The organism is Pseudoalteromonas sp. R86517, from assembly GCF_042466295.1.
Taxonomy (GTDB): domain Bacteria; phylum Pseudomonadota; class Gammaproteobacteria; order Enterobacterales; family Alteromonadaceae; genus Pseudoalteromonas; species Pseudoalteromonas atlantica.
Genome location: NZ_JAXHCB010000001.1, coordinates 238,014 through 295,684, shown reverse-complemented (window position 1 = coordinate 295,684; position 57,671 = coordinate 238,014). Strand labels below are relative to the sequence as shown.

Sequence of the window (57,671 nt, the reverse complement as noted above, 5' to 3'; positions counted from 1 at the left end):
TTTATAAAAATCCAATGTTTTTCAATTAAAACCACAGGCAGTTATTATTAACTACCGCTCTAAGTATGCTATAACCCCTTCGAGTTTTAGACTTTAGCGCCGCTCACAAGTGGCTAAACTATATGAGGACATAGAACGCAACGTGGCAGACGCGGGAGTATACCAGCACTTAAAACACATTGCTACCGAGCGGTTGTTTTTTCCACAAGAAAATTACAAAAATTTATGCATTTATATAAAAACAACAATAAGGGCACTTTAAAGAGTCGATACAGTCGTATTAGCGCTATGCTAAATGCTCTTTTGCTAAATACTCTAAAGACTGCATTTCTTGCAGGCGGCTAATGCAGCGCTTAAATTCAAAGTTAAGATTGCCTTGGGTATAAAGCTGCGTGATCGGTTTTTCAGCCGAAATAATTAATGTTACATGTCGCTCGTAAAACTCATCCACTAAAGCGATAAAGCGCCTAGCTGCATCATCATTATTTTGTCCAAGCTGTTTAACATTAGAAATAATAACAGTGTTATATAAGCGGCTAATTTCCATGTAGTCGACTTGGCTACGTGCGGTTTCGCACAATTCGCTAAATTCAAACATCACTACACACTTGGCCACTTTGCGTGTGTTGATTAAGCGCCCTTCTATTTCTATGGGTTGATCAAGCTCCCCCGCCTCTGGCGATAGCTTATCAAAATATTCAAATAAGTTTTTATCGGCTTGCTCATCTAACGGGCTGTGAAATATTTCGGCTTGCTCAAGTGTACGCAAGCGATAATCAATACCAGAGTCTACATTTACTATTTCTGTGTTCGCTTTTACCAGCTCAATGGCCGGAATAAAACGCGCACGCTGTAAGCCGTTTTTATATAAATCATCAGGTACTATATTAGAGGTAGCGACTAATACTATATTGCGTGCAAATAATGCCTGCATTAAGCCGCCGAGTAACATGGCATCTGTAATATCTTGAACAAAGAATTCATCAAAACAAATAATATCTGTTTCGGCTTTAAATATGTCGGCAACAATTTCCAGTGGATTGCTTTTATTATTTAGCTTTTTTAGTTCATCGTGAACTCGGTGCATAAAGCGATGAAAATGCACACGCATTTTACGCTCACCTGGCAGCGCTTCGTAAAAGGTATCTACTAAATAGGTTTTACCACGCCCTACACCACCCCAAAAATAAAGCCCTTTAATTGGCTCAGGTTCGCTTTTATTAAACAACTTTGCAAAAAAGCCTTGTTGCTGTGGTTTTTTATTTGTGAGGTCATCGTATAAACGTTGTAAATGGCGCACTGCATTTTCTTGTGCTTGGTCATGTACAAAGTCATCGCGCTTAAGATCTTGCTGGTAAGTTTGCCAAGGAGTCATATCTAATTACATTTTAAACACAGTTTAATTTGCACAACATATTAACACGCATCTTAACTCGGGGTATATTACCCACAGGATGATTTATATTTGAATCAGGCATTATTAGATATTTTTTCCCAAAGGGGTAAAGTTATGGGCACAGTTACGTGGGTAGGTTTAATTATTATTACTGCTGTAGTGGCATTTTTTGTTGGTGCATTCGTTACTAAAAAGCAATTTAAGCAAGATGAATTAAAAGAACAAGCCGAGCAAGCACAAAACGCGCTTGAGCAGTATCGCCAAGATGTGGCCGATCATTTAGCAAGCACAGGTAAGCTTGTGAATAAAATGAAAGAAAACTACGACCAACTACTCAGCCATGTTGAAGAAACCAATCAACTCTTACTTGATGATAAAAACAAAGCGCCTAGCGAGCCGTTTTTCTCTAAAGAAACAACAGAGCAATTACAAGCGTCTTTAAAAGAGCGCGAGGTTGACCGTTCATCTGCACATGCACAACCTGCCGATTACGTCTCGGGTGAGTCTGGTTTATTTGCAGGGCAAAATGGCGATACAAAACCTGCAAAAGCCTCTTAACACACTGAGCACGCTAAAATGTTAGTGCTATCTTGAGGAACTTTTTTTTGACCCCATAGTCTTTAAATGTAACAGCTTTATATTTAAATTCGAAAAGGCTGCTTATGCAGCCTTTTTGCTTTTCCTGTGATGTGGAGTACACCCTGACTATGAAAATGAAATTATCACTTATTAGTGCTGCAATCTTATCTACAAGCTTATTACTAAGCCCAATGGCCTCTTATGCAAAACTGCCTATTGCAGTTAACGGCCAACAATTACCCACACTTGCGCCTATGCTTGAGCAAATTACCCCTGGCGTTGTGAGCATTCAGGTTTCTGGCTCAAAAGAAGTGCGCCGCCGTGCAGACCCGCTTGAATACTTTTTTGGTAACCCTCAACCACGTAGTCAAAAGCGCCAATTTAGCGGTTTAGGCTCAGGGGTTATTATTGATGCCGACGAAGGCTATGTAGTAACAAATAACCACGTAATTCAAGATGCCGAAAAAATGGTGGTAACGCTAGAAGACGGCCGTGAATTTGAAGCCACCAAAATTGGTACCGATAAAGAGTCTGATATTGCGCTATTACAAATAGATGCAGATGACTTAACCGAAGTTAAACTGGCAAATTCAGATAAATTGCGTGTCGGCGACTTTGCAGTAGCAATTGGTAATCCATTTGGTTTAAGCCATACAGTAACCTCGGGCATTGTAAGTGCATTAGGGCGTAGTGGTTTAAATATTGAAGGCTATGAAGACTTTATTCAAACCGATGCAGCTATTAACCAAGGTAATTCAGGAGGCGCTTTAGTTAACCTAAATGGTGAACTCATTGGTATTAATACTGCTATTTTAGGTGCCTCGGGTGGAAATGTTGGTATTGGCTTTGCCATTCCATCAAATATGATGAAAAACTTAGTTGACCAAATTATCGAACATGGCGAAGTTCGCCGTGGCTCACTGGGTATTTCTGGCCGCCCACTTGATGCAGGCCTTGCAAAAGCACAGCAACTTGACGTTAAACAAGGTGCTTACGTTATGCAAGTAATGGATGATACCGCAGCAAGCAAAGCAGGTATTAAAGCCGGCGATGTTATTATTAGTATTAATGGCAGCGACATTAGTGGCTTCCACGAGCTGCGTAGTAAAATAGCAACATTAGGTGAAGGACGCGAAGTTAAATTAGGTATTTACCGCGATGGCAAAGTAAAAACCATTAAAGTAACACTTGATGGTGCATCGGGTGTAACCGCCGCAGGCGATGAACTGCATCCTGCATTCCAAGGTGCGACGCTTGAGAACGTGCAAAAAAATGGCACTAAAGGTATTGAAGTCGCCACAGTAGATCCGCGCTCTCCTTCTGCACGTGTTGGTCTTGAAGAAGGTGATGTGATTGTTCAAGTTAACCGCCAACGTGTAGAAAACATTCGTCAAATGAACAAAATTATCGAAGATACCCAAGGTAATATTGTACTTGGCGTTAAACGTGGCAGAGAGTCTATCTTTGTACTTATCCAATAAGTAACACGTTATAAATAAGCAATAAAAATAACAGCAGCACTTGCCGCTGTTATTTTTTTTGTGCCATCATAAAGAATTGCTCACTAACAATAAGAATCTCGTGCTGAAATTACTAAAATTTGTACTTCCCCCTTTGTTTGTCGGTTTAGGTATCGCTTTTTTAGTGGTTTTTTTCAGCCCTAATATGCGCGCCTCTTTACTCCCTAATGTTCCCTTGCCCAGTGCTATGAGCTCAAATCACCTTAGTTTTGCTGACGCAGTTAAACGTGCTGCACCGTCGGTAGTAACTATTTTTTCAGAAAGCATTTCTAAAGAGCCTCGCTATAAGCAACAAAACACCGTTCAAGAGCTTGGCTCTGGCGTAATTATGGCGCAAGACGGCTACATATTAACTAACTACCACGTTATAAATAATGCAGATCAAATCTTGGTTATTTTAACCGATGGCCGACGCTTTTTTGATGTGCAGTTAATTGGCTTTGACACCATTACCGATTTAGCCTTATTGAAAATTAACGCCGACCACCTGCCGGTGATCCCCGTAAACGATAATTACACCACCAGTGTAGGTGATGTAGTGCTGGCCATTGGTAACCCACTCAATTTAGGGCAAACCATCACCCAAGGTATAATTAGTGCCACCGGTAAACAAAAAATTACCGATAGCCCTTATAACAACTTACTGCAAATGGATGCTGCTATAAATGTAGGTAACTCTGGCGGTGCTTTGGTTAATTCAAATGGTGATTTAGTAGGGATCACGTCTGCGCAATTTAAAACCCGTGAAAACCTAAATATCCAAGGAATATTTTTTGCTGTTCCTTATTCGCTCGCTAAAGAAGTAATGGCAAAGCTAATACGCCATGGCCGTGTAGTACGTGGCTATTTAGGCTTTGAAGGCACCGCTGTAGATAGCACGGGCAAAGAGGTAAACGACAGCCTTACTGAGGTTGCTGGTATGCGCATCACCAATTTAGACCCATTAGGCCCTGCATGGCAAGCTGGCATTGAAGAGCAAGACATCGTTATTAAAATTGCAGGGTTAAGTGTGGCCAACCCGCAAAAAGTACTCGAAAAAATAGGCAATACACAGCCCGGTAAAGAAATAGAATTTGAGCTGTACCGAAACGGTAAAGTAGAAAAAATAATGGTTAGAGTTGCAGAGCTCGAAACTAAACTCTAACCAAAATGGCAATAAAAAGGTCGGATAGCAATACGCGTATCCGACCTTTTTTTATGTCTAAAGTAAACTGTGTTTAACTCAGCGCGCTTAATTTAGGAGCAAGTGTGCTCTCACCTCAAAGCGAATAAATATTATTGCGAATGGGTATTAGCTACTTCTGCGCTTAATATTGGCACCTAAGCCACTGAGTTTATCTTCAATGCGTTGATAGCCTCGGTCTACGTGGTAAATACGATCGACTACCGTTTCACCTTGCGCCACAATACCGGTTAAAATTAAGCTTGCAGAGGCGCGTAAATCGGTTGCCATTACTTGTGCGCCACTTAAACTTTGCGTTTCACCACAAATAGCGGTGTGCCCTTCTAAACGAATATTAGCGCCCATGCGTTGTAACTCTGGTACGTGCATAAAGCGGTTTTCAAAAATGGTTTCGGTAATTGTTGCACTACCATTAGCCACTACATTTAACGCGGTGAACTGCGCTTGCATGTCGGTTGGAAAACCAGGGTGTGGCATGGTTTTAATATTAACGGCTTTGAGCTCACGATTACGCATATCTAAATAAATGCTGTCATCGTTTACTTCAACTAATGCATTCGCGGCACGTAATTTTTCAATAACAGGCTCAAGTGAATGAAAATCTGTTTTTTTACAAAGTACTTCGCCTGCAGCCATCGCTGCTGCAACTAAAAAAGTGCCCGTTTCAATGCGGTCAGGTAAAATGCTGTGCTCACAGCCGCCTAAACGCTCTACGCCGTCAATTTCTATACGGCTTGTACCTGCACCAGTAATTTTTGCACCCATAGCAATTAGGCAATTGGCAAGGTCAATAATTTCGGGCTCGCGTGCTGCGTTTTCAAGCACCGTTTTACCATCGGCAAGTGCTGCGGCCATTAGTAAGTTTTCGGTTGCGCCAACACTGACCATTTCCATGAAAATTTCAGCGCCTTTAAGGCGGCCTTCTACCTTTGCATTGATATAACCGTTTTCAACGTTTATTTGTGCGCCCATGCGCTCTAAACCTTGAATATGTATATCAACCGGACGTGCACCTATAGCACAGCCACCAGGTAGCGATACCTGCGCCTCACCAAAACGCGCTACTAAAGGCCCTAGAGCCAAAACAGAGGCACGCATTTGCTTAACTAAATCATAAGGAGCAAGCGTTTTATTAACGGTCGCGCCATCAATATACAGTGTATCGCCTTGCCAATTTACAGTTGCGCCTAAGGTGCTTAAAAGCGCCTCAGTGGTCACAATATCGCGAAGGCGAGGAACATTCGTAAATGTACTTTTACCATCGGCAAGCAGTGCGGCAAACAAAATTGGTAATGCGGCATTTTTAGCGCCAGAAATAGTTACTTCACCCGCAAGTGAAGTGCCACCTTGAATTACAAACTGATCCATTAAGAGGCCTTAACTATTGAGGTAAAATAAATTTTTGTTCACGCTTCCACTCAGTTGGCGTAAATGCACGAATTGATACAGCGTGAATTGTACCGTCTGAAATAGTATTCATTAATGGGCCATAAACTAGCTGTTGCTTTTTAACGCGGCTTAAACCGTCAAAGCACTCACCTACTGCAATTACTTCATAATGGCTACCATTGGCTTTTACTTTTACTTCAGATAATTGAAGTTCGTCGCGTAATAATGTTTCGACTTGGCTAGTTTCCATAACTCTCACTCAAATAAAGTTGTTACCTGACCCAACTGCATTAAATTTTGCAATTGCTCAGGTGGATTTTGCAATTCAAGGCGTGTGCCCTGTTGCTTAAATTCAGCAAAAGAGTGAATTAACCAAGCTAAGCCCGCTGTGTCAACCCTCATTACCTCACAAAGGTCAAAATAGATGGTTTTATGCTTACTTAATGACTTGGCGTTCAGAAGCTGTTCATTGCCAATTGAGCTGCGGGTAAGTTCACCACTTACCCTATAGTGCTGCTCATCTACTTGGCTAATTGCCAATTTAGTCATTGCTGTTGTTGCCTCTAAATTGCACAGGTAACAGGCTCTTTTGCTCTAGTAATTTACTTACGTGTGCAATACCTTGCTGGCGTAAAATACCTTGTAGCTCACTTTGTTTTGCATCGAGTAAGCTAATTCCTTCTGCAATCATATCGTATGCGCGCCACTCACCGCTGCGATCTTCACGCACTTTAAAATCAATTTTTATGTCAGGCTTGCCATCTTCTGTAATTTTAGTTTTTACTACAACTACATCTTTGCCTTTAAATGGTTGCTCTGCGCCAAATTCTACATGTTGGTCAGTGTATTGAGTAAATACACCCGCGTAAGTAGCAACTAAATAGCCTCTAAACGCGCCAATAAATTCTTGGATGTCTTTAATTGCTTCGGCTTTTTCGGCTTCATCGGTAATTGCACGCACTTTAGACACTTCACTACCCAACACACGAAGTGCTGCATATTTGTAGTCTATGTAAGGCATCAGCTCTTCTTCTACAATAACACGAAGGTGTTCTTTATCTTTAGTGATAAGCGGTTGATCTTTTTTAATGCGCTCAAATGTATGCTCTGCTACCTGACGCACCATTTTGTTAGGATCTGTCAGTTTAACTTCGGCTGCGCTAACACTTTGCACAGCTAGGGTTGCACCAAGTGCAATAACGGCTAAAAACTGTTTCAACATAATAATTACTCACTACCTTGGTTGAATAAAAACTGCCCAATTAACTCTTCTAAAACAAGTGCAGACTTAGTATCTGTGATTGAATCACCATCACCTAACGCTTTGCTCTCTACGCCAAATAACTCATCGATTGCTTGATCTTGTGCGTTTTCGGTCACTGTTTCACCTAAACAGCGCTGCTCTGCTGCATTAGGAGAAATAACAGGGTGAATACCTAAGTACTGCTCCCCTAAAATACCCGATGTTAAAATTGAGATTGAGCTAGTGTCTGAAAAACGACATAAATACTGTGCATCTATCGTCATATTTACCACTGGCAAAAACTCCTGTGGGTGTACATAAATAGATTCAACACGGCCAATCACTACACCGCCTACTTTTACCGGTGCACGCGCTTTAAGTGAGCCGATATTTTCAAACTTTGCATTTAGCGTGTAGGTTTCGCCCGACCCGCTAATACCCGAATTAGCCACTTTAAGTGCTAACATTGCAAACGCTAAAATGCCTAATGCGACAAAAAAGCCAACTAAAATCTCTAATTTCCGTGAATTCATTATCTATACCCTATTAGCTGGTAAACATTACCGCTGTCAAAATAAAGTCAAACCCTAATACTGCCAGTGATGAGTGAACAACTGTTTCTGTTGTTGCTTTACTGATCCCTTCTGAGGTTGGGATACAGTCGTAGCCCTTATAAAGCGCAATCCAGGTCACTACCATGGCAAATACAAAACTTTTTATCATGCCGTTTAATACATCTTCTTGAAACGATACTTGCGATTGCATTATCGACCAAAAGCTGCCGGTATCTACGCCTAACCAATCAACCCCAACTAAATGAGCACCGATAATAGCAACCGCAGAAAAAATAAGTGCAAGCAATGGCATACTAATAAAACCTGCCCAAAAACGCGGTGCAATAATGCGCTTGAGAGGATCAATGGCCATCATTTCTAGTGAAGAGAGTTGCTCGGTGGCTTTCATTAAGCCTATTTCTGCCGTTAGCGCACTTCCAGCGCGACCAGCAAATAATAGCGCTGTAACCACAGGGCCTAGTTCGCGTAATAAACTAAGCGCAACTAATGGGCCTAGGCTGTCTTCGGCGCCATAGCCAACCAATACAGTGTAACCTTGCAGCGCAAGCACCATACCAATAAACAAACCCGACACCATAATAATTAATAATGATTGCGAACCAACCATATAAAGTTGGCGCACTAACAGCGGTGTGCCTTTTTTAAAGTTAGGTACATTCCACAATGCATTAAAAAGCATGTTGGCAGAGCGCCCTAATGCAGCAAAACGCCCCAGCGTTTTATGACCTAACTTTTGAAATAAATCCAACATTAAGCGTTTTCTCCTAACAGCTCATCAGCATACGTTTGTGCAGGATAATGAAATGGCACAGGCCCATCCGATAACCCTTTTAAAAACTGCTGTACTAATGGAGATTCATGATTACGCATTTCATCCGGTGTCCCTGCCCCTATTACGCCTTGATCGGCAATAATAATAACGTGATCGGCAATACTCATTACCTCCGTCACATCGTGGGTTACAATAAGGGATGATAAACCTAGCACTTCATTTAACGACTTAATAAGCTTTACCAATACGCCCATAGATATTGGGTCTTGGCCGGCAAAAGGCTCATCATACATAATAAGTTCTGGGTCCAGTGCAATAGCACGTGCAAGTGCTGCTCGTCTGGCCATACCGCCAGAAAGCTCAGAAGGCATTAAATCTTTTGCACCGCGTAAACCCACCGCTTGCAGTTTCATTAATACGACTAGTTTAATTAACGCTTCACTTAACTTGGTGTGCTCTCGCAGAGGAAATGCAATGTTGTCAAATACCGACATATCAGTAAATAACGCACCGCTTTGAAACAGCATGCTCATTTTGGTTCGTGCCGCATATAACTCTTTGCGCGACATACTAGGAATACTGCCGCCTTCGAATAAAATATCGCCGGCGTCAGGCTTAAGCTGCCCACCAATTAAGCGTAGCATTGTGGTTTTGCCAATTCCGCTTGGCCCCATAATCGCTGTTATCTTACCTTTAGGAACACTAAAACTCATATTTTTATATATGGTTCTATCGCCTCGCGAAAAGCTAACATCCTTGACTTCTACTATTGATTGCGACAAGTCGCTCTCCGTAACAATGTTCACTCGTGCTCCTATTTTAAGGGTTTTTTAGCCAAGATGGAAAAAACAATTCGTAAGATTTTGTAATACGCCTACAAAAAGCGCTCTAAGGCTGAAGTAAATTGCCTTAACCTTTGCTTAAGCGCATAAAATTCACGCACTGCAATAGTAGACCCTGCTCTTTTGCTTATACTTTCATGTTGGCTTTTGTTACTATTCGCGCCATCTGTATTTTGAACATCTGGCTTAACATAATGGTTACCTCGTTTGTTATTTTAATTCTTGGTTTTGCTGCACTTGTGTGGAGCGCCGACCGATTTGTATACGGTGCGGCAGCGCTTGCTAAAAACTTTGGAGTCCCTACTTTAATTGTTGGCTTAACGGTTGTTGCTATGGGTTCTTCGGCCCCTGAAATGATGGTATCGGCCTCGGCTGCTTTGGCAAATAAAACCGACACAGCGGTCGGTAACGCGGTAGGTTCAAATATAACAAACATATTACTTGTGTTAGGTATTACTGCGCTGCTACGCCCTTTGAGTGTGTCATCAAGCACTTTAAAACGCGAAATGCCGCTTGTTATGCTGGTATCCTTGGCTACGTGGTATGTATTTTCAGACAACTACTTCTCACTTACCGAAGGGGTGGCATTGCTAGTTGCATTTGCTGTATTTATTGGCGGTTTGATTGTGGTTTCTTTGCGCGCAAAAAATCAAGATGACCCTTTTGTTTCAGAAGCCTGCGATGAGGTTCCTAACGATGTACCAACTAAAAAAGCCGTTTTATGGCTAATTGTCGGCATGGTTTTATTGCCTGTTAGCTCACACTTTTTAGTTGGTTCAGCAGTCGATATTGCTAAATACTTTGGTTTAAGCGACTTAGTAATTGGCTTAACCATTATCGCCATTGGCACAAGCTTGCCTGAACTTGCAGCTTCTGTAGCGGGTGTACTTAAAAACGAAGATGATTTAGCCCTAGGTAATATTGTGGGCTCAAATATATTTAATATTTTAGCGGTATTACCGCTTGCAGGTATTATTAACCCATCAGTGGTTGACCCGTCACTTGCAAACCGCGACATACTTATTATGTTAGGTGCTACGCTTGCGCTTATTATTATGTCATTGAACTTTAGAGGTTCTCAGCGTATCAATAGAGTAGAAGGTGGCCTATTACTCATCGCATTTTTGGCGTACCAAGGTTATATTTTTAGTCAAGTAGGGTAACAATGGCACAACTAAATTTTATAGAGCAAGGTTTACGCGTATTAAACATTGAACGCCAAGCGCTTGCTGATATTACACAATATGTTGACGAAAACTTTCATAGTGCGTGTCAGCTCATGTTTGATTGCCAAGGCCGCATTATTGTTATTGGCATGGGTAAATCAGGCCATATTGGTAATAAAATTGCTGCTACCCTTGCAAGTACAGGCAGCCCTGCTTTTTTGTTCACCCAGGCGAAGCAAGCCATGGTGATTTAGGCATGATAACCAAAAATGACGTGGTTATGCTTATATCAAACTCGGGCGAAACCAGCGAAGTACTTAATATTATTCCGGTGCTTAAACGCCTTGGCGCAAAAATAATATCGATGACAGGCAACCCGCTCTCTACTATGGCAACACTTGCCGATGTGCACGTATGCATAAAAGTAGAACAAGAAGCCTGTTTATTAGGTTTAGCGCCTACAGCAAGCACCACTGCCACTTTAGCGATGGGTGATGCAATGGCGGTTGCGCTTTTAGAAGCACGCGGCTTTACCGCCGATGACTTTGCACTCTCTCACCCTGGCGGCAGTTTAGGTAAGCGATTGTTGCTCACTTTAAAAGATGTAATGCACAGCGGCGCAAACACCCCTATTATAGGTGTAACGAAAACAATTAAAGACGCGTTAATAGAAATGTCAGCAAAAGGGCTGGGCATGACCGCTATTGTAGATAACAATCAACAGCTTGCAGGCCTTTTTACCGACGGTGACTTACGCCGTATTTTAGAGCAAAGAGTGGATATACATAGCACCGCTATTAGCCAAGTTATGACCAAATCATGCACAACTGCCACGGCCGATATACTTGCAGCTGAAGCCCTAAACATAATGGAAAACAAACGTATTAATGGTTTAATTGTGGTCAATGATAAAAACCAGCCAATAGGCGCCTTAAATATGCAAGACCTCTTAAAAGCAGGAGTATTATAAATGCAATTTGAAGATCTCTATCAACCGCTAAGCGATGATGCCAAAGCACGCGCCAAAAAAGTAAAACTACTCATATGCGACATTGATGGTGTATTTTCTGATGGCCGAATTTACCTCGGTAACCAAGGCGAAGAATTAAAAGCATTTAATACAAAAGATGGTTTTGGCATTAAAGCGCTGATCAATAGCGGTTTTGAAGTTGCGGTCATTACGGGGCGTCACTCAGAAATAGTACAAACTCGCATGAGCAGCTTAACCGTGCAGCACATTTATCAAGGCCAAGAAGACAAACTTATTGCTTATCAAGAACTCAAAAACACTTTAAAGTTAACTGATGAACAAATAGCCTATATTGGTGACGATGGCCCTGACATGCCAGTAATGGAGCGCGTTGGCTTTGCCGTTGCAGTAAACGATGCGCACCCGCTTATTAAGCGCTTATCGCATTACACTACGCAAATGCCTGGCGGCTTTGGCGCCGTTAGAGAGCTCACAGACTTACTTATGCTAGAGAATGGCATAGCGCTTACAACACAAGGCACCAGTTCATGAATGCAGCACGCGTTATACTCAGTGCGTTATTCATCGGCTGTATGGTTTGGCTTTGGTACCCTTATTTTACCCAAACCAATGTAGCGCCAGAGCAAGAACCTGAAGTAATTGCAAAGCCCGATTACACCGCTATAGAGCTTAAGCAAACAGCCTATGACGAGCAAGGCAAAATAAGCCATAAAGTCACAGCGGCTAAAATGGAGCTGTACCAACAGCTTGGTTTTACGTTTTTTGAAAAACCTATTTTCACCTTGTATAACGAAAAGCAAACATGGCGAATAAATGCAGACGAAGCAACGCTTTACGAAGATAAACAACTTATTTTAGAAGGCAATGTGGTTGCTAAAAATTTAGTTGATAACGCCATGATAGATAACATCGATGCCGATAACATCGAAGTCGACATTAAAGCGCTAACAATGCGCTCTGAGCAGCCAGTGGTTGTCACTGGGCCTAATTTAAAAATTGTCGGTAAAGGCCTTGAAGCCGATTTAAAAACCGAAGTAATAAAACTAATTAACCATACGCGAACAATATATTATGACCAATAAACTCACTAAAATACTTATTATCCCATCGCTAATGCTTGCATTTAGCGCCTCTGCTGCTGAGCCTGCTGCTCAACCGCCAGCAAATCAAATTTCTATTAGTGCAGACCGTCAAGAAGGCCAACTTAAAGAAAACGTAGGTATTTTTGAAAAGAACGTCGAAATTGTGCATGGTAATCGCAAAATTACAGCCGACCGACTCGAAGTACATAAACGTGAAGACTTAGGGGATAACAAACAACTCCTTATTGCCACTGGCAGCCCAGCCTACTTCGAAGAAAAACAAGACGACGGTACCGTAATGAGTGCCAGCGCAAACGAAGTACGTTACGACGTAGCAAAGCGCTTTTTAACGCTTGTTGGCGATGCTGAAGTCGCACAAGCCGGTCAAAAAATTAATGCTAAAAGTATTACCTACGACATGCAGCAGCAGCTTATTAGCGCAGAAAAAGACGAAAACTCTACGGATCGTGTCCATACAATTTTAGTGCCTGTTGAAGCAAAAATTAAAGAAAAAACAGGTAACGAAGGTCAACCATGAGCACCTTAAAAGCAGAACTATTAGCAAAAAGCTATAAAGGCCGCCAAGTTGTAAAAAATGTAGGCCTTGAAGTAGAAGCCGGCAGCATTGTTGGCTTATTGGGCCCTAATGGCGCAGGTAAAACCACCACCTTTTACATGATTGTAGGGTTAGTACCTAGCGACAAAGGTAAAATTTCTATTGATGATAACGACATTACGTTATTACCTATGCACAGCCGCGCCCGCTTAGGCATTGGCTATTTGCCGCAAGAGTCATCAATATTTAGAAAGCTGACAGTTTATCAAAACTTAATGGCTATTTTAGAAACGCGTAAAGAGCTCAATAAAGCCGCACGAGAAGAAACGCTTAACAACTTACTTGATGAATTTAGTATTCAGCATATTCGCGATAGCCAAGGTATGGCGCTTTCTGGTGGTGAACGCCGCCGTGTAGAAATTGCCAGAGCACTGGCAGCAAACCCTAAATTTATTTTATTGGATGAGCCTTTTGCTGGTGTTGATCCGATTTCAGTGTTAGATATAAAGAAAATAATAGAGCATCTTAAAAACCGTGGCATTGGCGTATTAATTACCGATCACAATGTAAGAGAAACCCTTGATGTTTGTGAAAAAGCCTACATTGTTTCTCATGGGGAGCTAATTGCATCTGGCACCCCAGAACACGTATTAAATGACAAAACTGTACGCGATGTTTATTTAGGCGAGCAATTTAGGCTGTAACATTTAAGCCACACCTACAAGCATCTGCTAATATTAATTATAACAACATAAAAGGATTGTTAGAGATACATGAGGCAATCATTACAGCTGCGCATGGGCCAGCAACTTACAATGACTCCACAATTGCAACAAGCGATTCGCTTGCTGCAGCTCAGTACATTGGATCTCCAGCAAGAAATACAAGAAGCACTTGATAGCAACCCGCTATTAGAAGTAGAAGAGCAAGATTACACGGAAGAGTCGGCTGGAAAAAATGAACAAAAAGCAGATACGGATGATGTAACCGTAAGCGCATCGGCTGACGATACAACCAGCGAGTACGAGCAAGACAGTGGCGAAGCTTTAAATAAAGACACCGTTAGCGATGATATGGCAATGGATGTAACTTGGGATGAGTACATGAGCGCAGCCCCTGCTGCATCCTCAGGCCCAATGCCAGAAGATGAGTCTATTTATCAAGGTGCCTCTACTGAAACGCTACATGAGTATTTAATGTGGCAGCTTCAGCTTACTCCTTTTAGCCCAACTGACGAAGCCATTGCTATTGCCATTGTAGAAGCTGTAGATGACTCGGGTATTTTAACGCTAAGTTGCGAAGAAATTTTAGAAAGCTTTAACCAAGAAAACGATGACGAAGTTGAAGTTGAACTTGATGAAATAGAAGCCGTTTTAAAACGTATTCAGCTATTTGACCCTGTAGGTATAGCCGCGCGCAGTTTACAAGAGTGCTTGTGCATTCAGCTAAACCAGTTTGATAAAGACACCCCTTTTATAGAACAAACAAAAATGATCTTAACCGATCACATTGATCTATTAGCGGCACGCGACTATCGTACATTAATGAAAAAGACTAAGCTTAAAGAAGACGAGCTTAAAGAGGTCATGACCCTAATACATACCCTCAACCCAAAACCTGCAGATACAATAGTAAGGGAAGAGTCGGAGTATGTAATACCGGATGTGTCGGTTAAAAAAATAAAAGGCCGCTGGGTGGTAGAGCTAAACCCAGATAGCATGCCAAAAATACGCGTAAATAGTCAGTACGCGGCTATGTCACGTACCGTAAAATCAAGTGGTGATAGCCAGTTTATTCGTTCTCACTTACAAGAAGCTAAATGGTTTATAAAAAGCCTTGAAAGCAGAAACGACACGCTGCTTAAGGTAACAAACTGTATTGTAAAACAGCAACAGGCATTTTTTGAACATGGCCCAGAAGCCATGAAGCCAATGGTTTTAAACGATGTTGCTGAGATGGTAGAAATGCATGAATCGACAATTTCGCGTGTTACAACACAAAAATATATGCATACGCCACGTGGTATTTTTGAGCTTAAGTATTTTTTCTCAAGCCACGTAAGCACAGAAAACGGCGGAGAGTGTTCATCAACCGCAATACGTGCCCTAATTAAAAAGCTAATTGCCGCGGAAAACTCAGCTAAACCATTGAGTGATAGTAAAATTGCGGATATATTGGCAGAGCAAGGAATTAAAGTAGCTAGACGCACAATAGCAAAATACCGTGAATCGCTAGCTATTCCACCGTCAAATCAGAGAAAGAGTTTGATATAAGACGTAAAAAACAAAGAGGAAATGCTTATGCAACTAAACCTAACTGGTCGTCACGTAGAAGTAACTGATTCACTTAGAGACTATGTAAATAATAAATTTGCAAAGCTAGAAAGGCACTCAGATCATATTAGCAATGTGCATGTCATTCTCGATGTAGAAAAACTCAACCAAAAAGCAGAAGCGACTATTCATGTAAGTGGCGCAGATTTATTTGCCTCAACAGAGCACCAAGATATGTATGCCGCTATAGACTCGTTGATTGACAAGCTCGATCGTCAAGTCATAAAACATAAAGAGAAGCTTGCTAGACACTAATATTATGAAATTAAGTACATTAGTATGCCAGGACTGCAGCAAAGCTGCGGTCCTTTTTAGTAGTAAAAAAAGAATTTTAGAGTTTATCAGTGAGCTTGCTCATGAAAAGCTCCCCTACTTACCACAACAAGATATTCTTAATGCGCTGGCAAGCAGAGAAAAGCTAGGCAGTACTGGTATTGGCCGGGGTATCGCCATTCCTCATGGCAGAATGGGTGGCGTAGAAGAGCCGCTGGCTTTAGTACTTGTTAGCGACACGCCTGTTAACTTTGATGCTATTGATAACTGCCCTGTTGATATTTTTGTTGCACTCATCGTACCAGATGGCGATAACCAACAGCACCTAAAGACTCTGGCAACCATAGCTGATAAACTGAGCAACAAAGAATTTTGTAAACAGCTGCGTAGTGCTAAAACCGATGCAGAGCTTTATCAAGTAATTGTTGATCAATCGTAGTAAATACTAAGGGCTATAAATGGAGTTAATTATCATAAGCGGCCGTTCTGGTTCAGGTAAGTCGGTTGCTTTACGCGTGGTTGAAGATTTAGGCTATTATTGCGTAGATAATATTCCGGTCAACTTACTGCCCTCTTTAGTGCGAAGTGTTTCAGATAACTATGACAAAATAGCCGTTAGTATAGATGTTCGTAATATCCCCAAAGAACAAGACGAATTTAACGATATTCTCGAGTACCTTCCTGACTTTGCTAAACCCACACTGTTTTATTTAGATAGTGATGATCAAACACTGATCAAACGTTTTTCAGAAACACGCAGATTACACCCTTTATCCATCGATTCGCTGCCGCTTGATTTAGCAATAAAAAAAGAAAAAGAACTGCTTGATGTACTCGTAACGCGCGCTGACTTTATGCTAGATACCACCGATTTAAGTGTGCACCAATTAGCAGAGTCAATTCGCGAAAAAATACTGGGTAAAAAAGATAAGCAACTTATTGTAACGTTTGAATCGTTTGGCTTTAAACACGGCATACCTAAAGAAGCTGATTATGTTTTTGATGCTCGCTTTTTGCCAAACCCCCACTGGGAGCCTGAACTTAAACCGCTTACGGGCCTTGATCAACCAGTAAAAGATTTTTTGGCAAATCACAGCATAGTGCAAAAATTCACTTGGCAAATTCAAACCTTTGTACAAACTTGGCTGCCACACTTAGAGCGCAATAACCGTAGTTACCTCACTATTGCAATTGGCTGTACTGGTGGTCAACATCGCTCGGTTTATTTAGCGCAAGCCATTGGTGAGAGCTTTGCTATGACGCATCCGAATGTCAAAATTCGTCATCGTGAGCAAGAAAAGTAACCTTAAAATAATAACCTGTTCAGTTTAGGTATAGTAATTTATGCGCTGTGAAGACACATTTTTAATAAAAAATAAATTAGGCTTACACGCCAGAGCGGCAACGGTCCTTGCGCAATTAGCTGTGCAGTTTGATGCTAAAATCACCTTACACCAAGATGATAAAGAAGCCGCAGGCGACAGCGTATTAGCTTTAATGCTACTTGAAAGCAGTAAAGGTAAAGAAGTTAAAGTAGTCTGTGAAGGCCCTGATTCAGAGCAAGCTTTGCATGCGGTTGGGCAATTAATTGCACAACGATTTAACGAACAAGAATAACTTAAAGCACCATAGCCTTATAAGTTAAAGTCTTATCAGGCTGAACTATAAAGATTTAGTAAGTTAGGGTATTCCGACTCGCCTAATTTAGTGCTTTAATTTAAGGTAATAAAGCCATGCCCCTGCTAAATTTGGTTACTTAATTTTAAACACTAATTTAGCCCCAGCATTGGGTTTAGCACAAAAAATAAAGAAAATGACAGTGGGCAACACCACTTACTAAACACCTTTCCATTACACAAAAATATTTAGGATGCCAATGCCAGAAGCGTTTGAACAAGACTATCCACTACAGCAACTAAAACAAGTGACTAAATCACTTAATAGTGGGCAATTTGTTCAAGTAAGACGCATGCTAGCAAAAACAGCACCTTGTGATACAGCACTGCTGCTTGAATCCTCTCCGCATAAAATTAGACGCATGCTTTGGCAACTGGTTGACCCAGATGTGCAAGGGGATGTGCTAGAAGAGCTCTCTGAAGATGTACGCTTAGGTATCATTGCACAAATGGAACCTGAGCATATTGCCGCGGCCACTGAGGATATGGGCCACGATGATTTAGGTGAAGTCCTGCGTAGCCTACCTGATACCGTGTACAAAGATGTGGTTAGCGCTATGGATACGCAAGACCGCGAACGCGCTACACAAGCTTTATCTTACCAAGAGCGCTCTGCAGGCGCGCTAATGAACACCGATACGGTGACCATTCGCCCAGACGTTACTCTTGATGTTGTGCTGCGTTATATTAGGCTACGCGGTGAGCTGCCAGAGGGCACCGATGATTTATACGTTGTTGATAAACATAACTGTTTTTTAGGTGCATTATCACTTAGTACACTGTTAACTAATCCGCCTGAAAAAATTGTTCAAGATTTAATGGATGAAGACTGTGAGTCTATCCCTATTTCGATGGATGAAAGTGAAGTTGCTCAGTTATTTGAGCGCCATAACTGGATATCGGCCCCTGTAGTCGATGATAACGCCCACTTGCTTGGGCGTGTCACTATTGATGATATTGTTGATGTTATTCGTGAAGATGCAGAGCACAGCTTATTAAGCCTTGCCGGTCTTGATGATGAAGAAGACACCTTTGCTCCTGTTTTAAAAAGCTCAAAAAAGCGTTCAGTATGGCTTGGCGTTAACTTACTCACAGCCTTAGCTGCCGCCTTTGTGGCCAGCTTTTTTGAAAGCACCTTAGATATATTACCTATTTTAGCTGTACTCAATGGCATTGTGCCCTCAATGGGTGGTGTAGCAGGTAGCCAATCTTTAACTCTAGTTATTCGCGGTATTGCCGTGGGCCATATTAACCAAACTAACCAACGATTTTTAATGGCTAAAGAGCTGGCGATAGGCGCATTAAACGGGGTTATTTGGTCAATACTTATAGCCAGTGTAATTGCGCTTTGGCAATGGGATTTTATGCTTGGCGGCGTGCTCGCATTTGCAATGTTTATGAACCTCGTAGTGGCTGGTGTTGCTGGCGCATGTATTCCTATTTTATTGAAAAAAATGAATATAGACCCTGCACTTGCAGGTAGTGTTGTACTTACAACGGTGACTGATATTGTCGGTATTTTTGCCTTTTTAGGCACCGCAACGTGGCTACTTATTTAGCAACCTGAGCTCAGGTTAAGTAGCCACTACACACTAAAACATATAATTAAATTGGTGAGCCCGGTGGCATTGGTAAACCACTGAAGTTTTCAGGCCACTTACCTACTTTTAAAAACTGTTTTATTTGCTCTGCTAAATACTGTTTAAATGCGCTTTCTCCTACACTGGTATTACTTAACATTGAGTTTTGATTGTACTCTTTGCTTAGTTTTACCAAGTAGAAACGTAACTGCGCCTGCACCTCTGGACTTACCTTGTCGCTAGTGACTAAATCAGCCATATTTTTTGCAGTTAAAAATTGCACCCGCTGGGTGATTTTGCCTTTCATTGTATTAGGTGATGACACATTAAACACCTGGCTGTAAAGCTGCTCTAGCAACTCATCTAAGCTGTAAAAATTATAATTACGAACTTGTTGTTGAGCTAAACGATTTAAACGCTGTGGGTTTAATAATAACGATAAACTATGCTGCGCAGCTACTTCTGGCAAAGCCATCGCATCAAGTGTTAAACCCGTACGCCCTATTATGCTTTCACGCGATTTAGACTCCCCATACGCTTTTGGCGGAATAAGCGCTAACACCGACTCAGGCAAAATTAAATTAGCCGGTTTTAATGTTGTTAAAATAGCACTAAGCGCCGCTTGCTGCTGCGCTTTTGCAACCACTTGCGCGCCCTTAGCAGGTGAGTTGTTACGTGTTTCGTATTCGTAGTTAACCCCCGCAATTAGCTTAACTGCAGCCTCTACTTGATAGCGATGAAATAAATAAAGCGGCACGAGTTTTTCTTCTAACTGCGAGAGTGCATCGCCCGTTTTAATGTTGTTAATACCAAATTGCGAAAGCGCTTTTTTACGTACATCAAGCACTCTAAGTAACTCTTGCGCTGGGTTAGTACCGTTATCCCATAAGTGCGCTGTAGGGTGTGCCCCGCCCTTTGCGCGTGCGTCGCTATCAGATATAAACTCAAGGCCCTTCGTTTTGTTCTCTTTTAATATTGCTGCAAGCTCAGCACTTTCATCTTGATTAGTAAAGTCGCTGTAACCATATTTAATAACTTGGGTATCCCATACGCCCATACCGCTTGCATAGCCGCGGGTTACATCAAGCTCGCCTTGCTCGTTAAAGCTAAGTAATGGGTGCGGGTAATCCATAACCGACGCTCTATCCCCCACCGAGGCTGCAAAGTTATGTGCAATGCCCAGCGTATGGCCAATTTCGTGAGCACTTAACTGGCGAATCCTATCAAGTGCCATTGCCTGTAAGTTTTTAGCCACCTCGTTACCTTTTAAATAAGGCGCACCAAGGGCTTCTGCAATTAAAATATCTTGGTGTACACGCAATGAGCCTAGTGTTACATGCCCTTTGAGTATTTCGCCGGTACGAGGGTCTATAACAGAGCTTCCGTAAGACCATCCACGTGTAGCACGATGCACCCACTGAATAACGTTATAGCGAATATCCATAGGATCAGCATTGCTCGGCAATACTTTGACTATAAATGCGTTTTTATAGCCTGCTGCGCTAAAGGCATCATTCCACCACTTACCGCCTTCAAGTAACGCGCTTTTAACCGGCTCAGGCACGCCAGGATCTAGGTAATAAGTAATAGGCTCAACGGGTTCACTAATCGGTAAACTTGGATCTTTTTTAGCTAAGCGATGACGCGGTATATAGCGCACAAACATAGATTCACCAAGGGGGGCTGCGTAGTCTTTATGCTCAATGCTCCAATACCCTGATTGCGGGTCAAATTTGCGCGGCGTGTATTTATCATCAGGTAATTTAATAAGTGAGTGGTGCATATGTACAGTAAGTGCGTATGCATCGGCACTTACTTGGCGCACAAATTTACCTGGTTTAGTGCCCTTAAACGTTAATACTGCTTCAAGCTCGGTATTTTTTACAAACGCTTTTGAGCGATTCATATACACAGCGCTGCGTGATTCATCAAGGCTAAAGCTGCCTTGCTCGCGCGCTGCAAGCGTACGGCTTACCCCGTGTACATCGCTTAATAAATAAGGTGTGTAATCAATCAGGAGCGTTTTTTCGCTTTGCGCTACCACTTTAAAGCCCGCTAAAATACTGGATGCAAAGGCCTCTTTAATACTTTGCTGCTCAGCTTTGTTAGTAGTATTAGCGCGATAATATGTATTTAGCGCGCGTAACATTACTTTATCGCCAAAACGCTCAAACTGAACTAAATGCGTGTTACCAAGTTGGCCTCTATCTAAGCCTATATCGTTAGAGCCAACACCATAGGGTAAGCTTTGCTGAAGTAAAAATTGCTGCTCTAATTTATCTACTTTTAAAAACACTTTGCCGTTTTGAGTATCGTAATAAAACGAAAAGTACCCAGGAAAGTGATTCATTTGCGCAGTAAATTCATCTATAGGCTTAATTGCTGCGTGCGCTTGGGTTATCATAGAGCACAGCACAGTAAAGAATATGTAACTTATTAGTGGTATTTTTTTCATAATCTTATCTTTGTTATTGGCGTTTTAAGTACGATTAGGTGGCACCATTATTACAGTGCTATTTAAACAATACAGGTATTTAAGACGAAATTCAGCGCACTAAGTTAATCTCTCTCACATTTAGATTAGCTAGTACACGTTATCAGGAAAATAGAATGCGTAGACTCCCACCAGTATTACTAGAAGACGGTTGTCCTAGAGAACTTTTATCGTTAATTAGAACCATTTTAGCAGCATGTAAAGAAATTTCGTTTCGTGTTGGCCAAGGTGCGCTCTCTGGCGTATTAGGCTCAACGCTTGATGAAAACATTCAAGGCGAAACCCAAAAAAAGCTCGATGTATTATCTAATCAGCTTTTAAAAGATATTTTACTGGAGTCTGGGTCAGTTAAAGCCATCGCCTCAGAAGAGGAAGACTACACCGTAGCTGGCAACCAAGACGCTAAATACATTGTGGCGTTTGACCCGCTTGATGGCTCATCAAATACCGATATTAACTCGCTAGTGGGTACTATATTTTCAATTATGGAAGCCCCAGAAGGCTCAGACGCCGCCGATCAAAGTATATTTATGCAGCCAGGCCACAAACAAGTTGCTGCAGGTTACGTGCTTTACGGCCCATCAACTATGCTTGCACTTACTACAGGTAAAGGCACACGCATGTTTACGCTAGATAAAACCCAAGGTAGCTTTTTACTAACACAAGACTTTGCCACTATCCCTGCTGATACAAACGAATTTGCCATTAATGCGTCAAACCAGCGTCATTGGCAGCCAGCAATGCAAAACTATATTAATGACTTACTCGCTGGCGATACCGGCCCACGTGCTAAAAACTTTAACATGCGCTGGATTGCCGCTATGGTTGGCGATGTGCACCGTGTACTTAGCCGTGGTGGTTTATTTACCTACCCAACCGACACCAAAGATGCAAATAAACCTAATAAACTACGTTTACTGTACGAAGCCAACCCCATGGCTATGCTAGTTGAGCAAGCAGGGGGCATCGCATCTACGGGTACTGCGCGTATTATGGATATTCAACCCGATGCAATCCACCAGCGTGTGGCGGTAATATTAGGCTCTAAAAACGAAGTAGAAACGTGCTTGGGATATCATAAGTAAATTAATTGTCAGTTGTAAAAAATACTAAGCCGCATTTAATTTAAATACGGCTTTTTTATTTATTCGTTACATATAACCGCAGTAAGTTGGCATCTAAAATAAGAGTCAGCCTAAATATCTAGCCCTTCAATAATGTCAGTAATTGTTCAAGCTTTTGGCTATCAAGCTCTCCCATTTGCTCACTATTACTGAGCGCAAAAATAACCCCTTCGTGTTCGGCGCAATTTATATCATCTCGCGATTCAACCACATTTGCCCATAGCTCTAAATCATCTATCTCTATTTCGTGGTTTACACAACGTGTTAGCACGTCAATCAATACCGGCTTTGTGAGTGTATAACCGGGAGCACTTTCCTCTGCTGGGGTAGAAATAATAACGCTAATAGCATCATCTCTTTGCTCACCAAAGGTAATAAATTCGGCCAATGCTTTTTGTATATTCATAATATTTGTTATTCTTGCTGCTCTACTGCTGATAAGACTTAAAATGACGAGATTAAACTGCTCACAATGCCACACTGCGCTTAGTTGTAATGTAAACGATATAAACGCATGTTGGTGTAACCAATTACCTGCTATTTTACCGCTTGAAGAGTCAGCAACAAGCTGTTTATGCCCGCAATGTACGCTTAATAAAATAAACGCTTATTTAGCGCATATTTATACTCAGCCAATCAAAGCACAAATTGAGTTTGCTAAAAAGTTTAGAGGTAATGACAATTTAATTGAAGGGCTAGACTACACCATGCAAAATGGCTACATGGTGTTTAGTAAATGGTTTTTTTTAAAGCGAGGAACATGCTGTAAAAATGGCTGTAAAAATTGCCCTTACAGCTAAATCACAACATGTTGATATACAATACGCGGTTAAATAAGTTCGTTGGGCACACTGTTGCTATATTGTGCAAATTTATCCGCCCCTTTAAAACGTAACTCAATTGCTTTGATATGCTCTTCTTCGGCGTGTTTCCAAACGCCCGGCACACTATACACATGCTTTAAATAGCAAAAAAATTTATCGCGTAGTTGCGGATTAAACTGCCATCCTTGAGCTACATCTGCTACTTGGGCAGCTAAGCCCTCACGAGTATCAGCATGCTTAACTAAGCCTTCTATATTATAACAAGCCTGCCCTACAGTAATTACGCGCTTATTTAGTAACAGTGCTTCTAAACCAACCGTAGAGTTGATAGTGATCACCGCTTCTGCGCATTCAATAAGTTCACAGGTTTTATTGCCGTTTGCAAAAAGTGCAATTGGGTCTTTATCGTATAAATGGGTGTAATGCTTGTGCCACGACGGGTGTTCTTTAAAAACGACCTTTAAACTAGGGTCGTTCAATGCTTTCACTGCGCTAACAACTTCATCGTATAGCATTTCCATTGAGTCAATCCATGGCGAAAAGCTCGCTAATTGCGTATCGTGAGGCACTTGAAAAGGCACAAATATGTAGCGTTCAGGTATATTTTCAGCTGCAAAATCACAGCGTTTTTTATGGTTTTCTCGTGGGACAAGCGCCGGTGCATCAAAGTTTAAGGCATTATTTGCATTAAAATTTAAATAAAAATCAGGATCTCGACTTAGCGACGCATTAAAGTTAATCCCTTGAGGGTCTAAACTGGTGGTACCCGGAAGCAAACCATTTTCATAATAAAATTGCTTAATACCCAGTGCCTTGGCAGCCATAGCAACGGTAGTATTAGGCAGTTTATTACCATTCCATATCACCATTACATCTGGGTTAACTTCAGTTAATAAAGCTAAATATTTTGCGTAACGTAAACGCTCAAAAAAGCGCAGCCCCACTTTGTAAACCGCCGATACTAAAGCATTGTTCCAAAGGTTATTACGGGCGCGCTTACGTTTTAGTTGTGCATTAATAACATCGTTAAAATCAACTTTAAACGCTTTACTTAAATAGTGTATAGCTGAAAGCTTTGGCGCCCCCATAACATGCAGTTGGCAATCCATACTCAGCTTTTTGATTATTTTTTTATAGTACTTTGCGTGTACATTTTTGCGGGATATAAATAGGTAAGACATACAAGCTGTGCGCGCCAATTATTGTTTATAGGAAATAATACTAAGTGGACACTATTACAAAAGTAAGGTTCACTGCTACGAGTAAATAATTTACAGATGTTACCTAAATTCTTATTATTTTACTACGCAGCGGTGCCATCCTAGATAGGATCTCATTTTGTATGCTATGGCTAATATTTTGCTCTTCCATCGCATTTACAAGTAAGTCCACCACATGGTTAAAATCTTTCTCAGTTATGTGCATCCCAGTATGAATATCTACCATAGAGTCACCTTTATACTTGCATGGGCCATCAACTAGCATACACATATGCATAATAAAGCCTTCTCTAAAGTGGCTTATGTCGCTGTGTTCAAAATAATGCAGCACTTGTTCATCATTACCTATTTGGTAAATAAAACTGTCTACAATACGCGTAAGCCCCGCACGGCCATCAAGCTGTTGATAAAGCGATAAATTTGTTGAGCTTGCGCACCCTGGCAGGGCACTTAAACACAACCATAAAATGACAACGTTTTTCATTACCAATACCCTGTTACTGATAAGTACCACCCTGTTTGATCGCTCGCACCTGCAATGCTACCTAAATCTAAGTATGCAGCGGTGACACTCACGTGCTTGTTTGGCATCCAAGCAACAAATAAATCTTTCCAGTCTTGTTCACCCAAATTAAGGTTATTAGACTTTTGCCTATACTCTATACCTACGGCAACACTTCGGCTCAAAAACACAGCGGTGCTGCCTTCAAATAAAATTTTTGCATCATCATTTGCCCCACCATAACCAAGCAAACCGAGTTGATTAGCCTCACTGTAGCGAGTTGTGACGTTCCAAAACCAGTTAAGCCCCCCTACAGCGCCTAAGTGGAGTTTACTAGCTGCGAGGTAGTAATCAGTGCCACTAGTATCTTTTGCTCCTACTAGGGTCGCAACAGCGCCATCATCAAGAGATTTATGCTGTATACCCACACTCAATTGCGGCCAGTCACTGTAAACTATGTCGCCGTATAAACGAATTTTAGCGCCCGTGATAGATTGCTCTATTTCGGTATCAAGTGCAGGCACGTCAAAACGTTGTTGAGCGTAGCTAAGTTCTACACGATTAAATAGGTTAACTTGTGCTCCACATACATCTAAAGTGTAGTCTGTTACATCTGCACGGCTACAAAAGCCATTCACAGAGAACTCGTCTTCGCTGGCGTAACCTGCAAGTTGTGCCCAAGGCACAATACCGCCGCCCCCGCTGCCTTCTATTTGTGAAACCCCGGGGGTCGCTAATAATTTACCATCACTTGCTAAACCAGAAAAACTCGAGCTAAGTAATAACCCAAGTAATAAACACTTAACTTTTTTCATAATATTCCTTTAGCCACTGTTCTAATAACTCTGCTTTTAAAGGCCTACTTAGGTAGTAACCCTGAGCATGGTCACAATGCATAAGTTTAAGTAAGTCTAACGAATCCCTGTTTTCAACGCCTTCTGCAACAACGCTAAAGCCTAATTGATGCCCTAAGGTAATCGACGACTGCACTATGTATTGATCCTTGCGCGACTCATCTAACTTTAAAATAAAGCACTTATCTAACTTTAGCTCATCAATAGGCAGCATTTTTAATCTCCCCAGTGATGTTTGCCCTACGCCATAATCATCCAATGAAATTTTTACACCGATGGCTTTTAAGTTTTGTAATGCTTTTATGCCTTTTTCTTCATTTTCAATCATGTCGCGCTCAGTTAATTCAACAGTGATGAGGGTTGGATCAACATTGTATTTTTTTAGAGTACGCACTAACGCTGAATGAAAACTCGGTGAGGCAATATCTTGTGCTGATACATTAATTGCTGCCTGCATTTCAATCCCTTTAGCCTGCCAATCAGCCACCTGAGAAACCACCGTGTTAACAACCCATGATGTAAGCTCAACAATAAGCCCCGATTGCTCGGCTAAATCAATAAACAGCTCTGGGTTTACCCAGCAGCCATCTTTACGTTGCCAGCGGATCAGTGATTCGACTTTATTTATTTTTTGTGTGTGTAAATGCAGTTTAGGCTGATAGGTCATAAATAATTGCCCATCATCATCGCTAATGGCTTGTTTAAGCTCATCTAACATTTTAAGACGATCTAAGTGCGCTTCGTCTTCACCATTTTGGTAATAATGAATACTGTCTTGGCTATCTGTTGCATTGTCTACGGCAATAAGTACGCGGCGCATTAAATCGTCGCTGGCAAGACCTTGCATGGGATACTCGACAACCCCAGCGCTAAATCGTAAGTTAATTTTTAACGTTTTAATGGTATAACACGCTAATAGCTGTGCCATTAAACCAACAATACCGCTTTTTTTCTCTCTGGCAGCGGCACTTGGAAACACAGTTAAAAACTCATCGCCACCAATACGCGCATGAAAGCCGCCAAGTTCGTCCGAAAAGCCACTAATTCGATTGGCAACCGCTTTTAAACATTCATCGCCTACGCGTGGGCCTAGCTTATCGTTTATATGCCGTAAACCTTTTATATCAATAGCAACTAGGGTGTATTGTGTAGAGGGAGTCAGCTCATCATCGAGTACTTCAAGCATAGCCGAGCGGTTATAAAAGCCTGTAAGCGAATCATGACGTGCCTGAAAACTAATTTTTTGTTCACGCTCGTTAATATCGTTACCCATGTTATCAAAGGCGTTAGCAAGGGTTGCTATTTCGGTACTTTGTTTAGATGCATTAAATTCAAATGCGTAATTACCTTGTGCAAACTGCCTAGCAATAACTGCAAGCTGAGAGAGTGGAGTTGTTAAGTTATTTGCCAGTAAACTACTGGTAATAACCCCCACCAGCATCGTTAAAATGGCCATAATAATTAGCGTAAACAATAAGTTTTCAAAATCGTTATAGCTTTGCGTTAAATCAGCACTGAGCAAAATTGTTACCGCATCCCCTTGTAGGGAGGGCAACATAATATCTTGGTTTTTATATACAGGATAATCACCAAACAAACGCGTTGTTGTGGTGGTGTTAAAGTAGTTTTTAGGTGAAAAAAACTCTGGGCGATTAAGCAACGAGCTTCTTACGAGGTTGTCCTGCTCAGCAATAAAGCTGACATCCATTCCTGTTAGGTTTTTAAGTTCTAGGGCGACTTCGTCATCAATTTTAAAACCCACTAAGCTGTATGCAACGGTTCTAGGCGCCCTTACAGGTAGTAAAATAACTTGATATAACTGATTATTAAGAACAACAAAGCTCGATTGCTCTGGCGAAGTTAATAACTCATCCAGTAACGGCTTTAAATTTTGAGGGTACAAATCTGCATTAGTATTGGCTGAAATTAATTTACCTGATAAATCAATCAGTAGCATAAGCTCTGCATCAATACGCTGGCTGTGGTTAAACAACACACTACTTATGGTGCCTGCATCGCGAGTGGCAACCGCTTGCTTAAAGCCAAAGTCGGCAGTGAGTACTTTAGCAGCAGTAAGCAGTAGGCTTTCTTTTGCGCTCAGATATTGCTTATATACATTTTGCGCTACGCTAATATCTTGATTTACTTTTTCTTCTTGAAATTTACTTGTAGACCACCAAAAGCTAACAATGCTCACCATAGTGGTCAGTAACACTAAGCCTACACATAAAACAATAATGCGGTTTTTTAAACTGTTAGTCATTACCGCCCTTAAACTTACTACCAAAAGTATTTCGCGGTGCTGGGGTGGAGGTATTAACCTTAATTAGTAACTCATTGTTATTGTTTATTGTTATCATTTTTTTATTTTCCAACGGTGCAGTTTGTAGCGCATGCCACACACTCAGCGTAGTCGGTAACGGCGTTATGTCTAAGGATAACTTACCCGTATTATTCGTTTTATAAACGTGTTCACTATTGGCTACATAAATATAGCCAACCATAGAGTCATGAATATTACAGCCTAGTACAACAACACCTTGTTGATCAAAAATTACAGGCTCTTTAGGTTGGCCTGAATAGAGTTTTAGCTGAAAGGGCTTAGCCTGAGAAAAAGAGTAAACATGATGGCGAATATTATCGCTGTTAGGAAAGTTAACCTGCTGGCCTTTTTGTACCACCAGTAAATCAGGCAAAAACGCTTTATGTACTTGGTCCATTACCGCAACGGGTAACGTAGTGCGCTCTGACTTTGTCGCCTTATAAAGCTCAACGACTGCATCTTTTAGTGGCTGACCATGCTGGTCTTGAATTACTAAATCAATATTTGCACCCAGTACGCCTTGGCTAAAAAATAAAGTAGCGGCGAGTAAATAACCTCTTTTATTAAAAACTTGCTGCACTTGCCTAAACATATCAATACCTAAAAGTTAATCTTAGGTTAAGTTAATTAGAGACCAGCACTAATTGCAAGGAATATAGCCCAGTAACTAAAAATAAAGACTGGGCTTTGTTTATTTTAACACTTTAGTTGTACTATTTTACAATAAGGTCGTAATCAGTATCTAAAATATTAATTACTTCTTGGCGAGGATCTTCTGGAATTACAATCTCTTTGCCAATGATTTTACTGGCAATACCTACATAAGTGTTAGACACCTCAAGCATGACCGATTCTGGTAAAATAAAGTCTTTAGCAAGCTGCTCACGCTCATCCATGCGGTCTTTATTTAACAGCACGTCACTTTCTGGCACAGTAGAAATTAATAACTGGCGGAACCCTTCTTTAGAGTTTTCGATTATTTTACCATCGCGGTAAGCCGCGCCATCCCATATGCGCGAAGAGTCTGGGGTGCCTACTTCATCAATATAAATAAGCTGTTGGTTACCGTCTAAATCCTCTACATAACCAAACTCAAATTTTGTATCTACAAATATTTGATCAAGCTTTGCCAGCTCTTCACTAATTAGCTTAAAGCCCTCAACCAATAGCTTTTCGTATTTAGTCACATCCTCTGCCGATTTAAAATTAAATACATCTAAATTATCAGTGATATTAGCGCGCGTAATATTCACATCATCAACAGGTGGAATATCAGCCACGCCTTCGATAATACCTTTTGTAGAAGGGGTTATTAGTACATTTTCAAGCTTTTGGTTTGCTCTTAAGCTCTCAGGTAAATCTATGCCACAAAAGTTGCGAACCCCTTTACTGTAATCACGCCACATGCTGCCGGTTATATATTGGCGCGCAATCGCTTCTACTTTTACGGTGCTTGCTTTGCGCACAATCCATACATAAGGATGTGGAATATCAACAATGTGGTTACCCGCAAGGCCAGCTTTATCAAATAACTTAAACCAATGAGATGCAACAGAGTTAAGCGCAATACCTTTTCCCGGCACGCCGTTTAAGCCATTTTCGCCTTGCCAAATACAATCAAAAGCAGAAATACGGTCTGAAATAACCATAATTGCCAGCTCAGTTCCTTGCGGAACTTTATAGTTTTTTTCTTTAATGAGGCGTGCGCTGTCTTCATCTGTTAGCCAATAAACCGAACGAACTTTACCGCTGTGTACGGCACCTTTAGTGCGAATGGGTAAGTCATCGTTTACGTCTAAAACTTTATAGCTAGTCATGCTATCTCCGGGGTTAGGGATGCTCATAGAGCAAAGTATGGTATGGGGTTATAAGCGCTATATAATAAATCAGCCTACCCTAAAGCTCAATCAGCACTGAAAACTAAATAACCTGAATCTGGTTAAGTGACTTACTAGGGCGTGTTGTAATATGCTGATATTTAAATTTACTTTCTCTAGCCAAAGATTTTCAATGAAAGCAAGGCGAATTTACGCGTCAATAGCTGGCCTATTGCAAGTAAACTCAACGCAGTTAGCGCTGAAAATAGCTGCTAGAAATAGGTTTATTACCCAGAGCTCAGGTTAAATAACCACGCAATATTTATATGGCTGTAATAATGCGGTAAACTTAGCGTGCTAACTAGAGGAGTAACGCTTGGACTACCTAACTGCGACCGCAAATAAAAAATACCTAATGTATATTTCGCAAAATTATTCATACGCTATTTTAAGGCCGCTTCAGGCGCAAATTTTAGCCCATGGTGGAGAAGTTCGGTGGTTTTTAGCGGGTAATGAAGTAAACCCCGACTTTTTAGATGATGATGAGCAGCAACTTCACTCTATAAAAGATGTACATACTTGGAAACCCGACGCAACTTTCGCCCCAGCTAACCTAATACCTACATTCATCCCTGGGATAAAAGTAGCTGTATTTCATGGTTTTGATGCTCATAAAAGAGATACAAATGGTGAAAAAGGGCATTTTGCAATCAGAGGATGCTTTGACCTGTATTGTACGCAAGGTCCAAATACCACCAGGCGGTTTGCAAAATCAGCCATAAAGCATGGCCACTTCAAAGTAGCTGAAACTGGCTGGCCAACTCTAGATCCCTTATTTACAGCACAAGCTGACAACCCATATGCAAGCAATGATGCACGCCCGACATTACTTATTTGTTCCACTTTTTCACATAGGCTCACACTTGCACCTAGGCTTTATGAGCAAATTAAGCACTTTAGTAAGCAAGGGAAATGGCGAATATTGGTGCAATTTCATCCTAAAATGCCACAGGAGTGGGTAGATAAATACAAAGCCTTAAGTAATGAAAACTTAACTTTTGTAGAAACCGACAATGTACTGCCTTTACTTAAAGCTGCAGATGTTATGCTGTGCGACACCTCTTCTGTCTTGCAAATGTTCTTATTACAAAATAAACCGGTAGTAACGTATAGAACGAGGCAGCCTTTCCCGCATTTATTAGATGTTACGCAAGCTTCAGAAGTAGAAAAAAATATTGATTACGCCCTTACATACCCACAGGAGCTAATGGCAGCAATTAGCAACTACTCTAAAGAGCTTCATCCTTATACCGATGGGCAATCTAGCCTGCGTGTACTTAATGCGACAAATGAATTTTTGCATAGCGATAATAAATTGAAACCTAAACCTCTAAACCTTATTAGGCAATTTAAAATGAGAAAAATGTTAAATTATTGGGGTTGGTAACACCACACTGTATGATTGAGCTCGATAATGTAACCTTTAAATGGCATAAAAGTGATGCCAAGCCTACGCTAAATATCCCAACCCTTAGAATTGATAAAGGCGAGCATATTTTTTTACATGGTCCCAGCGGCGCCGGTAAATCAACCCTGCTTGCGCTACTGGCAGGTATAAACACACCAAGTAGTGGCAACATACGTATTTTAAATCGTGATTTAAATACACTTAGCAATACGCAAAGAGATGTATTTAGAGCGGAGAATATTGGCTATATTTTTCAAAACTTTAATTTATTACCGTATTTAACACCCATTGAGAATGTCACGCTTGGCTGTGAATTTTCAAAAAGCAGAAAACAAAAAGCATTACAGCAAACAACAGAGCCCAAGCCAAGCTTACAAAAAGAAGCGATACGCTTATTAACAGCATTAGGCTTAAGTGAGTCTTATCATAGTAAAGATGTTGCCTCGCTCAGTATTGGTCAGCAACAACGGGTTGCCGCCGCTCGCGCATTTATTGGCAGCCCAGAGCTTATAATTGCTGATGAGCCTACCTCGGCACTCGATACCGCAAATAGAGAAAGCTTTATAAAGCTGTTATTCGAACAGGCTAAGCGCGCCAACAGTACGTTAGTTTTTGTAAGCCATGACGAAACATTAAAACCGCTATTTAATCGTGCAATTAGCCTAGTTAGCTTGCAGGAGCAGTTATGATCCTGACTAAGTTAGCTTATAAAAGTTTGCTAAATCGCCGAGCAAGTGTACTGCTCACATTGTTTACCATTGCTATTAGCGTGATGCTTTTACTAAGTATTGAGCGAATTCGCGTGGATGCAAAAACCAGTTTTAGTAATACCATCTCTGGGACAGACCTAATTGTAGGTGCCCGCACCGGCGATATTCAATTACTGCTTTCCTCTGTATTTAGAATAGGTTACGCAAATAATGGGGTAAGCTGGCAAAGTTATCAGTACATCGCAGCTCAACGTGGTGTTAAATGGAGCATTCCTATTAGTTTAGGCGACAGCCACAAAGGCCAAACTGTACTAGGTACAAGCCGTGATTACTTTACCCACTATCGCTTTGGTAAAAAACAAACGTTAAGTTTTCAACAAGGCCACGCGTTTGAGCATTTAAACCAGGTGGTACTTGGCAGCGATGTAGCGAGCCGTTTAGGGTATACACTAGGTGATAACGTAGTAATCTCACACGGGATGGGTAATACGAGCTTTCATCATCATAAAGACAACCCGTTTACTGTTATCGGTATTTTAAACGCCACTGGCACGCCAGTAGATAAAACCTTACACATACCTCTAGCAGCTATTGATTTAATACATGGTGGTTCACACTCTGCGAATGATGAGCACGATGAGCACGATGAGCACGATGAGCACGATGAGCACGATGAGCACGATGAGCACGATGAGCACGATGAGCACGATGAGCACGATGAGCACGATGAGCACGATGAGCACGATGAGCACGATGAGCACGATGAGCACGATGAGCATAACAACCTAATCGGTGAGCCAAGTCAAATTACTGCGTTTTTAATGGGCTTCGACTCGCCTTTATACACATTGCAAATTAGGCGTAATATCAACCAATACAAAAAAGAGCCACTTCTGGCCATTATGCCCACAGTTACTCTAAAAGAGCTGTGGCAAATGCTCGCCATTGTCGAAAAAGTACTCTTACTGTTTTCAGGCGTTGTTATATTAGTCAGTTTATTGGGTATGTTGACCACACTACTGGCCAATTTAAATCAACGCCGAAGAGAACTTGCTATATTGCGCTCAGTCGGCGCACGGCCATGGCAGCTATTTACACTAATAAGCATGGAATCGTTATTTACAACATTATTAGGCTGCCTAGTTGGCTGTGGTTTGTATTGTGGCGTTATGCTTATCAGTAGCAGCTATTTGCAAAGCCATGCAGGCATAAGCGTTAATATTGCCATGCTCTCTTACTATGAACTCACTTTAATAGGCGTTATTATGGCCGCTGGGTTTATAATTGGCTTAATACCAGCTACCCGCGCTTACTTTTATTCGCTTAGCGATGGTATGAGTATAAAAACTTAACTTTAGGAATTTCATGATACTTTTTAAATCCGCGCTTTATTACTGCACGCTAGTAAGCTGCCTACTTATTAGCTTTGTCAGTAGTGCAAACCCGCCGAAAGAAATTTTTTGGGAAGACTTAATCCCGCAAGGGCATGTACAAATAGATACCCAAGCACAGGCTAACCACGAAGGCAGTGAGCAAAACTGGGTGCAACCAGAGCTAGATGCTCCTGTGGTTGAAGCATTAAATGGCCAATCAGTGAGCTTACCGGGGTTTGTTGTCCCACTTGAGGGCGACAGTGAAGTTATTACTGAGTTTTTGCTTGTGCCATACTTTGGCGCGTGTATTCACGTACCGCCCCCGCCGCCAAATCAAATCGTTCATGTAACAGTAAAAGGCGGCGTACCCATAGAGAGCCTGTATGATGCGATTGTAGTTACCGGCGTTATCAGTACCGAAACCTGGTCTGGTGAAATAGCCCAAGTGGGCTATAAGATGAAAGCCGTCGGTGTGGCACCGTTTGAGCTATAACACGGCTATTTTTGGCAGTGCTTACAAAACACCGTACTGCGCTGCCCTAGCCTAATTTCTTCAAGTGGCGTTTTACACGTTACGCACGGCTCCCCTTTTCGCCCGTACACTAACAACTGCTGTGCAAAATAACCTGGTTTGCCATCACTTTGGGCAAAGTCTTTAAGGGTTGTACCGCCTTGTGTTATTGCCGCTGCTAGAGTGTCTTTAATAATAGGGATCAGGGTTTGATATCGCTTTAGCGATACTTTGCCTGCTTCGCGTCTTGGGTGTATTCCCGCCTTAAATAACGACTCATTGGCATAAATATTACCTACGCCCACTACCACCGCGTTATCCATGATAAATTGCTTCACGGGGACTTTTTTATTTCGCGACTGCTCGTATACACGCTTTGCAAAAAAATCATCCGTAAGCGGCTCAGGGCCAAGTTTTGAAAGTAACTTATGAACATCCCCCGGTGCTTGCCATAAACAGCAACCAAACCGGCGTGGGTCGTTTAATCGCAGTGCCTTGTCATTACTAAGAACAAACTCAACATGATCATGCTTTTTAAGCGGCTCGCGTTTATCCACAACGCGCAAATTACCCGACATTCCCAAATGTAAAATAGCACTCCCTAATTCGCAGTGCAGCAATAAATACTTTGCACGGCGCTCAATTCGCTCTACCCTCTGCCCTTCTAACTGATAAACATCATCAGGCACAGGCCATCGCATGCTGGCATTATAAATATTTACCTTCGTCACCACCTGGTTTTCTACATGCGGGGTGATCCCCAGTCTACTTACTTCTACCTCTGGTAATTCAGGCATTAATGCAACTCACTTTTTGAAAAATCAACACTTGGAAATAACTGCTTTGCAGTCGCTAAATCAAGCCCCATCAGGCGCTGGCTATTTTTTTCCAACAAATAATACTTACCGTTACCTTTGTACAGTAAATAAACCCAAGGTAAGCGCTCACCAGCCAACTCAAAGGTGGCCACGTACAATGGTGAGTTTGGATTAAATACAACAGACTCATTTACCTGCATCAACGCAGCCGTTTGCCAATGGTTAATTAGCTCAGCTAATTGCTGCTGTGACGCATCCCACCTCACTGGCGTATTTTCTTTTAATGCGGTTGTACGCCAACTTGTACCAATACGTTCAATTTTCTGATCAACAAAGCTCAGTGTTAGCACAAAACTTTGTAATGGCAGTACCGGTTGTAATGTAGGCTCGTCTTCGCCCCCTAAAAACTGTTTATGCCAGCCATTTAAAAAGAAGATCATAATCAACATCGAAAAAATAATAACGTTGTTCCAACCTTTGCGGCCCAGTCGCATATTTATACACCCAGTAAATTCAAGATTTTAAAGTGTAACTAAAACTTAATTGCACTGTCTATATGTTAAAGGCCACAGACTTTGGTAGAATATCGGCAAATTTAAAGGAGTTCCGTCAATGTCTATGTATGTAGTGGGCCATAAAATCCCAGATTCAGATTCTATTTGTGGTGCAATTGCACTTGCTTATTTAAAAAACCAAATCGATGAGCCAGCAATTCCAACACGCCTTGGTGAAGTGTCACCAGAAACTCAATTTATCCTAGATAAATTTGGCTTCGAAGCACCTGAGCTTAAATTAAGCTACGCTGGCGAAGATGTATATATTGTTGACCACACAGAAAAAACACAAGCACCTGATGATATCGACCAAGCACGTGTTGTTGGCGTAGTCGATCACCATAAACTAGGCGATTTAACGTCATCTACACCGCTTGAGTGTTGGATCCGTCCGGTAGGCTGTTCAAATACCATTATTAAAATGATGTATGACTTCTACAACGTAGAAATCCCTAAAGATATTGCTGGCATCATGCTATGTGCAATTTTAAGCGATACCGTTATTTTTAAATCGCCAACCTGTACAACGGCTGATATTAAATGTGTAGAAGCACTAGCAGAAATTGCCGGCATTGAAGACTTTAAAGAACTAGGCATGGACATGTTCCGTGTTAAGTCAGCTGTTGAAGACACCCCTGTACGTGACTTAGTAATGCGTGACTTCAAAGACTTCAACATGAACGGTCACCTAGTGGGCATTGGCCAGCTAGAGGTTATTGACCTTGCAGTGTTTGACGAAATTAAAGCAGACTTAGAAGCCGATATTGCTAAGCTAAAAATTGAAGGCAACCGCCACTCAGTATTTTTACTGCTTACCGACATCATGAAAGAAGGCTCACAAATGCTGATCGCTTCAGATGATGCAAACCTTGTAGAGCAAGCTTACGGTGAAAAGCCGAGCGAAGATAAAGTATGGCTAGATGGCGTATTAAGCCGTAAAAAGCAAGTAGTACCACCACTACAAGACGTGTTTGCCAAGCTGTAAGCTGTAAGCTGTAAGCTGTAAGCTGTAAGCTGTAAGCTGTAAGCTGTAAGCTGTAAAAATAATGACCTTGTGGGTTTTACCTGCAAGGTTTTTTTATGCCTAAATTATATCTGTTGATTTAATAAAATATTTTAGGGGCTGTTTAATATTGATAAGTGCTAAAAACAAAAAACCCAGCATAAGCTGGGTTTTTACAATTCTGAAAGAAAACTAAATTACTTGATTTTAGCTTCTTTGAAAATCACATGTTTACGAGCCTTAGGATCGAACTTTTTGATTTCCATCTTTTCAGGCATGTTACGCTTGTTTTTGTCGGTAGTGTAGAAAAAACCAGTACCAGCAGTTGAAACTAAACGGATTTTATCGCGCATGATTCAGTTCCTTAAACTTTTTCGCCGCGAGCACGGATATCTGTAAGTACCGCGTCGATGCCTTTTTTATCGATAATACGCATACCTTTAGTAGTAGTGCGTAGTGTTACAAAACGTTTTTCACTTTCAACCCAAAAACGGTGTGTTTGTAGGTTAGGTAGGAAACGACGTCTAGTCGCGTTTCTCGCGTGTGAACGGTGATTACCAACCGTTGGACGCTTACCTGTAACTTGACATACTTTAGACATGTCTATATATCTCCAATAACTTCGCTCGAGCTTAATTTAACCTAAGGCCATGTATTTGTGCCCTAGATAAATCGAAGGGCGCTCTTTATACAGCTTTTACAGGCAAAGATCAAATACTGATCTATCCAACCAGCTCATATGTAAATTTGATAGCGGCTAATTATAAAGATCGAATGCCCTTAGGGAAAGTAAAAACTGCATTTAAATTAAACTAATTTGCTAAAACCGTCCAAACCGCTCATTTTTAACACACTTATTCATCAAGCAACCTTAAATCAAGCCTCGCTGTGCAAAAGAAACACACGTTTCTCCTCCTACAATGATGTGATCAAGCACATTTATGTCTACTAATTGCAGTGCTTGTTGTAATTTATTAGTGATAAGTTTATCTGCTTGGCTTGGTTCAGCAATCCCGCTTGGGTGATTGTGTGCCAAAATAATGGCCGCAGCATTATTTTTTAAGGCCGCTTTTAGAACTTCTCTGGGGTAAACGCTGGCTGAGTTTATCGTGCCATAAAACAAAATTTCGTCTTTTACTAAACGGTTTTGGCTATCGAGATAAAGCACCATAAACACTTCTTGCTGTAGCCCACGCATTTGCAGCGTTAAATATTCATACACCGCATTTGGCGAATTAAACACCGCATCGCGCTGGCAACGCTCCTGCATGTAACGCTGGCTCAGCTCAAGCACCGCTTGCAATTGCACATATTTTGCCATCCCTAACCCTTTTTGTGCGCAAAACTCATCTTGGCTGGCGTTAAATAAATTATGCAATGTTTTGTTTTCGTTAAGCAGGTGCTGTGCAAGCTCAATCACATTCATACCGGGTAAGCCCGTACGCAAAAATATCGCTAATAACTCAGCATCGGTCAATGCTTTAGGGCCTTTTGCAATGAGTTTTTCGCGTGGGCGAAGTGAGTTAGGTAACGATGTTAATTGCATTATTCATCCTTGATGATTAAAAAACAGTCTTATAACTGTAATGCAATTTTTAAAATTAGCCTGATTATTTAATCCTAAAAACTTAGCTCAAAGCACAAAGATTTGTTATTTTAGCCTGCATATACACTCAAGCAAAAAACACTCATGACTAACTTAACAAACAGAAAAATCGTACTTGGCATCACCGGCGGCATTGCGGCCTATAAATGTGCCGAGCTCGTTAGGCGCTTAAAAGAGGCAGGTTGCGAAGTAAAAGTAGTTATGAGCGAGTCAGCTAAACATTTTATAACCCCATTAACCATGCAAGCGGTGAGTAGTGAAATGGTGTCTGATTCATTACTTGACCCCTCAGCAGAGGCTGCAATGGGCCACATAGAATTTGCCAAATGGGCTGATTTAATTTTAGTCGCGCCTGCAACGAGTAATACCATTGCCAAAATGGCCGCAGGCATAGCCGATGATTTACTTACCACACTATTACTGGCAACCCCTGCTAAAGTGGCAATAGCCCCAGCAATGAACCAGCAAATGTATGCACACCCTGCAACACAAGCAAATTTAGCCACTTTAAAAGCACGTGACGTACTTATTTGGGGCCCAGGCAAAGGCGAGCAAGCCTGTGGCGATGTAGGAGCTGGGCGCATGCTAGAGCCGCATGAGCTTGTGGCTTTGTGCACTGCTACAGAGCAGCCGCAATTATTAGCAGGTAAAACCATTACAATTACGGCAGGGCCAACCCGCGAGCCGCTTGACCCTGTACGTTTTATCTCTAATCACAGCTCAGGAAAAATGGGCTTTTCCCTGGCTGAGGCCGCTTTAAAGCTTGGTGCTCATGTCAATTTAATTTCAGGGCCTGTCACTATCAAAGCCCCTGTTGGCGTTAATTTAATAAACATTGAAAGCGCTGAGCAGCTATTAAATGAGTCATTAACCTATGCCCCACTCTCTGATGCTTTTATTGGCTGTGCAGCCGTAGCCGATTATAGAGCGGCGAATGTAGCGACTCAAAAAATGAAAAAACAAGGCGATGAGCTTACCCTCACCCTTGTTAAAAACCCCGATGTAATAGCCGCCGTGGCAAACTTAACGCAAAACCGCCCTTACACTGTGGGTTTTGCTGCTGAAACGCAAAATGTGGAGAGCTATGCAAAGGGTAAACTTAAAAATAAAAATCTCGATATGATCTGCGCTAACGATGTATCGCAAAGTGGTTTAGGGTTTAATTCCGATCACAATGCTTTAACACTTTACTGGCAAAATGAGCAGTTAGCACTGGCGGTAAATAGTAAAACACGCATTGCTCTTGAGGTAATTAAACAACTTGCCAAGCAACTATAAAGTGCTGGAAACAAACTGAATAAAACATTAACATAAGCCACTCATTTGAACAAAAAATGATTAGCAGCTAAAAATAACAAATAAAAAAGGAAGGTTCATGCCTGCGACAAAAAGAAGTAATCGCAAAGAGCAAATACTGCAAGCCCTCGCGCAAATGTTAGAAACCAGCCCAGGACAACGGATTACAACTGCAAAGCTTGCTGCTGAAGTGGGCGTGTCTGAAGCTGCGCTTTACCGTCACTTTCCAAGTAAAGCACGTATGTTTGAAGGCCTAATAGAGTTTATCGAAGACACGCTTTTATCGCGCATTAACCTTATTTTAGAAAACGAAAAAGAAAGCCAAACACGCGTTTATAATATTTTGTTGTTGCTACTAACGTTTGCAGAAAAAAACCCAGGTATTACACGCATACTTACCGGCGACGCCCTACAAGGCGAGCAAGAGCGTTTACGCGAACGTGTACAAGGGCTATTTGAAAAGCTAGAAACGCAATTTAAACAAGTACTGCGCGAGCGAAAACTTCGTGAAGGTAAAACCTTTCAAAGCGATGAACTAACCCTTGCTAACTTTTTACTAGCCTATGTTGAAGGTAAAATGAACCAGTTTGTGCGCAGCGACTTTAAAGTAAAACCAAGTTCGCAATTTGAAAAACAATGGCCAGAACTACAAAAAATTTGGTTATAACCTTACTTTATTATTTTACCGTTAGCGCTAGTTAATCGCGCTAACGCTTACCCTTTCGTCCCTTTTCTTATACCGCTTATCTGATCCGCTCGAAATATAAACCAAACTCGCTACAATACTTATTACATTAAAAGTACTGTGAAAAACGAGAATCAATAATGAAAACAACGCTCACCTTTTTAAGCTCAGCACTGCTTGCAAGCTTAGCGAGCCCGGCTGCTTGGGCTCAAAAGCCTTTAGAATTTAAAGACGTATTCGATTTTAAGTACGCAAAAAACACCCAACTTTCAGATGATGGTAAAATCCTCAGCTTTAGCGCTAAACCCTACCGTGGCAATGCAAATGGGCAAGTTTATGACTTAACAACAAATACCCTTATTAGCACCGTGGAGCGCGGCACCAAGCCCGTTATTAACAAAGCGGCTAATTGGGTGGCATTTACACAAGTACCCACCCTGCTTGAGCAAGAGACCAGCGAGAAAAAGTCATCACTTAAAAACAACCTCATTTTAGTCAATACCCAAACCGGCGAAAAACAGCAATTTGCTGACGTAAAAGACTATGTTTTAGGTAACAATGGCCAGTGGCTTGCTTATCGAGTTGATAAAAAAGCAGAAAAAGACACACCTGCTGAAGATAACAGCGAAGAAAAAAGCGCTATCACACCAGATAAAAAAGATAAAAGCTTTGAGCTAGTAATAATAAACTTAAAAAACAGCACCACCCACAGCTTAAATAATGTATTTAGTTATGCGCTAAGCCCAAGTGGCGCTCAGCTACTTGCCAGCCAAAGCTTTAGCGATGGCAACAACAATCAGCTTGTACTGCTTGAGCTTAATAATAACTTTGCGCAAAGCGTATTAATTGATGAGCCAGGCGTGGTTGCACAATCAATTAGTTGGCACCCTGATAAAGAAATAGCCGCATTTAACCTCGGTAACTACGTAAACGATGATGAGCGTCGCAGGCAATACTCTCTAAAGCTTTGGCAAAATAACACCCTTAGCACTATCGACTCCCCTAATAAAGAATGGGTTATAGGTAAAACAGCATCGATTAGCTGGTCTGAAAATGGCGAGCGCTTATATTTTGAAAACCACCCCAAACTGGCCGCTAAAATAAAAGCAAAAGAGTACACCGACGAAGCATCACTGTACGACTTTGACACGATTCGTGAACATAAAGCGCTAAACGTGTGGCACAACAACGATGCCCAAATAAAACCACGAGAAGAACAACAGTGGAACAAGGTTAATAAAAACCGCCATTACAGCGCTGTTTTTCATTTAAAAAGCCAAAAAGCAGTACAACTAAGCAATGAAAAAGTCAGCGATTTAGCGCTTAATACAAACCGTAACCAAAGTGTATTAGGCTATTCTAACCAAGCCCACCTAGAAAAAATTATGTACGGTGGCTTTTTTGCCGACTACTACAGCATAAACATTAATACCGGTGAGCAAACTCCCATTATTAAAAACTCACCGTTTACACCAAGCCTTGCACCTAATGGGCGCTACGCAGCCTACTTTGCACAAAGCCAAGTACAACTTAAAGATTTAAAAACCAACAAAGTTACCGCTCTTAGCAAAGCTATTAATGCCACGTTTGCCGATGACAAACACGACTATCCATCACCGCAACCTGGCTATGGGTTTGCCGGTTGGTTAAATAACAGCAGCCAAGTATTGGTTTATAGCAAATACGATATTTGGGCGTTTGATGTCAACACTCAACGCGCTGAGCGTTTAACTAATGGTAAACCAAGCAATACGCAATATCGCGTTATTAAGCTTGATAAAAACCACGTAGGCTTTGCCCAAAACGATACATTGCTTGTATCAGCCGTTAACTTACAATCAAAGCAACGTGAAGTAGCCAAGCTTGATTTAGCCTCACAAACGGTTACTAATGTACTGAGTGGCAAAAAACGTATTGATGTAGTTAAAAAGGCAAAACATGCCGATAAATACCTCTTTACCGAGCAAACTTATCATCAGTTTCCTGATTACTACCAAAGCGACTTTAGCTTTACAGCACCTAAAAAAGTCACCAACTTAAATCCACAAATGGCGGATTTTGCCTGGGGCGAAAAGCCAGAGCTAATTAGCTACAAAGGCTTTGATGGCGAAGACCTACAAGGGGTATTAATTAAACCTGCAGGCTACAAAAAAGGCGATAAAGTGCCCGTTGTTGTGTATTTTTACCGCTACATGAGCCAGCGCATGTATGACTTTCCTAAAATGGAGCTAAATCATCGTCCTAACTTCCCTATGTTTACCTCAAATGGTTATGCAATCTTTTTACCTGATATTCGCTTTGAAATAGGCCACCCGGGTAAATCGTCAACGCAAACCATGATAAACGCTACCCAAAAATTAATAGATTTAGGTATAGCCGACCCAGATAAAATAGGCCTACAAGGGCATTCATGGGCAGGTTATCAAAGTGCGTTTATGATCACCCAAACAGATATGTTTAAAGCGGTTGTATCGGGCGCGCCGGTATCAAACATGACCAGTGCATACAGCGGCATACGTTTAAAGTCGGGTCTTGCGCGTCAATTTCAGTACGAAACAGGGCAAAGCCGCATAGGTAAAAATTTATTTGAAGCACCCGAGCTATACATCGAAAACTCACCAGTGTTTTTTGCCGATAAAGTAAATACCCCTATTTTAATTATGTTTGGGGATAAAGACGACGCAGTGCCTTGGCACGAAGGCGTGCAATATTACTTAGCCCTGCGCCGTGCGGGTAAAGACGCCACCTTTTTACAATACGAAGGTGAACCACATCATTTGAAAAAGTTTCCTAATCAGGTCGATTTTTCAGTGCGTATGATGCAGTACTTTGACCATTACTTAAAAGGCAAGCCAGCCGCTAAGTGGATGACAGAAGGTGAACCGTTCGTTGAAGAGTAAAACCCATTCGCAATAACACTTAGTTAAGAATTTGGTTTAAATACTAAAAAGCCGATATTGTATAAATCAATATCGGCTTTTTGTTTTAAAATTTCTATTATTAAGCTACAAACACAGCTCTCTAAATGGCAAAGTGGCTGCACCAATGGAGACCGGAAAATTATTAATGTTTGAGACCACCAGCTTGGGCATTGGGCGTTTAGCACCGCGTCTAAATTGTGCGTAAACCTCAGTACGCGCTATTACTTTTTCGGCCAGCTCTTTAGGTATATGGCCGCCAATAATAATCGCTTCTGCATCTAATAGCGCCGAGCAACAGGTTGCTACTAAATCAAACGAATCTTGAACTTTAAATAGCCACTCTTCAACGCCTGGCCATTCGGGGTCAAAGTTATCGTGAAGGTCATAAATTGAATCAACTGCTACACCATTTTTTTTCAAAATGCGCTTTAGTAACTCTAAATTGGGATGAGCGTATAACTTTGGCGGTAACATATCGCCAAGCTCGCCAGCATTACCGTAAGTACCACGCAATACATCGCCGTTATTTACGATTCCGCCTCCAAATGCCGCCGAGACAAACATATAAACAAAGTTTTTATACTCGCGGCCTATACCTGCAACTCCTTCGCCAGCGGCGGCGCCTGTGGCGTCATTCACCACCCACGTAGGGAGTTGAAAATGCTTAGAGACAATATCGATAATATCAACCTGCGACCACTCCTCTAGCATATGGTGGGTATTCATTTTCCCGTCCATAGAACTAAAAAAGCCCGATATACCCACGCCCATTCCCAGCACTTTTTCGCTCGCAATGTTATGCTTTGCGCTTATATCGTCCACCAGCTTTTGCGCACTTTTAAGTACGTTATTAATACTCATGTCTGACATAAGCTGCATATGGGTGTAAATAACTTTGCCGGTAAAATCCATGACCGCTACAGAAATAGCATCAAGCAAAATAGCTAAGCCAAAGGTAAAGCCGTATTCGGGGTTAAGCGCAATACCAAACCCAGGCTTACCCTTTTTATTAGGGATAAGCGTATCGGTTTGCATTATTACGCCATGCTGAGTTAACGATTTAAGTAAACGCGAGACAGTTTGCTGCGGAATTCGGGTGGCGCTCACAATATGGCTTTGTGTTACGCATTGCTCCCAAAACACCACTTTAATAATATCACGTTCAATGTCTTGAAAAAGTTTGTCGCCTTTTCCAAGCTCAAATCCTGAGCGTAATAAGTTACTGTTATTTAGCGAAAACATAGCTATTAACCCTAATAAAATTGGAGCACAAGGTTACGTTAAACCACTTTAAAGAACAAGTAGGCGAGCGCGCCTACTCAATCACTATCACTCTAAAATCGTTAACGTTAGTATTGGTTGGTCCAGTAATAATTAAATCATCAATGGCTTTAAAAAACTGATGGCTATTATGGCCTTCTAACTGAGCGTGTAAGTTTTCGCCAGCATCAAGTGCGCGCGCAATCGTGCTGCTATCTATATACGCACCGGCAACGTCTTTACTGCCATCTACACCATCGGTATCACAGGCTATGGCATAAATGCCCGCCTCGGCGTTAAGCGCCTCTGCCAATGCCATTAAGTACTCTTGATTAGGGCCGCCATCACCATAAACATCGGCTACTGTTACTGTAAGCTCACCACCAGAGAACAACATAACGCGCTTACCTTGCGCTTTTTGCTCAAGGGCAATTTTAGCATGTGCGCGGGCAACCTCTTTTGCCTCACCTTGAATGTCGTACCCAAGTACTTGCGTATCCCAGCCTTGGTGCTGCGCTACATCAATAGCACTGTCAATCGCGAGCTGGGCATTAGCCACAATAAAGTGTTTGCCTTGGGTATCAGCCGCGCGTGGTTGCTCAGGCTTTAATAAATGCGCTTCAATTTCGTTAATAACCGGCCAGTTGTACTTTTGTAAAATAGCCAGCGCATCGGCTTTAGTGCTGTTATCGCTAATTGTGGGGCCTGATGCAATATCACTTGGCTTATCCCCTACTACATCCGAAATAATCAGCGTGACATAATCCGACTTAGCCGCTTGTGCTAACTTACCGCCTTTAACAAGCGAGAGCTGTTTGCGCACAACGTTAATTTCATCAACGCTTGCACCACTTTTAAGTAAAAACTGATTAAGCGCCTGCTTTTGCTCAAACGGCACATCATCTACCGGCAAACACATAAGCGACGAGCCGCCACCCGATATAATAAACAAAATAGGAATATCGACCGGATTATTTTTTACAAGCGCCAATAACTCTTTACCTGCTGCTAAGCTGTTATCATCTGGCGTTGGGTGATTAGCACTAAGCACTTTAATGCGCCCAGTATCGCCGGCACTTTCGTAACCGTAACGTGTCACTACCGCACCAAAGCATTTATCACCATAAAAACGGTTAACCTCTGCAGCCATTTCGGCGGCGGCCTTACCGGCGCCCACCACGCATAAGCCATTACTGGCATCTATATTTTCCAAGTACTTGCTCATACACGCACTGGGTTTACAGGCATTTACCGCCGTGGTAAATAAATCGATTAAAAATGACTTTTTAGAATCCATGGGTTAACGCTCACGAAAAAATTGATGGAATAGCAAGGCAAATTAATACCATCACAACAAACATGCTAAGCAGTATAACGATATCTTTACCGGTTAAAATTGAGTTTGAGATAGTCTCAGCGTTTTGCGCTTTAGCAACCTCGTTTACTTCGCGTGGAATCGCAATGCTTGTCGTAAGGGTAATCACGGCAGTGGCCACAAAGCCAATAAAGTTCCACCAAAACCAAAATACGTCTGGCGCAAATACCGACACCAACAAGTTAATTAACACACCACTAATTAAGCCTATGTTTGCATGCAGCGCAGCACTGCGCTTACTAACTACGGCAATTAAAAATACCGCCAGTATTGGGCCATAAAATAACGAGCCTACTTTGTTAATGGCTTCAATAATAGTAGGTGCTATATCCCCAGCATAAAGCGATAAAATTAACGTAATTGCACCCCAAATAAGCCCTAAGTATTTAGCCAATTTTAAGTAGGTTGGTTGGTCTAGCTCTTTATTTGAAATACGGCTGTAGTCTTCAATACTTACCGCCGAAAGCGAGTTAATAGCAGAGCTAAGTGATGACATAGCCGCAGATAAAATAGCCACCACTAATAAACCAATTAAGCCATGTGGTAAGTAATCTAAAATAAAGATTGGCATCATCCAATCTGGGTTATCGGCTGGAATTTTGGCTAAAAACTCAGGGTTACTCATAGCCAGTGTGCCTACAATTAAGCCCGACACACAATATAAAATAGTAATAGGAAAACGCACTACGCCGTTGGCTAAAATCATGTAGCGTAAGTTTTTAGGATCTTTTGCACTAAGTGCACGTTGCGCTTGTGTTTGGTCACATCCATAGTAAGAGGCGTAAAGCACCACACCACCAAAAATCATAGGTAAAAAACCAAAGCCATCGCCACTAAATCCAAACGAATCAAATTTTATGGCTTCTAATCGGCTCGAATCAACATTAGCAATAAAGGTATCAACCCCACCTAAGTGATAAAGTCCAAAGCCAATACAAGCAATAGTACCTAGTACAATGATGATCATTTGAATTGCATCACCATACACCACGGCTTTCATACCGCCTTGCAGTGAATATAACACCGTGATCACGCCGGTAAGCACAATGGCTTGCCATGCTTCTATGCCCATGGTGCCTTGGAGAATAAGCGATACCGCATAAATCATAATGCCGGTGGCAAATGCGCGGCTAAACTGAAACACCACACTAATAAGCACACGGGTAGAACGACCAAAACGCATTTCTAAGTAATCATAAATACTTACAATGCCGCTTTTATAAAGCTTAGGTAAAATAGTCGCTAAAATTAAAATCATCGCCAGCGGCACACCTAACTCATACGAGAGCCATTGCATACCACCGCCTTCACGCAAACCAACAAATGCAGGAGCCGAAATAAAGCTAATAGCCGAAAGCTGAGTGGCCATTACCGACAAAGCTAAAGGTTTCCACCCTAAGCTTTTGCCTCCTAAAAAGTAATCACTTTTATTGGTTTGTTCGCGTAGCATAAACCCCATTACCAATAAGGCACCAAGGTAAAGAGCAACTATTGAAAAATCTAATATATTCATAATTATTTCGCGTATTCACATTAAGAAAACACAGCGCCTTCTCAAAAATAAAAAACTAAACAGCTATATGCTTACTTCTAAAACAGTCCCTAAAAACAAGCCTATCGCTAACTTAGCTGAAAAATGCATCACAATGCAAAAAGCCTATTAACCCCAAAACAGGTTAATAGGCGTAAAGCATTTATTTAAAAGTCGTATTTGACTCTAAATGTAACGCGTCGTGGGAGAATTGGACGGCCTACAAAGTAAGGATTGTCTGACGTTTGGCTATTACCTAAACGCGGCGAGCCTTCGGTAACACCATCAGAGTCAAACAAATTAAATACCCCTACGCTTAAACGTACGGTTTGCTCTGGGGCGATTTGCCAGTTATAACCCGCATCAAATCTAAACAAGTGGAATGAATCAAGCTCTACAGAGTTTGCATCGTTAGCAAAGTTTTTACCTGTAAAGTTATGATACAAAGCAGCATCCCAATTATCTGTGGTGTAGCTTATAGAAGAGTTAAATAATACTTTTGGTTTACGACGTAACTCGTTACCAATAATAGAAGGGTCTGAGTCAAACTCAGTAAATTCGTGGTCAGTGTAGGTCATGTTGGCATCAACCGCCCACTCGTCGGTAATATCGTAGCGACCCGTAAGCTCCACACCCGTTGCTTTGGTTGATTGCATAACAGGCAGCTCTAATACCCCACCGTTGCCATCGTTAACAAAGTCTACGCTGCGTCTGTCTTTTAAGTCGGTTCTAAATAACGCGATGCTACCGCTAAAGTCGTTATCAAAAAACTTAATACCAAGCTCGCCTTGTTCAACAATTTCGGCTTCGTAGCTGGCAGGCTCACCTAAATCATTAAACTGAATCCCTCTAATTTCTGGGAAGAAAAACCCGCGAGATGCATTCGCGTATACGTTTAAGTTATCGGTTAAGCGGTATAACGCTGCACCCGATACGGCAAATTCAGAGGTGTCTACTTCGCCGTAAGTCATTACACCACTGCCTGTGGTGTTTACCTGTAAATTAGGCGCAAGTGATGGATCATCAGAAATTTGTACAACTTGGCTGCCTTCACGGCTAATTTTGCCGTCAATTTCTTCATAACGAACACCAAAGTCGATAATCCAATCATCGCTTTCCATTTGGTCCGCTACATAAAGCGCACGGCGGGTAGCGCTAATTGTTTGGTTGGTGTAAGAAATACCTGGGCCACTAATACCATTTTGAGTGTACTGAACAACATCACCATCGGCATTGGTGTACGTTAAATCAACCAGTTCTGGGTTATTGTTAAATTCCCCCAAGTAGGTCGTAATAACGTTATCGTCATCGGCTTCACTGTGAGAGAAAAACGTACCTACGGTAATATCGTGGCTAAAATCGCCAACAAAAATACTTTTAACAATATTAAATTCGGCAGAGAAATCCTCTGCTGGGCGGTCTCTATCTAAAATACGGTTAGCAAATAATAAGTCATCGCTTGCCAGTGCCTGCCCCGATGCAGTGTAAGTAAACGCTGCATCGCTTACATCACCTAAGCCACGGTTAGCTAAAAACTCTTCTTGGCTCTCAGGTACATTAATAATACCGTCGCCATCTAAAAATAGATTAAATTCGTGTTGGTACTTTGCGTATTTACTGCGCATGTTAATAGCAAAATCGTTAGCGAGCTCTTTTTCAAACACCACTGAAATAGAGCCACCTTTAGTTACCACACCATCACTAATTGGCGATTCATAACGACCATTGGCAGTATCGTAAGAGAGGTTAGACACATTAGCAGTTTGTAATGACTCCACTTCGCGTCCATCGTTACCAGTTAAGCGTTCGCGGCTGTCGCCATCAAGCGGAATAGGCAGGTAAAACTGTGCTTGGTCATCAATGTATTGGCCATACACAGTAAATGAGCCAGAGCCGTCATCAAATTCTTTACGAATATTACCGCGCAGCTGAGTGCCTTTAGTCTCAAGCCCTGTATCTAACGGGCCTTCATCGTAACGGTAAAAGCCTGACAGCGCATAATAAAGGCCATCTTCGTTTAGCGGCCCGCTTGTAGCAAAATCTAAACGGGTACGGCCCTGATCAGAAAGCTCCATTTGCACAGTACTTTGCGGATCATCGCTGCCCGTTTTAGAAATATAGTTAATAATACCCGCTACAGAACCTTGACCAAATAAGTTAGACACACCGCCACGCACAAACTCTACACGCTCAATACCTAAGTCGTTTCGGTAGTACACATCAAACGCCGATGAGTTTAAGCCAAAAACACTCAAACTAGGTGAACCGTCGTACGACAGTGGCGTAAACTGAAACTGACCCGATGAAGGTAAGCCTCTTACTTGTAGGTTTGTTCCAACCTCACCACCGCCCCCTTCTACTTTAATACCAGGGATATAACGTAATACATCTGCTTGGCTACTTGATGAAAGCTTTATTAACTCATCTTCGCTAATAGAGGTTACTGACTGTGGGGTATCTGAAATAACGCGTCCTTTGCTGGTACCAGAGACGATAATACGTTCAACGTTATTTTCTTTTTTTGCTGTATCTGGCGCAGTCTCTTCTGCGGCAAACGCGCCTTGTGTGAGGCATAAAGATACAATAGAGGCGATCGTAGTTTTATTCACGGGTATTCTCCAATTGTGCTAGTTGTCTGTGTAATTACTCAGAGTGTGGCTAAGTAAGTGCGAAATAATCAAGTATACATGTTAGTTTTTTGTTACTTCGAACAGGATTTAAGCACAGAAAAAAAACATTTACAACCCATAATGAGTGCTTTAATATTATCCAAATCGAAAATAACACACAAAGAGCACCCAATATGACTACTACAATCAACGGTAAACTTGATGCAGCCACAGCGGCATCGCTTACAGAACTTGCTACTAAAACACTTATAGCAAACGATTTAGGTGGCTATACCGTCCCTACGCATGGCCTTTACCCGTTTCAGTGGAACTGGGATTCAGCGATTACAGCCCTAGGGTGGATGAAGTCTGACGAGAGCCGTGCGTGGCAAGAAATTGATGTGTTATTTTCAGGCCAGTGGGATGATGGCATGGTGCCACATATCTTATTTCATAAGGATTCAACTACCTACTTCCCTGGTCCAGATGTGTGGGGCTCTGATAAAAAAATTAAAAGTACGTCTATTTCGCAGCCACCCGTTGTGGCAACAGTAATGAAAGAAATGCTTGCCAGCGCACAAGATAAAACCCTTGCAGAGCAAAAAGTTAAAGCATTATTTTCTCAAGTTGTTGATTACCATTTATGGTGGTACAACGACCGCGATCCTGAAAACACAGGCTTAGTGGTCACTTATCATCCGTGGGAATCGGGTATGGATAACAGCCCATCGTGGGATGATGCCCTTGAAGCTGTACCTGGTGTTGATTGGGAATACACCCGCCGCGACACCAGCCATGTTGATTCGTCGCAGCGCCCGCATAAAAGCGAGTACGACCGCTTCTTATACCTAGTAGACTTTTTTAAACGTAACAATTTTGATAGCAAAGTAATTTACGAAACCTGCCCGTACAAAATGAACGACCTAGGTATTATTGCTATTTTGCACCGTGCGACAAAAGATTTACTCAAAATGGGTGAACAACTCGGTTTAAACGATGCACGTACCGATTATTTAGCACAGCGTCTAGAACTAACTCAAACAGCAATTAACACGTTATGGTGTGAGCAAAGCGAATACTTTTACTGTAAAAACGTGTTAACCAACAGCCTAGCTAAAGTTAAAACATCAGCGGCACTACTAACCGTTTATGCTGGTTTAACAACTGACGAGCAAACGCGTATTATTAATACCGCGACAGAAGATTTTATTGAGTCGAGTCAATTTAGTGTGGCATCTACCCACCCTAAAGAAGAAAAATACGAGCCACAACGTTACTGGCGCGGCCCTATTTGGTTACACATTAACTGGATGATAGCCATCGGCCTTAAAGAAGCAGGGTTTGTAACCACTGCTGATAAAATTCAGGACGACACGCGCGATTTAGTGCTTAAATCGGGTTACTACGAATATTTTAACCCAGAAACAGGCGCCGGCTGTGGCGGTAAAGATTTCTCATGGACAGCCGCTATTGCGCTGCATTGGCTACTTGATTAATAACTAAGGCAGCATTATGAAACACACAATATGTTTTGGTGAAGTATTGGTTGATTTACTCTCTGATAAATTAAGCCAAAACAACAGCGAGCACGAAGCGTTTACTAAGTTTGCAGGCGGTGCGCCTGCAAACGTAAGCGTAGCTATTGCAAAGCTAGGTGGTAACGCCTACTTTGCTGGCATGCTAAGCACCGACAGCTTTGGTGATTTTTTACATAACGCCTTAAAAGAGCAAGGCGTAAAAACCGACTTTATGCGCTTTACCGACCAAGCAAAAACCGCCCTTGCGTTTGTATCACTTGATAAGGACGGCGACCGTACGTTTGAGTTTTACCGTGATAACACCGCCGATCTGCACTTTACTAATAGTGACTTTAGCAGTGAATGGTTTGAGCAATGCGATATTTTTCATATTTGCTCAAACACCTTAACCGACGAGCGCATACGTAAAACCACCGCATATGGCGTTGAATTTGCCAAGCAAAATAACTCAATTGTCAGTTTTGATATTAACTTACGCCTCAACTTATGGCCTAGTAATGCTAACCCGCGTGAACACATTTTACCCCTGGTAAAACACTGCTCTATTATTAAAGCCTCTAAAGAAGAGCTTGAATACTTAGCGGGTGAGCAAACGGGTGAAGAATTTATAGCCGACACTCTCAATAATGGCTGTGAGTTATTTGTGGTTACCGATGCAGGCAACCCCATGCATTGGTATACCAAAAATGCCAAGCAAACGCTTCACCCTAAAAAGGTTACTATGGTTGATGCTACCGCCGCAGGAGATGCGTTTGTAGGTGGATTGTTGTATCAACTAGGCTTACAAAACCTCACACCTAGCTCTTTTAGTAAGCTTTGCGACAACCCCGAAACACTAACAACTATTTTTGAATTTGCTTCGTTATGTGGTGCTCATGCAGCATCTTACAAAGGGGCATTTACGTCTCTTCCTAACGAAAAATCGCTTAACGATTTTAGGAGCGCACTATGAGCCACACACCTGATAACTTTAAAAGCCGCGAATTTTTAACACAACATATTGCCGATACGCTGGCGTTTTACGAGCCAAACATAGACGACGAACACGGCGGTTTTTACCAAAACTTTTCGGATAATGGTGAGGTATTTGATAAGCAAACTCGCCACCTAGTAAGCTCTACTCGGTTTGTATTTAACTATGCACGTGCGTACCAAACCTTTAATGACGAAAAGTACCTAAACCGTGTTAAATCGGGTATTGAGTTTATTCGTAAGCACCACTTTGTTGAGCAAACAGGCGGTTACAATTGGTTATTGAGTGTTGAGCAAGGTAACGCCACTGTACTTGATGATACCAACCACTGCTATGGCTTTGCGTTCGTGATTTTAGCCTACAGTTGGGCATACCGTGTAGGTGTTACAGAGGCACGCGAATACCTAAACGATACATTTCAAACAATGGAAACGCATTTTTGGGATGCAAAAGCGGGTTTATATAAAGATCAGCACAACAATGACTTTACTAAGTGCGATCCGTATCGCGGGCAAAACGCCAATATGCATACGTGCGAAGCACTTATTGCCGCTTATGAAGCCACTCAAGATGAGCTATTTTTAAATCGCGCGCTCACACTGGCTGATAACATGGTTAATCGCCAAGCTAATTTAATGGGAGGGCTTATTTGGGAGCACTACGATATAAATTGGCAGGTTGATTTAGAGTATAACAAAGACGATCCTAAAAATTTGTTTCGCCCGTGGGGTTTTCAGCCAGGTCACCAAACTGAGTGGTCAAAACTATTAATGTTTTTAAATAAGCATAAGCCACAAACTTGGCTTGTAGAGCGCGCTAAAGCGTTATTTGATAATTCAATAGACGTTGCGTGGGATAAACAACATGGCGGTATTTGTTACGGCTTTGCGCCAGATAAAAGCATATGTGATGACGACAAGTACTTTTGGGTGCAAGCCGAAACACTGTGCTGTGCAGCCTACCTTTATGAAACCACAGGGGATGAAAAATTCCAGCAGTGGTATGACAAAATTTGGCAGTACTCGTGGCAGCACTTAGTTGATCATCAATACGGTGCGTGGTTTAGAATTTTAACCGTAGATAACAAAAAAATAGATACCATGAAAAGCCCAATTGGTAAAACGGATTACCATACTATGGGTGCCTGCTTTGACGTGTTGGCGTTATTAAAATAACCCAATAAGGTAAAACATTTAATTATGTTGTGTAGACCTTTAAACCGCCTTTTTGGCGGTTTTTTTTGCCTAAATAGTTACGCCTTTAACACCCTAAAAATAATCACCACAAAATATAATTTTGTGCGCCCCCTACTTTTTAAACCTCATATTTTGAATAAACACCTAATAATAAAAAATTTTGCACGCCAGCGGCGTATAGTAATATAAAAGATAATAAAAAAGAGAAACAGGCAATGCCAAACGGGAACGACCCCCACACTATTAATTGCAACGAACTTGTTGCCTGGCCGCGTATTGCAGCCATAGCCGCTATGCTCAGCTTTTCGCTGCCCACTTTTATCACCGGCCTAGAAATACATCAAAGTTCAAGTGTAAGTAATACACTGTGGGCGTTAGTTATTGGCTCACTTATATTAACCCTTATTGGTGGTGCTATGGGCACCATAGGTGTAAAAAGCCGCTTAAGCTCTTATTTATTGGTAAAAATAGCGTTTGGTAATGCTGGCGCGGGCATTGTTAATATTGCCTTTGCTTTATCATTAATTGGCTGGTTTGGCGTAAATATTGATTTGTTTTCTAATGCCGTGGTGCGCTTACTCAGTGCAGAAATTAATATTACTATGCCCGAATGGCCCATCGATATAATCGCAGGTTGCGCCATGCTCATAACCACACTGTATGGGTTTAAAGCCATTAATGTGCTGGCCTCTATCATGATCCCTATTTTGGCTGCGGTCACCGCTATGATGCTTTTTGGCGCGCTCGATAGTATGCCACTGGTTGATTTTATTAATTTAGAAAAATCAGCATCGCTTTCTCTTGAAGATGGTGTCGCAGCCATTGTTGGCGGCGTTATTATTGGCGCAATAATATTGCCCGACATAACCCGTTTTTCTAAACAAAAACGTGGCGGCGTGTACACCTCATTTATTGCGTATATGGTTATTGAGCTTTTGGTTATTTTTGTGGCTGTATTTGCCGCAGCCGCCATGCAAGAAACCGAAATATTAAGCTTAATGCTTGCGCTTAATTTAGGGTTTTCAGCGTTTTTTATTGTGATAGCAGGCAGCTGGATTTTAAATTCGTTAAACCTTTACAGTACCGCACTTAGCGTGGAGGCTACCTTCCCGCATTGGCATAAAAAGTGGGTTATTGTGTTATTAGGTTTGGTGGGAATTGGCGCCGCCTTTATAAATATTTTAGATATGTTTATAAGCTTTTTAGCGTTTTTGTCTGATATTTTTGTACCGGTAGCGGGCGTAATTATTGTTGATGCACTGTTTATTAAACCCCATGCTTATAACGCAGCGGCTTTGGCAAATAACGCTAACTTTTCACTTCCCGCATTTAGCGCATGGTTTGTAGGCGCGGCATATGCGGTGTGTAATGGCGCTTTATTTAACGTATCAATGAGTGGTATTACCGTGATTGACGCCATTATATTAACGGCCGTTATTTATACCCTGTTTGCAAAAGCCATTGCGCCCAAACCGGTTGTTCAGCAATAACTTTAAACAATAAAAAGGCGCATAAAGCGCCTTTTTATTACTCTAAATTAGGGGGCTACTCTTCATCGTCTACTTTCATTTCGTCTCGCCATTTAAGTTTTTCCAGCGGGTAGCCTAAAAAGAACTTAGCGCGCTCAAGCACTATGCGTGTAGTCAGCTTTTTTATTGCATACTGTGAGCTGCCGGTTAGCCTGTCGCACATTGCATTAAGCGCTTGAATATCGGCAAAGCAACAAAAAGAAATATAATCAATATCGCCACTTAATTGCATGCAATCCATTATTTCGGGAATGTTGTGTATGTCAGCTAAAAACTTACGCCGCGCTGCTAGGTTATTGTCCTCTAGGGTAAATTCCATATAGGCAAACACGTGCTCACAAATTTGCTCTAAATTTATATCAGCATGAAAGGTTCTAAAATATCCCGCCTCTTTTAATGCTTTTACTCGCTGAAAACATGCACTGGGCGACAAGTTAACTTGCTCGGCCAATTCAACGTTTGTTAAATCGGCAGTTAGGTGCAGAATTGCCAGTATTTTTTGATTGTACCTGTCTATTTTTATCGTTTTTTTCATAACCGGTTTCACATTTAATAATAATGAATTTTGTAAATTTAAGGTCAACAAATACATAAAATTACGCGCTTAAGCGTTATTTTCAGCAATTTGAGTGTGCTGTATTAAGGGTTTACAAAATATTATTTTGTCTGAAAAAGCGACAATGTTTATCACTAAGTAACATCACCATGATAGTCACATTAGGACATAGAACATGAGCAGATACAACAAAATACGCTTTCGTAAAACACTATTAGCATCGGCGGTTACCCTGTCGTGCATAAACTATGTGCATGCGCAAGAACAACAACAAACAGTAACTGACACTATAGAGAAAATTTCGGTGATATCGCGCGGGCGTGTTGAGTCGATACAAAACGTGCCCGACTCTGTTACCGCATTTAGCGCCGAGAGAATCGAAAAATCACGTATTACTAACTTTCGTGATGTTGCTAATTTAACTCCCAACTTATCGCAGCTCGATAATTTTAGGCCCGGCCTTGCCCGTATTACTATTCGTGGCTTAATTACACCGCAGGTGGGCGATCCGCCATTAGCGTTTGTAGTTGATGGTGTTACCGCCCCAGATTTAGAGTTTATAAACCAAGACCTAGTTGATATTGAACGTATTGAAGTTATGCGTGGTGCACAAGGCGCACTGTATGGCCGCGGCGCCATTGGTGGTGCGGTTATTGTGACAACTAAAAAACCTATTGAAGACTTTGAAGGTAAAATTAAAGGCTCAGTAGGTAATGGCAACACGTATAATTTGAATGCGGTTGTATCGGGTTCGCTTAACGATGAAAATACCGCTTATTTTAGAGCCGGTGGTTACATTAAAGATACCGACGGACTGATTAAAAATACCTACACAGGCGATTACGCCGACCCGCTAAAAGAGCAATCGGTTTTTTCACAGTTAGAGTTTGAGCTAAGCGAAGACACCTCAATAAATCTTAAAGGTAAATACACCTCAAGCGAAGCTGGGTTTGCTTACTACCAAGGGGTGAGCGATGACACCATTGAAGACTTTTCAATTAATACCTCACAAAATATTATTAACCAAGATGAGCGTGATGTGTATGAGCTAAGCGCCAAGCTAACCCAACATTACGATTTAGGTAAATTTGAGTTTGTAACCGCGTACAGCAATTCAGAAAACGAGCACTTTTACGATGGCGACTACTCTGCCGATGCCACCTTTATTGACGAAGATGGCTTTTTTAGAGCCCCATTTGGTACTGAAGGGTTATACGATATTGAGTCGTTAACGCTAGAGTCGCGCTTTATATCCCAGTCGGATCAGGCTTTTAGATGGTCGGTGTCGGCGTTTTATCAACAGCGCGACCGCGATACTGCGGTATTATTTTACGATGATTTTACCGATGCCGAAATTTTAACGCGTGCAGATTTTGCCAGCGACGAGCCCTACCTTTCAATTATCGATAACAACAGCAGCGATGCATGGGCTCTTGCTGGGCAGTTTAACTACGATATAAACGAGCAGTTAGAGCTTACCGGTGCGATGCGCTACGATCACGATACTCGCGAGTCGTTCGACCCAACTAATAAAGACGCCACTTACGCTAAAAAATCGTTTAGCCAATTACAGCCTAAAGTTACCTTAGCGTACCAAATGAATGACGACCTACTGCTTTACACCGGCTACTCGCGTGGTTTTAGAAGTGGGGGCTTTAACGAGCCAGCCGACGGTATTAGCCGCACCTTTGATAAAGAAATTTCTGACAGCTACGAAATGGGCTTTAAAACCGCTTTGTTTAATAACAAAGTTACCCTTAATGGCGCCGCGTTTATTATTGAGCAAGACGATGCGCAATTTACCCAATTTAATATAGATACCTTCACCCTTGAAAACCTCTCTAT

The 57,671-nt window shown here is 41.6% G+C and carries 56 protein-coding genes and 2 pseudogenes (2 of these 58 cut by a window edge); 30 read left to right on the top strand and 28 right to left on the bottom strand.

Annotated elements, in window-relative coordinates:
• The 3 genes and pseudogenes from rplM to SJY38_RS01345 all read right to left on the bottom strand — a co-directional run.
• Nucleotide 1: a 1-nt sliver of a 50S ribosomal protein L13 gene (gene rplM / locus SJY38_RS01355; RefSeq protein WP_004589103.1), read on the bottom strand. Its footprint begins 428 nt before the window's first position; just 1 of its 429 coding nucleotides falls inside the window; only part of the start codon is in view: it crosses the left edge, with 1 base visible at nt 1; its stop codon lies off the left edge, out of view.
• Between the two features lie 285 nt (nt 2-286).
• Entirely contained in the window at nt 287-1,375 is a 1,089-nt protein-coding gene (gene zapE / locus SJY38_RS01350) for a cell division protein ZapE (RefSeq protein ID WP_024033326.1), read from the bottom strand.
• Between the two features lie 95 nt (nt 1,376-1,470).
• A pseudogene (locus SJY38_RS01345) lies at nt 1,471-1,599 on the bottom strand (hypothetical protein); the annotation flags it as partial.
• Between SJY38_RS01345 and SJY38_RS01340 the strand changes: the two are divergent.
• The 3 genes from SJY38_RS01340 to SJY38_RS01330 all read left to right on the top strand — a co-directional run bounded on the left by SJY38_RS01340 (nt 1,538) and on the right by SJY38_RS01330 (nt 4,639).
• The gene (locus SJY38_RS01340) at nt 1,538-1,954 is read left to right on the top strand and encodes a YhcB family protein (protein ID WP_377110191.1); all 417 of its coding nucleotides are present in this window, start codon (nt 1,538-1,540) and stop codon (nt 1,952-1,954) included. The pseudogene SJY38_RS01345 and the gene SJY38_RS01340 sit on opposite strands and share 62 nt — an antisense overlap.
• 149 nt (nt 1,955-2,103) lie before the next feature.
• Nucleotides 2,104-3,456 carry a Do family serine endopeptidase gene (locus SJY38_RS01335; protein ID WP_004589100.1) on the top strand — a complete coding sequence of 451 codons (1,353 nt, stop codon included), beginning with the start codon at nt 2,104-2,106 and terminating at the stop codon, nt 3,454-3,456.
• A gap of 100 nt (nt 3,457-3,556) precedes the next feature.
• Entirely contained in the window at nt 3,557-4,639 is a 1,083-nt protein-coding gene (locus SJY38_RS01330) for a trypsin-like peptidase domain-containing protein (RefSeq protein WP_024033328.1), read from the top strand.
• 147 nt (nt 4,640-4,786) lie between these two features.
• On the opposite strand, the gene murA is transcribed toward SJY38_RS01330, so the two are convergent.
• The 7 genes from murA to SJY38_RS01295 are packed head-to-tail and all read right to left on the bottom strand — an operon-like array spanning nt 4,787 to nt 9,439.
• The gene (gene murA / locus SJY38_RS01325) at nt 4,787-6,046 is read right to left on the bottom strand and encodes a UDP-N-acetylglucosamine 1-carboxyvinyltransferase (RefSeq protein ID WP_004589098.1); all 1,260 of its coding nucleotides are present in this window, start codon (nt 6,044-6,046) and stop codon (nt 4,787-4,789) included.
• A gap of 13 nt (nt 6,047-6,059) precedes the next feature.
• On the bottom strand, nt 6,060-6,317 hold the full coding sequence (locus tag SJY38_RS01320) for a BolA family protein (protein ID WP_004589097.1): 258 nt from the start codon (nt 6,315-6,317) through the stop codon (nt 6,060-6,062).
• 5 nt (nt 6,318-6,322) lie between these two features.
• Nucleotides 6,323-6,616, bottom strand: a complete 294-nt coding sequence (locus SJY38_RS01315; protein ID WP_024033329.1) for a lipid asymmetry maintenance protein MlaB — start codon at nt 6,614-6,616, stop codon at nt 6,323-6,325.
• The gene (locus tag SJY38_RS01310; protein ID WP_377109158.1) at nt 6,609-7,289 is read right to left on the bottom strand and encodes a phospholipid-binding protein MlaC; all 681 of its coding nucleotides are present in this window, start codon (nt 7,287-7,289) and stop codon (nt 6,609-6,611) included. Before SJY38_RS01310 ends, SJY38_RS01315 begins: the two co-directional genes overlap by 8 nt.
• Nucleotides 7,290-7,294: 5 nt before the next feature.
• Entirely contained in the window at nt 7,295-7,843 is a 549-nt protein-coding gene (gene mlaD, locus SJY38_RS01305; RefSeq protein ID WP_004589094.1) for an outer membrane lipid asymmetry maintenance protein MlaD, read from the bottom strand.
• Nucleotides 7,844-7,856: 13 nt separating this feature from the next.
• Nucleotides 7,857-8,636: a lipid asymmetry maintenance ABC transporter permease subunit MlaE gene (gene mlaE, locus SJY38_RS01300; protein ID WP_024033330.1), complete on the bottom strand. Its 780-nt coding sequence runs from the start codon at nt 8,634-8,636 to the stop codon at nt 7,857-7,859.
• Nucleotides 8,636-9,439 carry an ATP-binding cassette domain-containing protein gene (locus SJY38_RS01295; protein ID WP_004589092.1) on the bottom strand — a complete coding sequence of 268 codons (804 nt, stop codon included), beginning with the start codon at nt 9,437-9,439 and terminating at the stop codon, nt 8,636-8,638. Before SJY38_RS01295 ends, mlaE begins: the two co-directional genes overlap by 1 nt.
• Before the next feature lie 254 nt (nt 9,440-9,693).
• Here SJY38_RS01295 and SJY38_RS01290 point away from each other — a divergent pair, with 254 nt between their 5' ends.
• The 12 genes and pseudogenes from SJY38_RS01290 (at nt 9,694) to mgtE (ending at nt 19,135) form a co-directional block, all read left to right on the top strand.
• A complete protein-coding gene (locus SJY38_RS01290; RefSeq protein WP_004589091.1) occupies nt 9,694-10,662 on the top strand; it encodes a calcium/sodium antiporter in 969 nt (322 codons plus the stop codon).
• A gap of 2 nt (nt 10,663-10,664) precedes the next feature.
• Nucleotides 10,665-11,635: pseudogene (locus tag SJY38_RS01285) on the top strand (KpsF/GutQ family sugar-phosphate isomerase).
• Nucleotides 11,636-12,187: a 3-deoxy-manno-octulosonate-8-phosphatase KdsC gene (gene kdsC / locus SJY38_RS01280; protein WP_004589089.1), complete on the top strand. Its 552-nt coding sequence runs from the start codon at nt 11,636-11,638 to the stop codon at nt 12,185-12,187. It abuts the pseudogene before it with no gap.
• On the top strand, nt 12,184-12,738 hold the full coding sequence (lptC, locus tag SJY38_RS01275; protein ID WP_054982305.1) for an LPS export ABC transporter periplasmic protein LptC: 555 nt from the start codon (nt 12,184-12,186) through the stop codon (nt 12,736-12,738). Before kdsC ends, lptC begins: the two co-directional genes overlap by 4 nt.
• The gene (gene lptA / locus SJY38_RS01270) at nt 12,728-13,276 is read left to right on the top strand and encodes a lipopolysaccharide transport periplasmic protein LptA (RefSeq protein WP_004589087.1); all 549 of its coding nucleotides are present in this window, start codon (nt 12,728-12,730) and stop codon (nt 13,274-13,276) included. The genes lptC and lptA overlap by 11 nt, the downstream gene beginning before the upstream one ends.
• The gene (gene lptB / locus SJY38_RS01265) at nt 13,273-13,998 is read left to right on the top strand and encodes an LPS export ABC transporter ATP-binding protein (protein ID WP_004589086.1); all 726 of its coding nucleotides are present in this window, start codon (nt 13,273-13,275) and stop codon (nt 13,996-13,998) included. The genes lptA and lptB overlap by 4 nt, the downstream gene beginning before the upstream one ends.
• Before the next feature lie 69 nt (nt 13,999-14,067).
• Nucleotides 14,068-15,567, top strand: coding sequence for an RNA polymerase factor sigma-54 (locus SJY38_RS01260; RefSeq protein ID WP_004589085.1), 1,500 nt, complete (start codon nt 14,068-14,070; stop codon nt 15,565-15,567).
• Nucleotides 15,568-15,594: 27 nt separating this feature from the next.
• A complete protein-coding gene (gene hpf, locus SJY38_RS01255; RefSeq protein WP_004589084.1) occupies nt 15,595-15,882 on the top strand; it encodes a ribosome hibernation promoting factor in 288 nt (95 codons plus the stop codon).
• A gap of 4 nt (nt 15,883-15,886) precedes the next feature.
• On the top strand, nt 15,887-16,339 hold the full coding sequence (locus SJY38_RS01250; RefSeq protein ID WP_004589083.1) for a PTS sugar transporter subunit IIA: 453 nt from the start codon (nt 15,887-15,889) through the stop codon (nt 16,337-16,339).
• 19 nt (nt 16,340-16,358) lie between these two features.
• The gene (gene rapZ, locus SJY38_RS01245; protein ID WP_004589082.1) at nt 16,359-17,204 is read left to right on the top strand and encodes an RNase adapter RapZ; all 846 of its coding nucleotides are present in this window, start codon (nt 16,359-16,361) and stop codon (nt 17,202-17,204) included.
• A gap of 40 nt (nt 17,205-17,244) precedes the next feature.
• Entirely contained in the window at nt 17,245-17,517 is a 273-nt protein-coding gene (locus SJY38_RS01240) for an HPr family phosphocarrier protein (protein ID WP_004589081.1), read from the top strand.
• Between the two features lie 259 nt (nt 17,518-17,776).
• Nucleotides 17,777-19,135: a magnesium transporter gene (mgtE, locus tag SJY38_RS01235; RefSeq protein WP_004589080.1), complete on the top strand. Its 1,359-nt coding sequence runs from the start codon at nt 17,777-17,779 to the stop codon at nt 19,133-19,135.
• Nucleotides 19,136-19,181: 46 nt separating this feature from the next.
• Here mgtE and SJY38_RS01230 read toward each other — a convergent pair whose 3' ends face one another.
• Entirely contained in the window at nt 19,182-21,611 is a 2,430-nt protein-coding gene (locus SJY38_RS01230; protein WP_377109155.1) for a zinc-dependent metalloprotease, read from the bottom strand.
• Between the two features lie 155 nt (nt 21,612-21,766).
• Here SJY38_RS01230 and SJY38_RS01225 point away from each other — a divergent pair, with 155 nt between their 5' ends.
• On the top strand, nt 21,767-22,735 hold the full coding sequence (locus SJY38_RS01225) for a class 1 fructose-bisphosphatase (RefSeq protein ID WP_377109153.1): 969 nt from the start codon (nt 21,767-21,769) through the stop codon (nt 22,733-22,735).
• A gap of 118 nt (nt 22,736-22,853) precedes the next feature.
• Here SJY38_RS01225 and SJY38_RS01220 read toward each other — a convergent pair whose 3' ends face one another.
• Nucleotides 22,854-23,180: a hypothetical protein gene (locus SJY38_RS01220; RefSeq protein ID WP_377109152.1), complete on the bottom strand. Its 327-nt coding sequence runs from the start codon at nt 23,178-23,180 to the stop codon at nt 22,854-22,856.
• 43 nt (nt 23,181-23,223) lie between these two features.
• On the opposite strand from SJY38_RS01220, the gene SJY38_RS01215 reads away from it, so the two are divergent.
• Nucleotides 23,224-23,574 carry a DUF5522 domain-containing protein gene (locus SJY38_RS01215; RefSeq protein WP_029773276.1) on the top strand — a complete coding sequence of 117 codons (351 nt, stop codon included), beginning with the start codon at nt 23,224-23,226 and terminating at the stop codon, nt 23,572-23,574.
• 29 nt (nt 23,575-23,603) lie between these two features.
• On the opposite strand, the gene SJY38_RS01210 is transcribed toward SJY38_RS01215, so the two are convergent.
• The 6 genes from SJY38_RS01210 to SJY38_RS01185 form a co-directional block, all read right to left on the bottom strand.
• A complete protein-coding gene (locus SJY38_RS01210; RefSeq protein ID WP_095206692.1) occupies nt 23,604-24,707 on the bottom strand; it encodes a capsular biosynthesis protein in 1,104 nt (367 codons plus the stop codon).
• 175 nt (nt 24,708-24,882) lie between these two features.
• Entirely contained in the window at nt 24,883-25,302 is a 420-nt protein-coding gene (locus SJY38_RS01205; protein ID WP_377109150.1) for a group 1 truncated hemoglobin, read from the bottom strand.
• The gene (locus SJY38_RS01200) at nt 25,302-26,135 is read right to left on the bottom strand and encodes a DUF3034 family protein (RefSeq protein ID WP_004589073.1); all 834 of its coding nucleotides are present in this window, start codon (nt 26,133-26,135) and stop codon (nt 25,302-25,304) included. The genes SJY38_RS01205 and SJY38_RS01200 overlap by 1 nt, the downstream gene beginning before the upstream one ends.
• The gene (locus tag SJY38_RS01195) at nt 26,122-28,437 is read right to left on the bottom strand and encodes an EAL domain-containing protein (RefSeq protein ID WP_377109149.1); all 2,316 of its coding nucleotides are present in this window, start codon (nt 28,435-28,437) and stop codon (nt 26,122-26,124) included. Before SJY38_RS01195 ends, SJY38_RS01200 begins: the two co-directional genes overlap by 14 nt.
• Nucleotides 28,430-29,089: a methylamine utilization protein gene (locus SJY38_RS01190; protein WP_029773271.1), complete on the bottom strand. Its 660-nt coding sequence runs from the start codon at nt 29,087-29,089 to the stop codon at nt 28,430-28,432. Before SJY38_RS01190 ends, SJY38_RS01195 begins: the two co-directional genes overlap by 8 nt.
• A 121-nt stretch (nt 29,090-29,210) precedes the next feature.
• Nucleotides 29,211-30,314, bottom strand: a complete 1,104-nt coding sequence (locus tag SJY38_RS01185) for a phosphoribosylaminoimidazolesuccinocarboxamide synthase (RefSeq protein ID WP_377109147.1) — start codon at nt 30,312-30,314, stop codon at nt 29,211-29,213.
• Between the two features lie 376 nt (nt 30,315-30,690).
• Between SJY38_RS01185 and SJY38_RS01180 the strand changes: the two genes are divergently transcribed.
• Genes SJY38_RS01180 through SJY38_RS01165 form a run of 4 tightly spaced genes read left to right on the top strand, consistent with a single transcriptional unit; the run spans nt 30,691 to nt 34,358 of the window.
• On the top strand, nt 30,691-31,761 hold the full coding sequence (locus tag SJY38_RS01180) for a CDP-glycerol glycerophosphotransferase family protein (protein WP_173644036.1): 1,071 nt from the start codon (nt 30,691-30,693) through the stop codon (nt 31,759-31,761).
• An 11-nt stretch (nt 31,762-31,772) separates the two neighbouring features.
• A complete protein-coding gene (locus SJY38_RS01175; protein ID WP_377109146.1) occupies nt 31,773-32,471 on the top strand; it encodes an ABC transporter ATP-binding protein in 699 nt (232 codons plus the stop codon).
• On the top strand, nt 32,468-33,844 hold the full coding sequence (locus SJY38_RS01170) for an ABC transporter permease (protein WP_377109145.1): 1,377 nt from the start codon (nt 32,468-32,470) through the stop codon (nt 33,842-33,844). The genes SJY38_RS01175 and SJY38_RS01170 overlap by 4 nt, the downstream gene beginning before the upstream one ends.
• Before the next feature lie 13 nt (nt 33,845-33,857).
• Nucleotides 33,858-34,358: a DUF3299 domain-containing protein gene (locus tag SJY38_RS01165; RefSeq protein WP_004589066.1), complete on the top strand. Its 501-nt coding sequence runs from the start codon at nt 33,858-33,860 to the stop codon at nt 34,356-34,358.
• A gap of 5 nt (nt 34,359-34,363) precedes the next feature.
• On the opposite strand, the gene mutM is transcribed toward SJY38_RS01165, so the two are convergent.
• Both mutM and SJY38_RS01155 read right to left on the bottom strand, forming a co-directional pair.
• Nucleotides 34,364-35,173, bottom strand: coding sequence for a bifunctional DNA-formamidopyrimidine glycosylase/DNA-(apurinic or apyrimidinic site) lyase (gene mutM / locus SJY38_RS01160; RefSeq protein ID WP_273588624.1), 810 nt, complete (start codon nt 35,171-35,173; stop codon nt 34,364-34,366).
• Nucleotides 35,173-35,688, bottom strand: a complete 516-nt coding sequence (locus SJY38_RS01155) for a hypothetical protein (RefSeq protein ID WP_377109142.1) — start codon at nt 35,686-35,688, stop codon at nt 35,173-35,175. Before SJY38_RS01155 ends, mutM begins: the two co-directional genes overlap by 1 nt.
• Before the next feature lie 118 nt (nt 35,689-35,806).
• Here SJY38_RS01155 and SJY38_RS01150 point away from each other — a divergent pair, with 118 nt between their 5' ends.
• Nucleotides 35,807-36,733 (top strand): manganese-dependent inorganic pyrophosphatase, encoded by a 927-nt coding sequence (locus SJY38_RS01150; RefSeq protein ID WP_004589063.1) that lies wholly within the window; start codon nt 35,807-35,809, stop codon nt 36,731-36,733.
• Nucleotides 36,734-36,948: 215 nt separating this feature from the next.
• Here the strand turns inward: SJY38_RS01150 and rpmG are convergent, their stop codons facing one another.
• The 3 genes from rpmG to radC all read right to left on the bottom strand — a co-directional run bounded on the left by rpmG (nt 36,949) and on the right by radC (nt 38,297).
• Nucleotides 36,949-37,104 carry a 50S ribosomal protein L33 gene (gene rpmG, locus SJY38_RS01145; RefSeq protein WP_004587947.1) on the bottom strand — a complete coding sequence of 52 codons (156 nt, stop codon included), beginning with the start codon at nt 37,102-37,104 and terminating at the stop codon, nt 36,949-36,951.
• 11 nt (nt 37,105-37,115) lie between these two features.
• Nucleotides 37,116-37,352 (bottom strand): 50S ribosomal protein L28, encoded by a 237-nt coding sequence (gene rpmB, locus SJY38_RS01140; RefSeq protein ID WP_004587946.1) that lies wholly within the window; start codon nt 37,350-37,352, stop codon nt 37,116-37,118.
• Between the two features lie 270 nt (nt 37,353-37,622).
• On the bottom strand, nt 37,623-38,297 hold the full coding sequence (gene radC / locus SJY38_RS01135) for a DNA repair protein RadC (protein ID WP_024033348.1): 675 nt from the start codon (nt 38,295-38,297) through the stop codon (nt 37,623-37,625).
• A gap of 144 nt (nt 38,298-38,441) precedes the next feature.
• On the opposite strand from radC, the gene coaBC reads away from it, so the two are divergent.
• From coaBC to SJY38_RS01120, 3 genes are all read left to right on the top strand, one after another.
• Nucleotides 38,442-39,635 carry a bifunctional phosphopantothenoylcysteine decarboxylase/phosphopantothenate--cysteine ligase CoaBC gene (coaBC, locus tag SJY38_RS01130; RefSeq protein WP_377109141.1) on the top strand — a complete coding sequence of 398 codons (1,194 nt, stop codon included), beginning with the start codon at nt 38,442-38,444 and terminating at the stop codon, nt 39,633-39,635.
• Between the two features lie 97 nt (nt 39,636-39,732).
• A complete protein-coding gene (slmA, locus tag SJY38_RS01125; protein ID WP_004587943.1) occupies nt 39,733-40,320 on the top strand; it encodes a nucleoid occlusion factor SlmA in 588 nt (195 codons plus the stop codon).
• Nucleotides 40,321-40,478: 158 nt separating this feature from the next.
• Nucleotides 40,479-43,238, top strand: a complete 2,760-nt coding sequence (locus SJY38_RS01120; RefSeq protein WP_377109140.1) for a prolyl oligopeptidase family serine peptidase — start codon at nt 40,479-40,481, stop codon at nt 43,236-43,238.
• Between the two features lie 105 nt (nt 43,239-43,343).
• On the opposite strand, the gene SJY38_RS01115 is transcribed toward SJY38_RS01120, so the two are convergent.
• The 4 genes from SJY38_RS01115 to SJY38_RS01100 form a co-directional block, all read right to left on the bottom strand.
• Nucleotides 43,344-44,501 carry an ROK family transcriptional regulator gene (locus tag SJY38_RS01115; RefSeq protein ID WP_377109138.1) on the bottom strand — a complete coding sequence of 386 codons (1,158 nt, stop codon included), beginning with the start codon at nt 44,499-44,501 and terminating at the stop codon, nt 43,344-43,346.
• Between the two features lie 73 nt (nt 44,502-44,574).
• A complete protein-coding gene (locus tag SJY38_RS01110) occupies nt 44,575-45,816 on the bottom strand; it encodes a glycerate kinase (RefSeq protein WP_377109137.1) in 1,242 nt (413 codons plus the stop codon).
• A 10-nt stretch (nt 45,817-45,826) separates the two neighbouring features.
• A complete protein-coding gene (locus SJY38_RS01105) occupies nt 45,827-47,407 on the bottom strand; it encodes a sodium:solute symporter (protein ID WP_377109135.1) in 1,581 nt (526 codons plus the stop codon).
• A gap of 185 nt (nt 47,408-47,592) precedes the next feature.
• Nucleotides 47,593-50,034 (bottom strand): TonB-dependent receptor, encoded by a 2,442-nt coding sequence (locus SJY38_RS01100; protein WP_377109133.1) that lies wholly within the window; start codon nt 50,032-50,034, stop codon nt 47,593-47,595.
• Between the two features lie 194 nt (nt 50,035-50,228).
• Between SJY38_RS01100 and SJY38_RS01095 the strand changes: the two genes are divergently transcribed.
• From SJY38_RS01095 to SJY38_RS01080, 4 genes are all read left to right on the top strand, one after another.
• Nucleotides 50,229-51,530, top strand: coding sequence for a trehalase family glycosidase (locus tag SJY38_RS01095; protein ID WP_096740191.1), 1,302 nt, complete (start codon nt 50,229-50,231; stop codon nt 51,528-51,530).
• 16 nt (nt 51,531-51,546) lie between these two features.
• A complete protein-coding gene (locus tag SJY38_RS01090; RefSeq protein WP_377109132.1) occupies nt 51,547-52,524 on the top strand; it encodes a carbohydrate kinase in 978 nt (325 codons plus the stop codon).
• Entirely contained in the window at nt 52,521-53,720 is a 1,200-nt protein-coding gene (locus SJY38_RS01085) for an AGE family epimerase/isomerase (RefSeq protein WP_377109131.1), read from the top strand. The genes SJY38_RS01090 and SJY38_RS01085 overlap by 4 nt, the downstream gene beginning before the upstream one ends.
• Nucleotides 53,721-53,956: 236 nt before the next feature.
• The gene (locus tag SJY38_RS01080; RefSeq protein WP_377109129.1) at nt 53,957-55,231 is read left to right on the top strand and encodes a purine-cytosine permease family protein; all 1,275 of its coding nucleotides are present in this window, start codon (nt 53,957-53,959) and stop codon (nt 55,229-55,231) included.
• Nucleotides 55,232-55,286: 55 nt separating this feature from the next.
• Here SJY38_RS01080 and SJY38_RS01075 read toward each other — a convergent pair whose 3' ends face one another.
• Nucleotides 55,287-55,805: an Lrp/AsnC family transcriptional regulator gene (locus SJY38_RS01075; RefSeq protein WP_024031376.1), complete on the bottom strand. Its 519-nt coding sequence runs from the start codon at nt 55,803-55,805 to the stop codon at nt 55,287-55,289.
• A gap of 196 nt (nt 55,806-56,001) precedes the next feature.
• Here SJY38_RS01075 and SJY38_RS01070 point away from each other — a divergent pair, with 196 nt between their 5' ends.
• Nucleotides 56,002-57,671 carry the 5' portion of a TonB-dependent receptor gene (locus tag SJY38_RS01070; RefSeq protein WP_377109127.1) on the top strand. Its footprint extends 475 nt past the window's final position, so the window shows 1,670 of its 2,145 coding nt (coding positions 1-1,670); the start codon lies at nt 56,002-56,004; its stop codon lies beyond the right edge, outside the window.

What these genes read in the sequence shown, in the direction of transcription:
- SJY38_RS01085 (WP_377109131.1), top strand. Translation starts at nt 52,521, where the DNA reads ATGAGCCACACACCTGATAACTTTAAAAGCCGCGAATTTTTAACACAA.
- kdsC (WP_004589089.1), top strand. Translation starts at nt 11,636, where the DNA reads ATGCAATTTGAAGATCTCTATCAACCGCTAAGCGATGATGCCAAAGCA.
- mlaE (WP_024033330.1), bottom strand. Translation starts at nt 8,636, where the DNA reads ATGTTGGATTTATTTCAAAAGTTAGGTCATAAAACGCTGGGGCGTTTT.
- SJY38_RS01315 (WP_024033329.1), bottom strand. Translation starts at nt 6,616, where the DNA reads ATGACTAAATTGGCAATTAGCCAAGTAGATGAGCAGCACTATAGGGTA.
- SJY38_RS01200 (WP_004589073.1), bottom strand. Translation starts at nt 26,135, where the DNA reads ATGAAAAAAGTTAAGTGTTTATTACTTGGGTTATTACTTAGCTCGAGT.
- SJY38_RS01195 (WP_377109149.1), bottom strand. Translation starts at nt 28,437, where the DNA reads ATGACTAACAGTTTAAAAAACCGCATTATTGTTTTATGTGTAGGCTTA.
- SJY38_RS01215 (WP_029773276.1), top strand. Translation starts at nt 23,224, where the DNA reads ATGACGAGATTAAACTGCTCACAATGCCACACTGCGCTTAGTTGTAAT.
- coaBC (WP_377109141.1), top strand. Translation starts at nt 38,442, where the DNA reads ATGACTAACTTAACAAACAGAAAAATCGTACTTGGCATCACCGGCGGC.
- rpmG (WP_004587947.1), bottom strand. Translation starts at nt 37,104, where the DNA reads ATGCGCGATAAAATCCGTTTAGTTTCAACTGCTGGTACTGGTTTTTTC.
- mlaD (WP_004589094.1), bottom strand. Translation starts at nt 7,843, where the DNA reads ATGAATTCACGGAAATTAGAGATTTTAGTTGGCTTTTTTGTCGCATTA.
- SJY38_RS01165 (WP_004589066.1), top strand. Translation starts at nt 33,858, where the DNA reads ATGATACTTTTTAAATCCGCGCTTTATTACTGCACGCTAGTAAGCTGC.
- SJY38_RS01250 (WP_004589083.1), top strand. Translation starts at nt 15,887, where the DNA reads ATGAAATTAAGTACATTAGTATGCCAGGACTGCAGCAAAGCTGCGGTC.
- lptC (WP_054982305.1), top strand. Translation starts at nt 12,184, where the DNA reads ATGAATGCAGCACGCGTTATACTCAGTGCGTTATTCATCGGCTGTATG.
- SJY38_RS01120 (WP_377109140.1), top strand. Translation starts at nt 40,479, where the DNA reads ATGAAAACAACGCTCACCTTTTTAAGCTCAGCACTGCTTGCAAGCTTA.
- zapE (WP_024033326.1), bottom strand. Translation starts at nt 1,375, where the DNA reads ATGACTCCTTGGCAAACTTACCAGCAAGATCTTAAGCGCGATGACTTT.
- hpf (WP_004589084.1), top strand. Translation starts at nt 15,595, where the DNA reads ATGCAACTAAACCTAACTGGTCGTCACGTAGAAGTAACTGATTCACTT.
- lptB (WP_004589086.1), top strand. Translation starts at nt 13,273, where the DNA reads ATGAGCACCTTAAAAGCAGAACTATTAGCAAAAAGCTATAAAGGCCGC.
- SJY38_RS01310 (WP_377109158.1), bottom strand. Translation starts at nt 7,289, where the DNA reads ATGTTGAAACAGTTTTTAGCCGTTATTGCACTTGGTGCAACCCTAGCT.
- SJY38_RS01210 (WP_095206692.1), bottom strand. Translation starts at nt 24,707, where the DNA reads ATGGATTGCCAACTGCATGTTATGGGGGCGCCAAAGCTTTCAGCTATA.
- SJY38_RS01080 (WP_377109129.1), top strand. Translation starts at nt 53,957, where the DNA reads ATGCCAAACGGGAACGACCCCCACACTATTAATTGCAACGAACTTGTT.
- SJY38_RS01075 (WP_024031376.1), bottom strand. Translation starts at nt 55,805, where the DNA reads ATGAAAAAAACGATAAAAATAGACAGGTACAATCAAAAAATACTGGCA.
- slmA (WP_004587943.1), top strand. Translation starts at nt 39,733, where the DNA reads ATGCCTGCGACAAAAAGAAGTAATCGCAAAGAGCAAATACTGCAAGCC.
- SJY38_RS01225 (WP_377109153.1), top strand. Translation starts at nt 21,767, where the DNA reads ATGCGTAGACTCCCACCAGTATTACTAGAAGACGGTTGTCCTAGAGAA.
- SJY38_RS01220 (WP_377109152.1), bottom strand. Translation starts at nt 23,180, where the DNA reads ATGAATATACAAAAAGCATTGGCCGAATTTATTACCTTTGGTGAGCAA.
- SJY38_RS01185 (WP_377109147.1), bottom strand. Translation starts at nt 30,314, where the DNA reads ATGACTAGCTATAAAGTTTTAGACGTAAACGATGACTTACCCATTCGC.
- SJY38_RS01150 (WP_004589063.1), top strand. Translation starts at nt 35,807, where the DNA reads ATGTCTATGTATGTAGTGGGCCATAAAATCCCAGATTCAGATTCTATT.
- SJY38_RS01320 (WP_004589097.1), bottom strand. Translation starts at nt 6,317, where the DNA reads ATGGAAACTAGCCAAGTCGAAACATTATTACGCGACGAACTTCAATTA.
- mutM (WP_273588624.1), bottom strand. Translation starts at nt 35,173, where the DNA reads ATGCCTGAATTACCAGAGGTAGAAGTAAGTAGACTGGGGATCACCCCG.
- rpmB (WP_004587946.1), bottom strand. Translation starts at nt 37,352, where the DNA reads ATGTCTAAAGTATGTCAAGTTACAGGTAAGCGTCCAACGGTTGGTAAT.
- SJY38_RS01230 (WP_377109155.1), bottom strand. Translation starts at nt 21,611, where the DNA reads ATGAAAAAAATACCACTAATAAGTTACATATTCTTTACTGTGCTGTGC.
- SJY38_RS01170 (WP_377109145.1), top strand. Translation starts at nt 32,468, where the DNA reads ATGATCCTGACTAAGTTAGCTTATAAAAGTTTGCTAAATCGCCGAGCA.
- SJY38_RS01095 (WP_096740191.1), top strand. Translation starts at nt 50,229, where the DNA reads ATGACTACTACAATCAACGGTAAACTTGATGCAGCCACAGCGGCATCG.
- SJY38_RS01260 (WP_004589085.1), top strand. Translation starts at nt 14,068, where the DNA reads ATGAGGCAATCATTACAGCTGCGCATGGGCCAGCAACTTACAATGACT.
- murA (WP_004589098.1), bottom strand. Translation starts at nt 6,046, where the DNA reads ATGGATCAGTTTGTAATTCAAGGTGGCACTTCACTTGCGGGTGAAGTA.
- SJY38_RS01290 (WP_004589091.1), top strand. Translation starts at nt 9,694, where the DNA reads ATGGTTACCTCGTTTGTTATTTTAATTCTTGGTTTTGCTGCACTTGTG.
- SJY38_RS01240 (WP_004589081.1), top strand. Translation starts at nt 17,245, where the DNA reads ATGCGCTGTGAAGACACATTTTTAATAAAAAATAAATTAGGCTTACAC.
- SJY38_RS01175 (WP_377109146.1), top strand. Translation starts at nt 31,773, where the DNA reads ATGATTGAGCTCGATAATGTAACCTTTAAATGGCATAAAAGTGATGCC.
- radC (WP_024033348.1), bottom strand. Translation starts at nt 38,297, where the DNA reads ATGCAATTAACATCGTTACCTAACTCACTTCGCCCACGCGAAAAACTC.
- SJY38_RS01110 (WP_377109137.1), bottom strand. Translation starts at nt 45,816, where the DNA reads ATGGATTCTAAAAAGTCATTTTTAATCGATTTATTTACCACGGCGGTA.
- SJY38_RS01205 (WP_377109150.1), bottom strand. Translation starts at nt 25,302, where the DNA reads ATGAAAAACGTTGTCATTTTATGGTTGTGTTTAAGTGCCCTGCCAGGG.
- SJY38_RS01090 (WP_377109132.1), top strand. Translation starts at nt 51,547, where the DNA reads ATGAAACACACAATATGTTTTGGTGAAGTATTGGTTGATTTACTCTCT.
- SJY38_RS01115 (WP_377109138.1), bottom strand. Translation starts at nt 44,501, where the DNA reads ATGTTTTCGCTAAATAACAGTAACTTATTACGCTCAGGATTTGAGCTT.
- rapZ (WP_004589082.1), top strand. Translation starts at nt 16,359, where the DNA reads ATGGAGTTAATTATCATAAGCGGCCGTTCTGGTTCAGGTAAGTCGGTT.
- lptA (WP_004589087.1), top strand. Translation starts at nt 12,728, where the DNA reads ATGACCAATAAACTCACTAAAATACTTATTATCCCATCGCTAATGCTT.
- SJY38_RS01155 (WP_377109142.1), bottom strand. Translation starts at nt 35,688, where the DNA reads ATGCGACTGGGCCGCAAAGGTTGGAACAACGTTATTATTTTTTCGATG.
- mgtE (WP_004589080.1), top strand. Translation starts at nt 17,777, where the DNA reads ATGCCAGAAGCGTTTGAACAAGACTATCCACTACAGCAACTAAAACAA.
- SJY38_RS01190 (WP_029773271.1), bottom strand. Translation starts at nt 29,089, where the DNA reads ATGTTTAGGCAAGTGCAGCAAGTTTTTAATAAAAGAGGTTATTTACTC.
- SJY38_RS01105 (WP_377109135.1), bottom strand. Translation starts at nt 47,407, where the DNA reads ATGAATATATTAGATTTTTCAATAGTTGCTCTTTACCTTGGTGCCTTA.
- SJY38_RS01335 (WP_004589100.1), top strand. Translation starts at nt 2,104, where the DNA reads ATGAAAATGAAATTATCACTTATTAGTGCTGCAATCTTATCTACAAGC.